The 56,819-nt window shown below is 65.2% G+C and carries 55 protein-coding genes (1 of these 55 running past the window's edge); 33 read left to right on the top strand and 22 right to left on the bottom strand.

What is annotated here, in order from left to right; translation table 11 throughout:
* Together carB and carA are read right to left on the bottom strand one after the other, a co-directional pair.
* On the bottom strand, positions 1-315 hold the 5' portion of the coding sequence (carB, locus tag B7449_RS11270) for a carbamoyl-phosphate synthase large subunit (protein WP_039734717.1). 2,940 nt of this gene lie to the left of the window's left edge; 315 of the gene's 3,255 nt are visible here — the first part of the coding sequence; it begins with the start codon at positions 313-315; its stop codon lies beyond the left edge, outside the window.
* A gap of 10 nt (positions 316-325) precedes the next feature.
* A complete protein-coding gene (gene carA, locus B7449_RS11265; RefSeq protein ID WP_039734716.1) occupies positions 326-1,723 on the bottom strand; it encodes a glutamine-hydrolyzing carbamoyl-phosphate synthase small subunit in 1,398 nt (465 codons plus the stop codon).
* Positions 1,724-1,876: 153 nt separating this feature from the next.
* Here carA and B7449_RS11260 point away from each other — a divergent pair, with 153 nt between their 5' ends.
* The 9 genes from B7449_RS11260 (at position 1,877) to B7449_RS11215 (ending at position 10,507) form a co-directional block, all read left to right on the top strand.
* Positions 1,877-2,335: a GatB/YqeY domain-containing protein gene (locus B7449_RS11260; protein WP_039734715.1), complete on the top strand. Its 459-nt coding sequence runs from the start codon at positions 1,877-1,879 to the stop codon at positions 2,333-2,335.
* Positions 2,336-2,355: 20 nt separating this feature from the next.
* Positions 2,356-4,155 (top strand): DNA primase, encoded by a 1,800-nt coding sequence (dnaG, locus tag B7449_RS11255; RefSeq protein WP_039734713.1) that lies wholly within the window; start codon positions 2,356-2,358, stop codon positions 4,153-4,155.
* A 217-nt stretch (positions 4,156-4,372) separates the two neighbouring features.
* Positions 4,373-6,352: an RNA polymerase sigma factor RpoD gene (rpoD, locus tag B7449_RS11245; protein ID WP_039734711.1), complete on the top strand. Its 1,980-nt coding sequence runs from the start codon at positions 4,373-4,375 to the stop codon at positions 6,350-6,352.
* A gap of 55 nt (positions 6,353-6,407) precedes the next feature.
* Complete coding sequence (locus B7449_RS11240) at positions 6,408-6,944, top strand: GNAT family N-acetyltransferase (RefSeq protein WP_039734759.1); 537 nt, start codon at positions 6,408-6,410, stop codon at positions 6,942-6,944.
* A 97-nt stretch (positions 6,945-7,041) separates the two neighbouring features.
* Positions 7,042-7,596 (top strand): hypothetical protein, encoded by a 555-nt coding sequence (locus B7449_RS11235; RefSeq protein ID WP_039734710.1) that lies wholly within the window; start codon positions 7,042-7,044, stop codon positions 7,594-7,596.
* A 153-nt stretch (positions 7,597-7,749) separates the two neighbouring features.
* Complete coding sequence (rpsF, locus tag B7449_RS11230) at positions 7,750-8,235, top strand: 30S ribosomal protein S6 (RefSeq protein WP_039734709.1); 486 nt, start codon at positions 7,750-7,752, stop codon at positions 8,233-8,235.
* A gap of 6 nt (positions 8,236-8,241) precedes the next feature.
* A complete protein-coding gene (gene rpsR, locus B7449_RS11225; RefSeq protein ID WP_007399693.1) occupies positions 8,242-8,517 on the top strand; it encodes a 30S ribosomal protein S18 in 276 nt (91 codons plus the stop codon).
* A 13-nt stretch (positions 8,518-8,530) separates the two neighbouring features.
* The gene (gene rplI / locus B7449_RS11220; protein ID WP_010512810.1) at positions 8,531-9,121 is read left to right on the top strand and encodes a 50S ribosomal protein L9; all 591 of its coding nucleotides are present in this window, start codon (positions 8,531-8,533) and stop codon (positions 9,119-9,121) included.
* Positions 9,122-9,259: 138 nt separating this feature from the next.
* On the top strand, positions 9,260-10,507 hold the full coding sequence (locus B7449_RS11215; protein WP_039734706.1) for an SAM-dependent methyltransferase: 1,248 nt from the start codon (positions 9,260-9,262) through the stop codon (positions 10,505-10,507).
* Here the strand turns inward: B7449_RS11215 and rsmA are convergent.
* The 9 genes from rsmA to cysQ form a co-directional block, all read right to left on the bottom strand.
* Positions 10,477-11,328 carry a 16S rRNA (adenine(1518)-N(6)/adenine(1519)-N(6))-dimethyltransferase RsmA gene (gene rsmA / locus B7449_RS11210; protein WP_039734705.1) on the bottom strand — a complete coding sequence of 284 codons (852 nt, stop codon included), beginning with the start codon at positions 11,326-11,328 and terminating at the stop codon, positions 10,477-10,479. The genes B7449_RS11215 and rsmA overlap by 31 nt on opposite strands.
* A gap of 6 nt (positions 11,329-11,334) precedes the next feature.
* Entirely contained in the window at positions 11,335-12,744 is a 1,410-nt protein-coding gene (locus B7449_RS11205) for a peptidylprolyl isomerase (protein ID WP_039734704.1), read from the bottom strand.
* On the bottom strand, positions 12,737-15,136 hold the full coding sequence (locus B7449_RS11200; RefSeq protein WP_039734703.1) for an LPS-assembly protein LptD: 2,400 nt from the start codon (positions 15,134-15,136) through the stop codon (positions 12,737-12,739). Before B7449_RS11200 ends, B7449_RS11205 begins: the two co-directional genes overlap by 8 nt.
* On the bottom strand, positions 15,136-16,251 hold the full coding sequence (gene lptG, locus B7449_RS11195; RefSeq protein ID WP_039734702.1) for an LPS export ABC transporter permease LptG: 1,116 nt from the start codon (positions 16,249-16,251) through the stop codon (positions 15,136-15,138). The genes B7449_RS11200 and lptG overlap by 1 nt, the downstream gene beginning before the upstream one ends.
* Positions 16,248-17,414, bottom strand: a complete 1,167-nt coding sequence (lptF, locus tag B7449_RS11190; RefSeq protein ID WP_039734701.1) for an LPS export ABC transporter permease LptF — start codon at positions 17,412-17,414, stop codon at positions 16,248-16,250. Before lptF ends, lptG begins: the two co-directional genes overlap by 4 nt.
* Positions 17,415-17,514: 100 nt before the next feature.
* Complete coding sequence (locus B7449_RS11185) at positions 17,515-18,972, bottom strand: FAD-binding oxidoreductase (protein WP_039734700.1); 1,458 nt, start codon at positions 18,970-18,972, stop codon at positions 17,515-17,517.
* Entirely contained in the window at positions 18,969-19,589 is a 621-nt protein-coding gene (locus B7449_RS11180; protein ID WP_039734699.1) for a hypothetical protein, read from the bottom strand. The genes B7449_RS11185 and B7449_RS11180 overlap by 4 nt, the downstream gene beginning before the upstream one ends.
* Positions 19,590-19,629: 40 nt before the next feature.
* Positions 19,630-20,604, bottom strand: coding sequence for an L-threonylcarbamoyladenylate synthase (locus B7449_RS11175; protein WP_039734758.1), 975 nt, complete (start codon positions 20,602-20,604; stop codon positions 19,630-19,632).
* Positions 20,605-20,614: 10 nt separating this feature from the next.
* Positions 20,615-21,400, bottom strand: a complete 786-nt coding sequence (cysQ, locus tag B7449_RS11170) for a 3'(2'),5'-bisphosphate nucleotidase CysQ (RefSeq protein ID WP_039734697.1) — start codon at positions 21,398-21,400, stop codon at positions 20,615-20,617.
* Positions 21,401-21,552: 152 nt separating this feature from the next.
* Here cysQ and B7449_RS11165 point away from each other — a divergent pair, with 152 nt between their 5' ends.
* From B7449_RS11165 to B7449_RS11125, 9 genes are read left to right on the top strand one after another with little or no spacing between them, the layout of a single operon-like run.
* Positions 21,553-23,022 (top strand): leucyl aminopeptidase, encoded by a 1,470-nt coding sequence (locus B7449_RS11165; protein WP_199858286.1) that lies wholly within the window; start codon positions 21,553-21,555, stop codon positions 23,020-23,022.
* A gap of 42 nt (positions 23,023-23,064) precedes the next feature.
* Positions 23,065-23,511 carry a DNA polymerase III subunit chi gene (locus B7449_RS11160; RefSeq protein WP_039734694.1) on the top strand — a complete coding sequence of 149 codons (447 nt, stop codon included), beginning with the start codon at positions 23,065-23,067 and terminating at the stop codon, positions 23,509-23,511.
* A 53-nt stretch (positions 23,512-23,564) separates the two neighbouring features.
* On the top strand, positions 23,565-24,416 hold the full coding sequence (locus B7449_RS11155) for an aldo/keto reductase (RefSeq protein WP_039734693.1): 852 nt from the start codon (positions 23,565-23,567) through the stop codon (positions 24,414-24,416).
* Between the two features lie 58 nt (positions 24,417-24,474).
* Positions 24,475-26,211, top strand: a complete 1,737-nt coding sequence (locus tag B7449_RS11150) for a hypothetical protein (protein ID WP_235720954.1) — start codon at positions 24,475-24,477, stop codon at positions 26,209-26,211.
* A gap of 4 nt (positions 26,212-26,215) precedes the next feature.
* Positions 26,216-27,184 (top strand): hypothetical protein, encoded by a 969-nt coding sequence (locus B7449_RS11145; RefSeq protein WP_039734692.1) that lies wholly within the window; start codon positions 26,216-26,218, stop codon positions 27,182-27,184.
* A gap of 2 nt (positions 27,185-27,186) precedes the next feature.
* A complete protein-coding gene (locus tag B7449_RS11140) occupies positions 27,187-27,732 on the top strand; it encodes a hypothetical protein (RefSeq protein WP_039734691.1) in 546 nt (181 codons plus the stop codon).
* The gene (locus tag B7449_RS11135) at positions 27,729-28,799 is read left to right on the top strand and encodes a hypothetical protein (RefSeq protein ID WP_039734690.1); all 1,071 of its coding nucleotides are present in this window, start codon (positions 27,729-27,731) and stop codon (positions 28,797-28,799) included. The genes B7449_RS11140 and B7449_RS11135 overlap by 4 nt, the downstream gene beginning before the upstream one ends.
* Positions 28,796-30,262 carry an NADH-quinone oxidoreductase subunit D-related protein gene (locus B7449_RS11130; RefSeq protein ID WP_039734689.1) on the top strand — a complete coding sequence of 489 codons (1,467 nt, stop codon included), beginning with the start codon at positions 28,796-28,798 and terminating at the stop codon, positions 30,260-30,262. The genes B7449_RS11135 and B7449_RS11130 overlap by 4 nt, the downstream gene beginning before the upstream one ends.
* A gap of 9 nt (positions 30,263-30,271) precedes the next feature.
* Entirely contained in the window at positions 30,272-30,721 is a 450-nt protein-coding gene (locus B7449_RS11125) for an NADH-quinone oxidoreductase subunit B family protein (RefSeq protein WP_039734688.1), read from the top strand.
* 22 nt (positions 30,722-30,743) lie between these two features.
* Here the strand turns inward: B7449_RS11125 and B7449_RS11120 are convergent, their stop codons facing one another.
* The 3 genes from B7449_RS11120 to B7449_RS11110 are packed head-to-tail and all read right to left on the bottom strand — an operon-like array spanning position 30,744 to position 33,072.
* The gene (locus B7449_RS11120) at positions 30,744-31,601 is read right to left on the bottom strand and encodes a CDP-alcohol phosphatidyltransferase family protein (protein ID WP_199858285.1); all 858 of its coding nucleotides are present in this window, start codon (positions 31,599-31,601) and stop codon (positions 30,744-30,746) included.
* A 6-nt stretch (positions 31,602-31,607) separates the two neighbouring features.
* A complete protein-coding gene (locus tag B7449_RS11115) occupies positions 31,608-32,285 on the bottom strand; it encodes a phosphatidylserine decarboxylase (protein ID WP_039734687.1) in 678 nt (225 codons plus the stop codon).
* Positions 32,286-32,319: 34 nt separating this feature from the next.
* Positions 32,320-33,072 (bottom strand): methyltransferase domain-containing protein, encoded by a 753-nt coding sequence (locus B7449_RS11110; protein WP_039734755.1) that lies wholly within the window; start codon positions 33,070-33,072, stop codon positions 32,320-32,322.
* Positions 33,073-33,170: 98 nt separating this feature from the next.
* Here B7449_RS11110 and gloB point away from each other — a divergent pair, with 98 nt between their 5' ends.
* Together gloB and phaR are read left to right on the top strand one after the other, a co-directional pair.
* Positions 33,171-33,902, top strand: coding sequence for a hydroxyacylglutathione hydrolase (gloB, locus tag B7449_RS11105; protein ID WP_039734686.1), 732 nt, complete (start codon positions 33,171-33,173; stop codon positions 33,900-33,902).
* Positions 33,903-34,327: 425 nt separating this feature from the next.
* Positions 34,328-34,873 (top strand): polyhydroxyalkanoate synthesis repressor PhaR, encoded by a 546-nt coding sequence (phaR, locus tag B7449_RS11100; protein WP_039734685.1) that lies wholly within the window; start codon positions 34,328-34,330, stop codon positions 34,871-34,873.
* Positions 34,874-35,031: 158 nt separating this feature from the next.
* Here phaR and B7449_RS11095 read toward each other — a convergent pair whose 3' ends face one another.
* The 5 genes from B7449_RS11095 to B7449_RS11075 all read right to left on the bottom strand — a co-directional run bounded on the left by B7449_RS11095 (position 35,032) and on the right by B7449_RS11075 (position 38,554).
* Positions 35,032-35,781: a lysophospholipid acyltransferase family protein gene (locus tag B7449_RS11095; protein ID WP_039734684.1), complete on the bottom strand. Its 750-nt coding sequence runs from the start codon at positions 35,779-35,781 to the stop codon at positions 35,032-35,034.
* A gap of 79 nt (positions 35,782-35,860) precedes the next feature.
* The gene (locus B7449_RS11090) at positions 35,861-36,553 is read right to left on the bottom strand and encodes a YdcF family protein (protein WP_039734683.1); all 693 of its coding nucleotides are present in this window, start codon (positions 36,551-36,553) and stop codon (positions 35,861-35,863) included.
* Positions 36,532-37,458, bottom strand: a complete 927-nt coding sequence (locus tag B7449_RS11085) for a cell division protein FtsX (RefSeq protein WP_039734682.1) — start codon at positions 37,456-37,458, stop codon at positions 36,532-36,534. The genes B7449_RS11090 and B7449_RS11085 overlap by 22 nt, the downstream gene beginning before the upstream one ends.
* Positions 37,458-38,129 carry a cell division ATP-binding protein FtsE gene (locus B7449_RS11080; protein ID WP_010512843.1) on the bottom strand — a complete coding sequence of 224 codons (672 nt, stop codon included), beginning with the start codon at positions 38,127-38,129 and terminating at the stop codon, positions 37,458-37,460. The genes B7449_RS11085 and B7449_RS11080 overlap by 1 nt, the downstream gene beginning before the upstream one ends.
* Before the next feature lie 20 nt (positions 38,130-38,149).
* Entirely contained in the window at positions 38,150-38,554 is a 405-nt protein-coding gene (locus tag B7449_RS11075; protein ID WP_039734681.1) for a hypothetical protein, read from the bottom strand.
* Positions 38,555-38,638: 84 nt separating this feature from the next.
* On the opposite strand from B7449_RS11075, the gene B7449_RS11070 reads away from it, so the two are divergent.
* The 11 genes from B7449_RS11070 to B7449_RS11020 all read left to right on the top strand — a co-directional run bounded on the left by B7449_RS11070 (position 38,639) and on the right by B7449_RS11020 (position 52,525).
* The gene (locus tag B7449_RS11070; RefSeq protein WP_235720952.1) at positions 38,639-39,298 is read left to right on the top strand and encodes a chemotaxis protein CheW; all 660 of its coding nucleotides are present in this window, start codon (positions 38,639-38,641) and stop codon (positions 39,296-39,298) included.
* A complete protein-coding gene (locus B7449_RS11065; protein ID WP_039734679.1) occupies positions 39,295-40,671 on the top strand; it encodes a CheR family methyltransferase in 1,377 nt (458 codons plus the stop codon). Before B7449_RS11070 ends, B7449_RS11065 begins: the two co-directional genes overlap by 4 nt.
* On the top strand, positions 40,671-41,207 hold the full coding sequence (locus tag B7449_RS11060; protein ID WP_039734678.1) for a chemotaxis protein CheW: 537 nt from the start codon (positions 40,671-40,673) through the stop codon (positions 41,205-41,207). Before B7449_RS11065 ends, B7449_RS11060 begins: the two co-directional genes overlap by 1 nt.
* Before the next feature lie 6 nt (positions 41,208-41,213).
* Positions 41,214-42,896: a methyl-accepting chemotaxis protein gene (locus tag B7449_RS11055; RefSeq protein WP_039734677.1), complete on the top strand. Its 1,683-nt coding sequence runs from the start codon at positions 41,214-41,216 to the stop codon at positions 42,894-42,896.
* Between the two features lie 10 nt (positions 42,897-42,906).
* The gene (locus B7449_RS11050) at positions 42,907-45,033 is read left to right on the top strand and encodes an ATP-binding response regulator (protein WP_039734676.1); all 2,127 of its coding nucleotides are present in this window, start codon (positions 42,907-42,909) and stop codon (positions 45,031-45,033) included.
* Positions 45,030-46,121, top strand: a complete 1,092-nt coding sequence (cheB, locus tag B7449_RS11045) for a chemotaxis-specific protein-glutamate methyltransferase CheB (RefSeq protein ID WP_039734674.1) — start codon at positions 45,030-45,032, stop codon at positions 46,119-46,121. Before B7449_RS11050 ends, cheB begins: the two co-directional genes overlap by 4 nt.
* A gap of 10 nt (positions 46,122-46,131) precedes the next feature.
* Positions 46,132-48,003 carry a response regulator gene (locus B7449_RS11040; RefSeq protein ID WP_039734673.1) on the top strand — a complete coding sequence of 624 codons (1,872 nt, stop codon included), beginning with the start codon at positions 46,132-46,134 and terminating at the stop codon, positions 48,001-48,003.
* A 36-nt stretch (positions 48,004-48,039) separates the two neighbouring features.
* Entirely contained in the window at positions 48,040-50,007 is a 1,968-nt protein-coding gene (locus tag B7449_RS11035; RefSeq protein WP_048883626.1) for a response regulator, read from the top strand.
* A 66-nt stretch (positions 50,008-50,073) separates the two neighbouring features.
* Positions 50,074-50,667: an ATP-dependent protease subunit HslV gene (hslV, locus tag B7449_RS11030; RefSeq protein ID WP_010512855.1), complete on the top strand. Its 594-nt coding sequence runs from the start codon at positions 50,074-50,076 to the stop codon at positions 50,665-50,667.
* Entirely contained in the window at positions 50,667-51,980 is a 1,314-nt protein-coding gene (gene hslU, locus B7449_RS11025) for an ATP-dependent protease ATPase subunit HslU (protein WP_048883625.1), read from the top strand. Before hslV ends, hslU begins: the two co-directional genes overlap by 1 nt.
* Positions 51,981-52,081: 101 nt before the next feature.
* Positions 52,082-52,525, top strand: coding sequence for a SufE family protein (locus B7449_RS11020; RefSeq protein WP_199858284.1), 444 nt, complete (start codon positions 52,082-52,084; stop codon positions 52,523-52,525).
* A gap of 126 nt (positions 52,526-52,651) precedes the next feature.
* Here B7449_RS11020 and B7449_RS11015 read toward each other — a convergent pair whose 3' ends face one another.
* Positions 52,652-52,861 carry a heavy-metal-associated domain-containing protein gene (locus B7449_RS11015; protein ID WP_039734669.1) on the bottom strand — a complete coding sequence of 70 codons (210 nt, stop codon included), beginning with the start codon at positions 52,859-52,861 and terminating at the stop codon, positions 52,652-52,654.
* A 488-nt stretch (positions 52,862-53,349) separates the two neighbouring features.
* On the bottom strand, positions 53,350-54,894 hold the full coding sequence (gene hpnR, locus B7449_RS11010) for a hopanoid C-3 methylase HpnR (RefSeq protein ID WP_039734668.1): 1,545 nt from the start codon (positions 54,892-54,894) through the stop codon (positions 53,350-53,352).
* 386 nt (positions 54,895-55,280) lie between these two features.
* Between hpnR and B7449_RS11005 the strand changes: the two genes are divergently transcribed.
* The gene (locus B7449_RS11005; RefSeq protein ID WP_039734667.1) at positions 55,281-55,595 is read left to right on the top strand and encodes a hypothetical protein; all 315 of its coding nucleotides are present in this window, start codon (positions 55,281-55,283) and stop codon (positions 55,593-55,595) included.
* Positions 55,596-55,622: 27 nt separating this feature from the next.
* On the opposite strand, the gene B7449_RS11000 is transcribed toward B7449_RS11005, so the two are convergent.
* Positions 55,623-56,183, bottom strand: coding sequence for an HNH endonuclease (locus B7449_RS11000; protein WP_039734753.1), 561 nt, complete (start codon positions 56,181-56,183; stop codon positions 55,623-55,625).
* A 221-nt stretch (positions 56,184-56,404) separates the two neighbouring features.
* On the opposite strand from B7449_RS11000, the gene B7449_RS10995 reads away from it, so the two are divergent.
* Positions 56,405-56,819: glutamate--tRNA ligase family protein (locus tag B7449_RS10995; RefSeq protein ID WP_048883624.1), on the top strand; the 415-nt coding region annotated here is incomplete at its 3' end.

Genomic DNA, 56,819 nt, shown 5'->3' with positions numbered 1-56,819 from the left:
CGATTTGTCCAGCGCCATGGCCGTGTTCAGCGCGGTCTGGCCGCCCATGGTGGGCAGGACCGCGTCGGGCTTTTCACGCAGTATGATGCGTTCGACGAATTCCGGGGTGATCGGCTCGATATAGGTCGCGTCCGCCAGCCCCGGATCGGTCATGATCGTGGCGGGGTTGGAGTTGACCAGGATGACGCGGTAGCCCTCTTCCTTCAGCGCCTTGCACGCCTGCGCGCCGGAATAATCGAATTCGCACGCCTGGCCGATAACGATCGGGCCGGCGCCGATGATCAGGATGGAGCGTATGTCTGTCCGTTTTGGCATGGGTCGGCTTTCACGCGGTCTTGGTTGTGGTGTCGATCAGATCGACAAAACGGCGGAACAGGTAATGGCTGTCGGACGGGCCAGGGCTGGCTTCGGGATGGTACTGCACCGAAAATGCCGGGTAACGGCTGGTGCTGATGCCTTCGTTCGATCCGTCAAACAGGCTGGTATGGGTGGCGCGCACGTCAGCGGGCAGGGATTTGTCATCCACCGCGAAGCCGTGGTTCTGGCTGGTGATTTCCACCCTGCCCGTCGCCAGGTCCTTGACCGGCTGGTTCGCGCCACGGTGGCCGCGGGCCAGCTTGTAGGTCGTGGCCCCCAGCGCCAGCGCCAGAAGCTGGTGGCCGAGGCAGATGCCGAATACCGGCTTGCCCGCTTCCAGCACGCCGCGGATGGCGGGGACAGCGTATTTCGCCGTCGCCGCCGGGTCGCCCGGCCCGTTGGACAGGAACACGCCAGCGGGATCAAGGGCGAGGATCTCCTCCGCCGTCGCCGTGGCGGGCACCACCGTCACGTCGCAGCCGGCGGTGGCAAGGCAGCGCAGGATGTTACGCTTGGCCCCGTAATCGACCGCAACCACTTTCCGGCGCTTTTCAGGCAGCGGGGCCGTGCCATGCGGCCACTGCCATACGCCTTCGGCCCATGCATAGGGCTTGCTGCAGGTGACATCCCCCGCAAGATCCATGCCCTCCAGCCCCGGCCATGCGCGCACCTGCGCCAGCAGGGCGGGGATGTCGAATTTGCCGTCAGCAGGGTAGGCCACGATGGCCGTCTGCGGCCCGCCTTCGCGGATGCGGCGTGTAATCGCACGGGTGTCGATGCCGCATATGCCCGGAACGCCCTGTGTCTTCAGCCATGCATCCAGCGATTCGGTCGCACGCCAGTTGGCTGGCGCGGTCAGGTCTTCCTTGACCACCAGCGCGCGGGCATGCACCCGGGCCGCCTCATCATCTTCCGGCGTGGTGCCGGTATTGCCGATATGGGGAAAGGTGAAGGTGATGATCTGTCCCGCGAATGACGGGTCGGTCAGTGTTTCCTGGTATCCGGTCATGCCGGTGGAAAAGCAGATTTCGCCCAGTGCGCGGTCCGTCCCGTACGCGCCGAATCCGCGCCCCCACAGGATGGTGCCATCCGCCAGGATCAGGGCGGCTGTCGCGGTTTCGGGCCTGGCGGCCGGTGCGATCGGGTTTGACGTGCTCATCATGGGCTCCGGTCGGTCGGATTCTGTGTCGGGTTGCAGGTCGGACAGTGACAGTCCGGTCGCGCGCAGCACGGTGGTCCAGTGCTTGGGCGGAATGGCGCGGGCCTGCCGCCATTTGCGAATGGCCTCGGTGCTGACTCCTGTCAGCCGGGCTGCCTGTTCGGCGCCGCCAAGGCGTTCGATAATACTTTCTATCGTCATCGGCATTGGATGATGTCCCTTCCGGGAGTATTGCCTAACAGCGTCTCTGGCAATTGGGAAGAAAATTCCCACATGCCGATCAAATGAGATGATGGGAAAATTATTCCCGGCACGGTCGGGGCATTCTGCCCCGCCCGCCGGGCAGAGGAGTTGACAGCCATGTCCCTGCGCGCACGTTTCACCGATGACCTGAAGACAGCCATGAAGGCAGGCCAGAGCGAAAAGGTTGGCACCATCCGCATGATCACCGCGAAGCTGAAGGATGTCGATATCGCCAGCCGCGCCAGGGGTGAGGACCAGGTCAGTGATGAAGCCGTGATTTCCATGCTGCGTGGCATGATCAAGTCCCGCACGGAATCGGCGGCGATGTATGCCAGGGGTGGCCGTCCCGAACTGGCGGACAAGGAAAACGCCGAAATCGCGATCATCCGCGCCTACCTGCCGCCCGACCTTGATGACGCCACCATCGAGGCCGCCGTGCGCGAAGCCATTGAACGCACCGATGCCACCTCCATGAAGGACATGGGCAAGGTAATGGCCGCGCTGAAGCAGCAGTTTGGCGCCGCCCTTGACCCCGCACGCGCGTCCGCCGTGGTGCGCGCGCAGCTTGCCGCCTGAGGCAGGAGGCATACGCCCAGATGGCGCTTGATCCCGCATTCCTTGACGAACTGCGTGCCCGCACGCCCATCGCCCCCATTATCGGGCGGCGGACGAAGCTGGTGCGTTCGGGAAAGAACTGGAAGGCATGCTGCCCCTTCCACGGGGAAAAGACGCCATCGTTCTATGTCTATGACGACCATTACCACTGCTTTGGCTGTCAGGCGCATGGCGATGTCATCACCTTCGTGATGCAGAGCGAGGGCCGTTCTTTCCCCGAAGCGGTGGAGGAACTGGCCACCGCCGCCGGGATGGAGATGCCAAAGCCCGACCGCAACCAGCGCGAGCAGGCCGAACGCGCCCGCACGCTGGGCGACGTGCTGGAAGCGGTGCAGGCGTCATGGCAGCGCAGGCTTTACCAGCCGGAGGGACGCGAAGGGCTGGCCTACCTGCGGGGCCGTGGCCTGACGGATGAAACCATTGCCGCCTTCGGCCTTGGCTGGTCGGGGGAAGGGCGCGGCGGGCTGGTTGCGGAAATGGCGGCGCTGGACATCACCCCCGCCATGCTGCGCGACGCAGGGGTGATGCGCGCGGATGAGGATGGCACGCCATCGCGCGAACTGTTCTTCAACCGCGTGACCTTTCCCATCCGCGACCGGCGCGGGCGGCTGGTGTCCTTTGGCGGGCGCATACTGGGCGATGGCCAGCCCAAATACCTCAATGGCCCGGAAACCGCCATTTTTTCCAAGCGGCGGGTGCTGTTCGGCCTTGACCGTGCGCGGGAGGCGGTGCGCGGCACGGGGCCGGAAGCGGACCTGCTGGTGGTGGAAGGCTACATGGACGTGATCGCCCTGCATCAGGCGGGCTTCCGTGGCGCGGTCGCCCCCCTTGGCACGGCGCTGACATCCGAACAGCTTGAAGCCCTGTGGCAGGTCGCCCCGGCACCGGTGCTGTGTTTCGATGGTGACGCGGCCGGGCAGCGCGCGGCGGTGAAGGCGGCGGAAACCGCGCTGCCGCTGCTGAACGTGGACCATACCCTGCGGTTCTGTGTCCTGCCGGAAGGCGAGGACCCCGACAGCCTGGTGCGGCGTGATGGCCCCGCCGGCATGACGGCCCTGATCACCGGCGCGCGCCCGATGGGGCAGGTCCTGTTCGACCTGCTGAGCGAGGGCGTGCGCAACCCCGGCCCCGAACAGCGCGCGGCCCTGCGGCGCAGGCTGGTGGACGTGGCTGCCCTGATTCCCGACAAGGCGCTGGCGTCCGAATACCGTTCCACCCTGCTGGACAGTTTTTTTCAGGCGTTCCGCCGTTCCGGCGCGCGGGGGGGCGTGAAAAAGGCTGGCGTGGCCACGTCCCCCGTCGCCACAGTGAATGCGGACCTGCAGCGCCAGTGCATCCTCAGCGCCATCATACTGGAACAGCCCGGCGTGCTGGATGAGGTGCAGGACGCCTATTGCCGCCTTGAACTGCCCGCCGACCTTGCCGCGCTGCGCGAGGAACTGCTGGACCTGTATGACGCGCGTGGCGAACTGCCGCCGCCTGGTGAACTGGCGGCCTTCCTGTCTGCCGCCGGGCTGGACGATGTGTGCCAGCGCGTGCGCGCGACGCGCGGGCGACGCGCGGGCGGCCATGGCGATGACGACCTGTTCGGCACCGACCCCCGGCATGAGTGGTGGCATTTTTACGCTTTGTTGAACGTTGAACGCTTTGCCGCCGAAATTCGCGCGGATACGGAACGGATGTGCGCAGGCGATCTGGATGAGGCCGCATGGGCCAGCCTGCGCACCAGGTTGCTGGCGCTTGATACCCTGCGCCGGGGTGGGGCTGACCTTGATGAATGAGGCGGAAAATTGACCGATTGCATGAAATGGTCCGGCCCAACCCTTGACTTCGGCCATGTTATCGACCACCTGCACCAGACAAAAGCAGATGAAAACGGTATGATTGGCCGTATCCTGTCCCGCTCTATACCGGCGGGCGGAAATGGGGCGGCCGCTGGGCGCGGGCAGGGTGTGCGCGCGTGCGTAAACGGATTTGCTGGGTAGGGATTGATCGGGCATGGCGACAAAGACAGCCACGGGTACGGACACGGCTTCGGGGGATCAGGATAACGATACGACCCTGCTGGACACCCGGTCCGGCGCCGTCAAGAAACTGATCGCCCGCGGCAAGGAACGCGGTTACATCACGTTCGACGAACTCAACGCCGTCCTGCCGCAGGACCAGATGTCCTCCGAGCAGATCGAGGATGTGATGGCGGCCCTGTCGGAAATGGGCATGCAGGTTGTCGAGAACGAAGACAACGACGAAACCGAAACGCCGGCCGCCACCGAAACCAAGAGCGACGACACCGCCGAGGAAGAAACCGAGAGCGAGGAACCGGCTGCCGGTAACGTCGATACCGAAAGCCTGGGCCGCACCGATGACCCGGTGCGCATGTACCTGCGCGAAATGGGATCGGTCGAACTGCTGTCGCGCGAGGGCGAAATCGCGATCGCCAAGCGTATCGAGGCCGGGCGTGACGAGATGATTGGCGGGCTGTGCGAAAGCCCGCTGACCTTCCGCGCCATCATTTCGTGGCATGAACGGCTCAAGGCCGGTGAGATGCTGCTGCGTGACATCGTGGACCTTGAGGCCATGCAGTCCGGCGGCAACGACCCCGCCGAGGCGGCGGAGGGCGACGAGGCCTTTGGCGAAAACGAAGGCGCTGAAAACGAAGAGGCCGAGGAAACCGAAGGCGAAGGTGAGGGCGAAGGCGAAGGGGCCGGCCTGTCGCTGTCCGCGCTTGAGGAAAAGCTGAAGCCGGAAATCCTTGAGCAGTTCGAGGAAGTCGAGGCGCTGTACGCAGCCCTGCACAAGGTGCAGGCCGAACGGCTGGAAAAGTTCACGGCGGGCGCGGAAATCTCCGCCGATGACGAAAGCCGCTATGAACGCCTGCGCATGGAACTGGTGGGCAAGGTGCAGCAGGTCCACCTGCACAATGCGCGGATCGAGGTGCTGGTCGAACACCTGAAGGAAATCTTCCAGCGCCTGAACGGTCTGGAAGGGCGCATGCTGCGACTGGCGGAAAGCACCCGCGTATCGCGCGATGACTTCCTGCTGAAATACCGTGGCCGCGAACTGGACCCCGGCTGGATGGACATGGTCGCCACCCTGCCGGCCAAGTCGTGGAAGAACTTCCTGGCCAAGCACGGCGAGACCGTGATCCGCCTGCGTAACCAGGTGGCCGACCTGACGCAGGAAACCGGCCTGCCGGTGGGGGAATTCCGTCGCGTTTACGCCACCGTGTCGCGGGGCGAGCGGGATTCGGCGCGCGCGAAGAAGGAAATGATCGAGGCCAACCTGCGGCTGGTGATCTCGATCGCCAAGAAATACACCAATCGCGGCCTGCAGTTCCTTGACCTGATTCAGGAAGGCAATATCGGCCTGATGAAGGCGGTGGACAAATTCGAATACCGCCGTGGCTACAAATTCTCCACCTACGCCACGTGGTGGATCCGGCAGGCCATCACGCGTTCCATCGCCGATCAGGCGCGGACCATCCGTATCCCGGTCCACATGATCGAGACGATCAACAAGCTGGTCCGCACATCGCGCCAGATGCTGCATGAGATCGGGCGTGAACCCGCGCCTGAGGAACTGGCTGAAAAGCTGGGCATGCCGCTGGAAAAGGTACGCAAGGTGCTGAAGATCGCCAAGGAGCCGATCTCGCTCGAAACCCCGATCGGGGATGAGGAAGACAGCCATCTTGGCGACTTCATCGAGGACAAGGCCGCTGTTATCCCGCTGGATGCCGCGATCCAGACCAACCTGCGTGAAGCCACGACGCGGGTCCTGTCCTCGCTGACCCCGCGTGAGGAACGTGTGCTGCGCATGCGCTTTGGCATCGGCATGAACACTGACCACACGCTGGAAGAGGTGGGCCAGCAGTTCAACGTGACGCGTGAACGTATCCGCCAGATCGAGGCCAAGGCCCTGCGCAAGCTCAAGCACCCCAGCCGGAGCCGCAAGCTGCGTTCCTTCCTTGATGATAACTGAGGTTCCATGCCCCGCCCCCCAGGACGGGCCGGGCGGTGATGGAACACGGGTCGGGGTGGATGTGACGTTCCTGTGCATGGACCGTCCGCCCCCCGGCATCCCGCCCGCCCTGCCGCATGGTTTCAGCATCCGGCAGACTTTCCGCCCCGGCGTCATGTGGTATCGCGGGCTGTATGATGCGGTGGGAAGGGAGTATTGCTGGTGGCTGCGCCGGGTCATGCCCGATGCGGATCTGGCCGCCCTTCTGTCCAGTCCGGGCATTGGCGTGCATGTGCTGTATGATGGCGATGCGCCAGCCGGGTTTTGTGAACTCGACAGCCGCTACGGCCCCGATATCAACATTGCCTATTTCGGTCTGCTGCCCGCATGGATTGGCCGTGGCGTCGGACGGATATTCCTGCACCAGATGGTGGCGCGCGCGTGGGCCATGAATCCGGCGGTGCTGCGGGTCAATACATGTTCTGCCGATCACCCGCGTGCATTACCCAATTACCAGCGGGCCGGTTTTCGCAAGGTGCGCACCCTGCATGAAATCTGGACCATTCCGGACGCGCTGGGGCTGAACGTGCCGGATTGCCTGCGTCTGGACTGAAGAAAGATCGGCATTAGTAAACAGAATCTTGATTTCAAGAATTGTGATAACACGAAATTGTAACCATTTCCCCTTCCATACCCAGAGGAGGGGGAGCATGGATTTCGATCTGTCCTTTTACAAATTTCATGGTGTCGACCGTGCCGCGCTGCTGGATGCCCTTGGCATGCGTGATACAGGAGAGCCGGACCCGAATGATGAGGCGCCATACGCCATCGCGGACCTGCCCAATGGCTGGTTTGTCATCCGCACCAATAACGACAGTGGCCTGATTTCCAATTACGACCGCAAGACGCTGTGCCGTGAGGGTAAACTGATCACGTGCGATGTCGCGACGGTCGATCCGGTCAGCCAGGCGGCGGGCTATGAAAATGGCGAAGAAATCTGGATCGTCCAGCATGACGGGCGCAACAATGACTGCCTGGATCTGGATATAGAAGGTAACGCGCCGGATGCGGTGCCCGAACTGCACAAGCGGGCCTTTGCCGCGGTGCAGCGCGGAATGGTGGACCCGCGCGGCCCGGGCAGCATGCTGGATGTTCCGCTGGAAGTGGTGAAGGCCGTGACCGGATTCCGTCATGACCGCCCGCAGGATGTCCGCCCCACACCGGTCTTTACGTGGCTGGAGCCGATAAAAACGGTGGTTGACTGACTTTTTCCTTGTCTGTCTGGCAGGTTTGTGTTTCAAACCGCCTCTTCCCTGCCGGGTGCGTGGCATCGTCCCCGGCTATACCCGTGCCTTCATGGCAACATGGCGGACCGTGTCCGTCCATGCCGGGGTTGAACTGATCCGAAGGGAGTTCCAATGCCGTTGTATGAAACCGTGCTGATTGTACGTAATGACGTGTCGCAGCAGCAGGTCGAAGCCATTGCCGATGGCATCGCAGCCCAGCTTGAAGCGGAATCCGGTTCCGTCAAGAAGCGTGAATACTGGGGCCTGCGCACGCTGGCGTACCGTATCAAGAAGAACCGCAAGGGGCATTACATGCTTCTGGGTCTTGATGGGGCGTCCAGTGCCATCAAGGAAATCGAGCGTCAGCTCAGCCTGAACGAAGACGTTCTGCGCGTGCTGACCCTGCGTGTGGATGAGATTGACGAAGCACCGTCCGTCATCCTGTCGCGCAAGGGTGACGAGCGTGAGCGTGGCTTCCGTGGGCCCAAGCCCTCTGGCCGTTTCGAAAGCGGTCGTGGCACGCGTCGCAATTTCGATGACCGCGAAGAGTTCCGCGCCCGTAACGAGCGTGAAGAACAGCAGCGCGCCAACGCCACCGCCACTGCCGAAGCGGAGTAAGAGCTGATGTCCGAATCAACCGAGATCAATCCCGCCGCCCGCCGCGTTGCGGTTGGTGCGCGTCGCCCGTTCTACCGTCGTCGCAAGTCCTGCCCGTTCTCCGGCCCCAACGCGCCGAAGATCGACTACAAGGACGTGCGCCTGCTGAGCCGCTTCCTGTCCGAGCGTGGCAAGATCGTTCCCAGCCGCATCACGGCAGTGTCCGCCAAGAAGCAGCGTGAACTGGCCCAGGCCATCAAGCGCGCCCGTTTCCTGGCCCTGCTGCCCTACATTGTAAGCTGAGGGAGGCAGAAACATGTCCGCAGTAGAACTCATCCTGCTCCAGCGCGTCGAGAAGCTGGGCCAGATGGGCGAGATCGTCACGGTGAAGCCGGGCTATGCCCGTAACTTCCTGCTGCCCCAGGGCAAGGCGATCCGCGCCAACGCACACAACCGCGAGCGTTTCGAACGTGAACGTGCACAGCTTGAGGCCCAGAACCTCAAGAACCGCGAGGAGGCCGAGCGCCTGTCCGAGCGTATGCACGGCCTGTCCGTCATCCTGATCCGTCAGGCTGGTGACAGCGGCAGCCTGTATGGCTCCGTCACGACCCGTGACATCGCGGAAGCCGCGACCAAGGCCGGCCTGACCATCAGCCGCAACCAGGTCATCCTGCCCGAGCCGATCAAGCAGCTTGGCCTGTATGAAGTCAGCGTCGCCCTGCATCCGGAAGTGAACATGCAGGTCACCGTAAACGTTGCCCGTTCCGAAGAAGAAGCGGAACGTCAGGCACGCGGTGAGGAAATCGGCGTCGATCAGGACGACGAGCAGGTTCTGGCCGAAGAAGGCGTGGTAACCGAAGGCGAGGTTTCGGAAGAAACCGCCGTTGAGGAAACCCCGGCTGTCTGATTGACCTGATCCGTTACCCTCCGGGGTGGCAGGCAGGTTACAAAAGCCCGGAAGAGGAAACTCTTCCGGGCTTTTGCCGTTTCCGGGGCGGATGCATCGGGCTTTTTGCCGGGCGCACATGCGTTAAGGGAGCGGGCGATGGCATCTGTATTGCTGGATCGGGCCTTTGCGCACTTCGTGACCCTGGGGCGGCTGGATGTCCATTACCCTGGCGGCGACAGGCGTGCGTATGTAGGCGGCCCCGGACCACGTGCGGGCATGTGGATCGCGGATGGGGAAACGGTGCGCGCCCTGCTGCTTGATCCCGCGCTGAAGCTGGGGGAAGCGTATATGGCGGGCAGGCTGCGCCCCGTTGACTGCACGCTGTATGACCTGATGCATGTGCTTATGCTCAATATCATGCGGCGCAGCCCGGCGGGGGAGCGGATTTTCGGTTCCCTGCGCTATATCGCGCGGACATGGCTGCAGAATAACACCCTGCGGCGCGCCCGGCGGAACGTGGCGCATCATTATGATCTGGACAGCAGGCTGTACCGTCTCTTCCTTGATGCGGACATGCAGTATTCCTGCGGCTATTTCCCCACGGGAACCGAAACGCTGGCGCAGGCGCAGGCAGCCAAGAAACATCATCTGGCCGCCAAGCTGCACCTGTCACGTCCCGGCATGACCGTGCTGGATGTCGGGTGCGGTTGGGGTGGCATGGCCCTGACGCTGGCGCGTGATTACGGCGCGCAGGTCACGGGCATCACGCTGTCGGTGGAACAGCTGCATATCGCGCGCCAGCGCGCGCGCGCGGCGGGGCTGGACGGGCGCGTGCGGTTTGAACTGCTGGATTACCGTGCCGTCATCAGGCGGTACGACCGGATCATTTCCATCGGCATGTTCGAACATGTGGGCGTGGCCCATTATCCGGCGTTTTTTGACACCATGCGCGCGGCCCTGCACCCCCATGGGGTCATGGTGCTGCATTCCATCGGGCGCAGGGAAGGGCCGGGCGTCACCAACCCGTGGATTGACCGCTATATCTTCCCCGGCGGCTATTCGCCGGCGGTTAGCGAGGCCGTCAGCGCAGTGGAACGTGCCGGGCTATGGCTGACGGACTGCGAGATCTGGCGCCTGCATTACGCGCGCACCATTGCCCACTGGCGCCGCCGGTTCGCGGCCAGACGCCAGCAGGTCGCATTGCTGTATGATGAACGGTTCTGCCGCATGTTCGAATTCTACCTTGTGGTGTCCGAACTGGCCTTCCGCGTGCAGGGGCACCTGAACTTCCAGCTGCAGCTGGTGCGTGACATCAACGCCGTGCCCCTGTCGCGTGATTACATGTATGCCCCGCAGCCCGTGGGCCTGCCTGATCAGGACAGTGTCGCGGCCCTGCGGGCATGAAGGCGGGCAAGACGGTCGAATTCGGCAATATCCAGCGTCTCGGCCCGGCGGCTGCCTTCAATTCCGGCCTCGTCCAGCAACGCTTCTCCCCCGATGGATTTCAGCGCCCCGCGCAGCATCTTGCGCCGCTGCCCGAATGCCGCCGCCGTCACCTGTTCCATGGCGCGGAACAGTGCGGCATCGGGCTGGTCTGCGTGCGGGATCAGGCCGACCACGGCGGAATGCACCTTGGGCGGCGGGGAAAACGCGCCGGGGGGAATATGCATGAGCACCCCGCAACGGCACGTCCATTGCGCCAGCACGCCCAGCCTGCCGTAATGGGCCGAACCGGGGGCAGCGCAGATGCGTTCGGCCACTTCCTGCTGGAACATGAGCGTCAGCCGCGACCACTCTGCCGCCTGCCGCAGCCACCCCACCAGCAGGGGCGTGCCGACATTGTAGGGCAGGTTGGCGATGACCTGCCGCGGGGCGGGGCACAGCGTGGTCAGGTCGCACCGCATGGCATCGGCTTCGATCACCCGCAGGCGGTCGGGCGCATGGGCGGCCAGTTCCGTAATGACGGCAACCGCCCGTGTATCCACTTCTACCGCCACGATGCTGGCGGCATCGGTATCCAGCAGCGCGCGGGTCAGGCCACCGGGACCGGGGCCGACCTCCACAACATGCTGGCCCGCAAGGTTACCTGCCAGCGACGCGATGCGCGCCGTAATACCCGGGTCCAGCAGGAAGTGCTGGCCCAGCGCCTTGCGTGCGTCCAGCCCGTGGCGCGCAATGGTCTCGCGCAGGGGTTCCAGCCCCGACGGGCGTCCGGTCATGGTCATGACCGATCAGGTCTTGGAACGCATGTCGATGATCGCACGACGCTGCAGGTCGCGGTTCAGCTGGCGTGATGTCTGTTCCACGCGTTCGTTCATCAGGTGATCGGCGATCTGGCTGGGGGTCTGGATCGCGATGTTCCGTTCCTCCCTGGTGCAGACCATCAGCACCAGAATGCCATCCATCGACACCAGGGGCTTGCTGGTCTTGCCCGGCATCAGGGGCTCGAGTATCTCGCGCATCTGGGGGTTGAGGTGGTTCATCATGAGTTCGCCGGGATCACTGGGGTGCTTTTCCCCCAGTTTCTTGTTCTCGGCTTCCATCTGGTCACAGTTCTTGACTTCGTTGGCGAACGCCGTGGCGGTGTCCAGCGTCGATTTCTGCTGGTCGGTGGGGTTTTCGGGGTTCAGTGGCTCATCGAAGGGGAAGAAGACCTGTCGGATGCTCAGGATCGTCGCCATCTGGTGGCCGACCGTCCGCCGTTCGGCAATGGTGGCAATCACGTACCCACCCGCAACGCGGATGGGGTTTGAAATGGCGCCATCAGGCATCTTGCGCGCCACGTCCACCACCTGCGGGTCAAGGCCGTCTTCCTGTGTCCAGCCCATCATGCCGCCGTCCAGCGCGCTCTGCCCCTGCGAGAACTGGGCGGCGACAATGGGGAAGGGCGCGCCCTCACGCAGTTCCTGAATGATGGTTTCGGTAAATTTCAGTTCGTTTTCCGTATGGCGCGGGTCGTCCACCGGCACGAAAATCTCACTGATCATGTATTCCGGCTTGCCGTCCTCGCGCTTCAGCGCGGCCATGCGCTGCTCGATTTCGGATGCGGTGATGCGGCCATGCTCGGCCGTTTCCTGACGCAGCACCTGCGACCAGCCGATCTGTACGCGGATCTGGTCAATCAGCGTGGTCAGCGAGACACCGTCCTCCGCCAGCTTGTTGCGCAGGGCGTTCTGCGGCATGCCGTTGCGCTGTTCGATGCCGGCAATGGCGTCCCCGATCTGCTGGATGGGTACGTTGATGTGGCGGTCGAGCATTTCCTGCATGCGCAGTTTTTCATCAATCAGCTGCCGCACGATCTGCGGTCGCAGCCGCTGCATCACGTCATCGCTGACATCCAGCCCCGATGACAGCGCGAACAGCCGCCCGCGCGTATCGACATCGCGCTTGGTCAGCACGGCGCCGTTGACGGTGGCGATGATCGCATCCTGGTCTTCCGCCGCCTGCGCCTGCTGGGCAATGGCGCGTGCGGATCTGGCGGCGGCACCATGTTCGTGGCCGACCAGCGCGGCACAGGCCAGCAGGGCCACGGCCAGCGTGCGTCCCACGCGGCCGTGGTTCGGTGCGGGGGAGGAAACAGCGCCACGGGGCATGGGGAAGAAGGACATCCGGCTCAGTCTTTCGCGCATCAGGTCAGCCATTAATACCAAATGTACCGATGGTTTTGAACGTAAGGGAGAACATTACGGTTGAATTGCTCTGTTGGCCACCAATCGTGGTGTACTGCTTGAGATACATGACATCCAGCCCGAAACAGTCATTCTGGTAACCGGCGTCGCCACCCACCGCCACACTTTCCTTGCGCGACAGGCTGCGGCGCAGGTAGGCGGCAATATGCCAGTTGTCCCAGTTGGAGGCAGCCCCGACCGTAAGCTCGCTGATCGGCTTGTAGTAAATATCGGGCGCCGCCGTGTCATACGGGCGCTGGGCATAATAATAATAGGGCGTGACCGGTTCAAACAGATAGCCACCCGTAACGCGGAAATGGCGGAAGCCCGCGCTGCCCAGCGCATCGGCGAAGTCCACCTTGCCGCCATAGGGATCAAGACGCATCTTGCCATCAAAATCAAAGAACTGGTTGGGTACCATATGCGTGCCCATGACCACATCCGACAGGTGATGGCCCAGCCCGGAATAGGGGATGCGGTTGTGGTCGACATGTTCCTGGAAGCTTTCGCCGATCAGCACGTCAATCTGATGGCCGTTCCATGTCCAGTTGTTGTGCAGCCCGACATTGGCGCGCAGGCCACCGTCGAGCCGGTCCGTGCCGGCATAGCGGTTGAGCGCAAACAGCGTGGAATCGGTGAATTCGTAGGACAGGCTGTCTTCGTTGGGAATGTTGCGCGAGGTGCTGTTGCCCGTGTTTGGCGCGGCCAGGAACTGCACGATGGGTTCAAGTATCTGGGTGCCGGTATTGTGGTTGAAGCTGCGCAGGAACGGCCAGTTCATCTTCAGCCCTACGGTGGGCAGGACCTGCCCCTCCACCTGTGCGCGGGTGGTGCGGGCATAATTGGGCTGCTGGTTCAGTTCGGTCGCGCGATGGATGGCGGATTCAACATGCAGCGTCAGGTTCCAGATCTGTCCCAGCGAGTTGTGGAACGGCCGGTCCCAGTTGAGCGAAAGCTGCCCGCGCTGGTCCGATGTCCCGTTTTCGCGATAGACGTAGAAATCGGTCGTATCGAGGCTGAACCGTCCGCCCAGCGCATCGGGCTGCCCGAAATAGCTGTAGGTATAGCGCGGCAGCACCCATGGCAGGTCCTGGTTATGGATGATGCCCTGGTTCATGCCCTGGTAGCCTTCGGCATCAATGCGCGAATACGATCCCGTTCCGAACCCTTCAAGGTAGATGTTGGAATTGAGCGTGTCCTGCCCGTATCCGCTGACACGGTAGTCACGCATGAAGTTGGGCGAACTGGCCCAGCGGATGTTGGCGCCCGCCCGCCATGTCCGGTTTATCGAAACCTGGCCGTTGGCGAAGATATAGCCCTGCATGCCGTGGTTGTCGGCGCTTTCCACGTTCTGGCCAAAGGTATTGGTGTAATCGATGTCGCGATGCGTATCATATGCGATGCCACCGGTCAGGTTCAGGCGCGCGTTGCTGAAATAACGTCGGTAGTTTGCCGTAAGCTCCGGCCCCGTGCGGGTGGAAAACAGCCCCTGCAGCGTGACATCCGACTGCCGGTCAATGACCCAGTAATAGGGAATGGTGACATACGTGCCCAGATAACGGTCATGCGGCGTGAAGCCGGGGGTCAGGAAGCCGCTCTGGCGCCGAACCGACGGATCGGTCATGGAGAAGGCCGGCAGGTAGAAAATCGGCACCCCGAAAAAATCTACGAAGGCGTCACGGAATTCCAGCCGCTTGTGCTGCAGGTCATGCGTGGCGTCATACGCGCGCAACTGCCAGAATGGCGCGCGTTCAGGGTGGCGGGCGCAGATTTCGCACGCCGTATAGACCACGCGCGTCAGGTCGTTGACCTTGGCGCCAGTGCGCCGCATGCCATTGGCCGCCATGCGCGCGTTATCTTCCATGCGGGCATACATGCGGGTCATGATGCCGTCGCGCATGCCGTTGCTCAGTTCGGCATATTCCGTAAACAGCACCGTGCCGTCCGGTTCCACCATGGCCACGTTGCCCCGGGCGGACGCAACCCCGGTATTGCGGTCATAGACCACCTTGTCGGCGCGCATGATCTGGTCATTCTGCCAGAGCTGGACATTGCCGGTCCATGTCGCAATGCCGTTGCGGCTGTCATAGGCCACATGGTCGGCCTGGAATGTCATCGGGTCGGTATTGGACACCGTGCCGGAAAAGTTGGCGGGTGACTGTGGCTGGCTCTTGGGGGCGTGGATGGGCATGCTGCGTCGTGGCCCGTCGGGCGGGGCGTCGGCATGGGCGTCGCGCGGGCCCAGCGCGCACAGCATGCCCCCCAGCATGGTGGCTGAAAGCAGCAACCCGCGCGGAAACTGCCGCAGAACGGCAGCAAGCCGTGTCAATGACGGCGCGCGCGTGGAAGGGGCGGGACGGTCCATTAACCGTCCTCTAGATGAAGAAGTAGCGTGACTGCAAGACAAAGCCCGGCCCCGGTGGGGGCCCAGGCGGCCAGAAGGGGGGGCAATGTGCCCGTCTCACCAAACTGGGCGGCAATTTTAGATAGCGCAAACAACGCGAAACCCGCCGCCACGCCAAAACTGATCATGCGGATGACCCCGCCCCGCCGCGCGGGCCGCATGGAAAACCCGGCCGCCACCAGCGCCATGGTGCCAGACAGGACCGGCAGCGTGAGCAGCGTCTGGAAATGCAGCCGGTGGCGGATGGTGGAAAATCCCGACCTGTTCAGCTGGCGGATGAACCCGGGCAGCGCCCAGACGGACAGCGTATCGGGGGAGGCGAAGCTTTCCTCCACCCCCGCCAGCGTCAGGTCGGCATGCAGCGTCAGGTGCCCCATATCAACCGGCAGTTCATCAGGGCGCAGCTGATGGGCGGATTCCAGAACCCAGCGATCCTTGCCCAGATAACCGCTATCGGCTTCGATACGGGTCAGCAGGCTGTCATCCGGGCCAAGCCGGAAAATGGTGATCCCGGCGATATGCAGCACGTTCCCCGTCAGCCTGACATGCCGCGCATGGATGATGTCCACCCCGTGGTCCATCAGTCCGTTATCCCCCTGCCGCAGCCACAGGGTGCCACCGCTGAGGTTGAGGGACTTGCCATTGTTGTCGCGCAGGTACTGGCGGTCTAGCATTTCCGCCCGGCGGTACATGACGGAAGACAGGGGAGAGACGCAGGTGGTGGCGACCGTCCCGATCAGCACCGCGCAGGTGACCGGTCCCGCCAGAAACTGCCACGCCGAAATGCCCGCCGCCCGCGCCACCACCAGTTCCGATGACCGCGCCAGGCGCCAGAAACAGATGATCCCCCCCAGCAGCACGCCAAAGGGCAGGATTTCAAGGCAGGCAAAGGGAATATGCAGGAAGGCGATTTCACTGACCAGCGATGTCGGCACGTTGGGCCGGGTTGAAACCCGGCGCAGCAGGTCGATGAAGTCGAACATGGTGATCAGCCCGGTCAGGAAGGCGATCACCGACAGCGTGGCGTAGGTGAACTGACGGGCGATGTACAGCGACAGCGTAAAGGCAAGCTTCATGACCGTGTGGCGCCCGTTATCGCCCGGGCTTCACGATCGGCGCGGAATTCCGGCCAGAACAGGATACCCGCGCAGATCACGCCCGGCCCGATCGAACAGATCCACATGAGCGGCATGAGCTGCAGGTTGCGCGACGCAAGGTTCTGCACCAGCAGCGTCAGCGCCTGCACCGCGACAACGGCAAGGATGGCCAGGACGGGCCGGATGATGCTGGCCTGCCGGGAATAGCTGCCGCCCATCGCCCCGACCAGCCCGATCATGGCAAAGGAAAACGCGCAGAAGGGGCTGCTCAGCCGACGCCAGGCTTCGATGAACATCTTGCTTTCGTCCCGGCGCGAATACTGGCGCATGTCCGGGTGCAGCAGTTGGGAAATCGACAGTTCATTGGCGTCGGGCAGGCGCGTATGCGCGGTGTGCGGACTGGACAGGTCGATCGTGTTGCGGGTGAAGGTCAGCACGTTCAGCCGCCCGGTATGGCTGTCGATTTCCTGCCGCGACCCGTTGAACAGGACCACGCGTGGCTGGTCGTTGAGGATGACCAGATTGCCTTCTTCCGCCAGTATGGTGGCTTCGGCGCCGGGGGTGCGGTCATCTTCCACCATGATGCCATGCAGCGTGCCGTCCTTGTCGCGCGCGCGGATGTACACGGTCATGTTGTCCGACACCTGCGTGAACACGCCGTCCTGCACCAGGAAGGCGGCCATGCGGTTGCGGATCTGGAATTCGTACTGCCGGAAGGCGTGGTAGGAAACCGGCACGATCCAGACATTCAGCACCAGGCAGGTCGCTGTCGCAATGGCAGCGCAGGCCAGCCCCGGTCGCGCCATCATGGCGGGCGACAGGCCGGCGGCCTGCATGACCGTCAGTTCCCGGTCGGTGCCCAGGCGCTGGTAGACGAACTGCACCACCACGAACGTGGTGATCGGCAGGATGACCGCGATGAAGGAGGGGATCAGCAGGCTGGTCAGCTCCAGGAACACGCGTAGCGACAGCCCGCGCCCCACCACCAGTGACACGAAGTGCAGGGACTGCGTCAGCCAGATCAGCGTTACAAGCGCACCCGTGGTCGCCACCAGCGCCAGCAGAAGCTGGCGCAGCATGTAGCTGTCCAGAATCGACAGGCGCGGCGCAAGGCGGTCAGGGACAGGGCGGGCGGCAGGCATGCCCCTGTCTAACCCCGTTCCCGCCCGTGCAAAAGGGGTGATCCCCTCATGCGGCGGGGACAGGTATGCTCAGGCGCCGGGCGTGTGGATGCGCCCGGCGTCATGTTCCGGGTGTGACAGGCGGCAGCACCTTGCCGGGGTTCATGACGTTCCGGGGGTCAAGGGCGGCCTTGATATGGCGCATAGCCTCCAGTTCCGCCCCGCCCCGCCATGACGGCATCATGTAGGGCTTGAGCTGCCCCACGCCATGTTCGGCCGAAAACGAACCGTCCAGATCCTTCACGATCGCCGCCACCGTGTCCATTATGTCGTGGCTGCGGGCCAGGAAGGCATCCGCCGCCATGCCTTCGGGCTGGACCACATTGAAGTGGATGTTGCCGTCGCCCATGTGACCGAACGGGGCGGGACGGCAGCCCGGAATCAGTCTTTCACACGCGGCGCTGGCGCGCGCGATCAGTTCGGGCACGTAGGTCACTGGCACCGATACGTCGTTCTTGACGCTTGCCCCCGCGCGGCGCTGGGCTTCGGCATGTTCCTCGCGCAGTTTCCACAGGCCGGCGCGCTGGCCTTCGCTTTCGGCAATGACGGCATCGGTGATGATACCTTCCTCCAGCGCTTCGCCCAGCACTTCCTCGGCATATTCACGCAGGTCGGCATCGGGGCGCGGGGTCGCCAGTTCCAGCAGCACATAGGCGGGTGCACGCTCGCCCAGCGGCAGGGCGGCGCCAGGGATCAGATCGATGACAAGGTCCATGCCGGTGCCGGACATGAACTCGAACGCCTGCAGCAGGGCGGGATCGCGCGCGCGCAGCAGTCCCAGCAGCTTCAGCGCGGCCTCGGCGTTGTCCACGGCGCACAGCGCGGCCTCGATCGCGCGGGGCTGCGGGTGAAGCTGCAGGATGGCTGTGGTGATGAACCCCAGCGTGCCTTCGGACCCGATCAGAAGCTGGCGCAGGGCATATCCCGTATTGTCCTTGCGCAGGCGGCGCAGGCCATGGAACACCCCGCCATCGGGCATGACCGCTTCCAGCCCCAGCACCAGTTCACGCGCGTTGCCATAGCGCAGGGTGTTGTTGCCGCCAGCATTTGTCGCCAGCACGCCGCCAATCTGCGCCGACCCTTCGGATGAAATGGAGAGCGGCAGCATGAACCCCGCATCCCACGCCGCGTCCTGCGCTGCCTTCAGCGTGACGCCGGCTTCGACTTCCATGGTCAGGTCATGGGGATCGATGCCGTGGATATGGTTCATGCGCGACAGGCAGACCACGACCTCGTGCCCGCTGTCATCCGGCGTGGCGCCGCCCACCATGCTGGTATTGCCGCCCTGTGGCACCATGGGGATGCCGTGTTCGCTGCAGAACCGGACAAGCTGCGACAGTTCTTCCGTACTGGCGGGACGCAGCACCGCCAGCGCACGGCCATGGTACAGGTTGCGCCAGTCGGTGCAGTAGGACGCGGTGTCGGTTTCACCCGTAATCACGCCCACAGGCCCCAGCATGTCGGTAAAACGGGCGATCAGGTCCTGCCGTGCCGGTGCGGTTGGGGTGGGAACGGTCATGACGGCATGCTTCCTGAATGGAGGGGTAAGGAGGGCGGCGGCAGGTAGGCCTGCCCCTGATGGTGCACGGGCGGGTAGGTGGCGCTGGCCTGCGCCGGGCTGGGGGACATGAACAGGTGCCATGTCTCGGTCAGCGCGAAACCGGTCAGCGCGCCCACCGCCGCCGCCACCAGCAGGCCCGAACGGCGCACGGGGGGACGGGACTGCACCACTGACGACAGGACGGCCTGCGTTTCGGCGCGGGCCTGCCGCGTCTGGTTCAGTTCCGCGCGCAGCGCCGAATTGTCAACTTTCAGGTCGCGTATTTCCGTATCCAGCCTGCGGATGCTTTCTGTCAGCTGGGAAATACGCAGGTGTGATTCCTGAATTTCTTTCGCGGCGGCGGCGCTGGCTTTTGTCGTGCGGGGCGCGCGCGGCTTCGCGGCGGCCTTTTTGGGCGGGTTGGGGGCGATGGCGGCAAACAGGTTTTTCAGCGCCCCGCCGGTCACCTGGTTTTTCTGCGCGCGCGCGCGGATGGCGGCCAGCGCGTTTTCCGACTGGCCTGCATGCTCCTCCAGCACGAGTGCGAGGATGTCCGAAAGGATTTTCAGTTCCTTGGGGTCGATTGTGTCGCTCATCTCAGGGGCACCGGGGTCGGATCATGCGGTTGAAACTATTTTACGGTCGCGGGCAGGCCGCGCGGATCAGGCGGTCACGGATCGCACGGCCCAGCCCGTGTCCGGGCACAGGCTGCACCGCAATCCCGACCAGTCCCCGGCGGTGACCTTCCATATCAAGAAACCGCAGCCCCGCGAAGAGGCGCGCGGCCGCTTCATGCAAATCACCCGTGGCACTCAGGTTCCATACCAGCGCGCTGCCGGGCAGGGGCGGGCCGAACGCCAGCAGCGCCTCGTCAGGGGCCACGCTGTGGGCATCCAGACGGACCGGCAGGCCGGGCGCGTAATGCGATGACAGCTGGCCGGGGGCGGTGGGACGGGCGTCGTTGCTGCCTGCGGGCAGGGCCAGCATCACGCCGCATGCCGCCTCCAGCGCCTCCAGCGTGATGCCGCCGGGACGCAGCAGGACAGGGACATCGCGGGACAGGTCGATGATCGTGCTTTCCACGCCCACGCGGCACGGACCGCAGTCAAGGACAGCGTCAATGCGGCCATCCAGCCCCGCCAGCACGTGCTGCGCATCGGACGGGCTGACCCGGCCCGACGGGTTGGCCGAAGGGGCCACGACCGGAAATCCGCACGCCGCCAGCAGGGCCTGCGTGGTCTGACCCGCCGGCACCCGCACGGCGGCGGTCGGCAGGCCGGCGGTGGCGACGGCGGATATGCCGCACCGCGCAGTACGTGGCAGCACCATTGTCAGCGGACCGGGCCAGAACCGTTCGGCCAGCCTGCGGGCAAGTGGCGTGGCCTCAACCTGTTCAAACGCAGCGTCCGCGCTGGCGAAATGGCTGATCAGCGGGTTGTGGCCCGGCCGCCCCTTGGCGGTATAGATGGCGGCGACGGCCGTATCATTGCCCGCATCCGCCCCAAGGCCGTAAACCGTTTCCGTCCCGAAGGCGACCAGTCCGCCCGCGCGCAGCATGGCGGCGGCAGTGGCGAGTCCCTGTGGGTCGTTATGCAACAGGCGTGTATGCATGGAATGCCGGTTATGCCGCGCCACGACACAGGAAATGCGGGTTGCGGAAGCCGGGCTTGCCATAGCCCAGCACCTTGCCATCGGGCGTGGTGATGGACCCGCCGGCAGCTTCGACAACGGCCTGCGGGGCGGCGGTGTCCCATTCCATGGTGGTGCCAAGGCGGGGGTAGAGATCGGCCACGCCTTCGGCCACACGGATGAATTTGGCCGCCGAGCCGATATTGCCCAGATGTGCGATGGTGTGTCCGCCCAGGAATTCCTTCAGGCGCGGATCATCGGCGTAATGGCGCGACGCCAGCACCGTCAGTCCCTCCGCCGGGGGTGTGCGGACATGGATGGCCTGCGTGCCGCTGGCGTCGATGCGGAAGGCCCCGCGTCCCGCGCCCGCGCCATAAAGCTGGTGATAGGCCGGAAGCGCCACGGCCCCCAGCACTGGCCGCCCATCACGCACAAGGCCGATATTGACGGTGAAATCATCCCGCCCGGCCGCGAATTCCCGCGTGCCATCCAGCGGGTCCACCAGCCAGAACTCCCGCCCGGTATCGGTCATGATGCCGGCTGCGACCTCCTCCTCCGCCACGACGGGAATGGCGGGGGCATGGGCGCGCAGGCCCGCAAGGATGTGTTTTTCCGCCGCGTGGTCGGCTTCGGTCACGGGGGAACTGTCGGTCTTGACCCTGGTCGCGAACCCGCGCGCGCGGATGGTGCGGATCAGGTCGGCGGCTTCACTGGCAAGGCGCAGGGCCAGATCCAGAAGGAATCCGTCCTCATATGCTGGCATGGATGGCGTATTCATGCTGTTCGCATTAGCTTACTCACGGCGCGCCGTCATGTCCTTATCGGTGCCGATGGCCGCGGACAGGGTGGCGTCGGTCCGGGGCGCGGCGTGCTGGTGCAGGAATTTATCCTGTCTGCCCAACACCTTCGAAGCGGAGCACCGTGATTCATATGCTCGATATCGCCTTTTCCGACGCAAGCCTGCCCGCCAGTGGCACCATTGCCATCCTTGCCGCATCCGGCGGGGCGCCCGCGGGCGCCCTTGCTGCGCTGGACGCCGCGGTGGGCGGCGCGCTGACCCGGGCCGCGAAGGCCACGGGCTTCGGCTTCGACGCCGCGAAAACCTGTGTCGTGCTGGCGCCCGGGGCGGGATATGACCGCGTGGTCCTGGTGGGTCTGGGCGCTCTGGACGCGCTGGATGGCGCCGTAGCCGAACAGGCCGGTGTCGCGGCCGCCCGCGCCCTGTCCGATGCGGGCACGTCGGGCGTGGTCGTGGCCGATGGCATTGCCCCCGACCTGGCCGCCCATGTGGCGCTGGGTGTCGTGCTGGGCAGCTACCGTTTCGATTCGTACCGTACCCGGCCGCGCAAGGGCGATGCGGGCCCGCTGGCGGCCGTGACCGTTGCCTGCGCCGATCCCGCCGCGGCACAGGCGGCATGGCAGCCGCTTTCGGCGGTGGCGCGCGGGGTGTTCCTGTGCCGTGACCTGGTGTCCGAACCCGCGAACATGCTGCGCCCGCCCGAGTTCGAGCAGCGTATCCTTGCCCTGCGTGACCTTGGGGTGGAGGTCGAGGTGCTGGACCGCGACGCCATGCACAAGCTGGGTTTTGGCGCCCTGCTGGGGGTGGCGCAGGGCAGTGACGCGCCGCCGCGCACGGTCATCATGCGCTGGAATGGCGGCACGGACGGCGCGGCGCCGGTGGCCTTCGTCGGCAAGGGCGTGACGTTTGATTCGGGCGGTATCTCGATCAAGCCTGCGGCTGGCATGGACGAAATGAAGACCGACATGGCAGGCGCCGCCGCCGTGGTCGGCACCATGGCGGCCCTTGCGGGCCGCAAGGCGAAGGTGAACGCCGTCGGTGTCGTGGGGCTGGTGGAAAACATGCTGTCGGGCAATGCGCAGCGTCCGGGCGACGTGGTCCGCACGGCGGCGGGCCAGACGGTTGAAGTGCTGAACACCGATGCCGAAGGGCGTCTCGTGCTGGCGGACGTGCTGTGGTACACGCAGGACCGCTTCAAACCGCGCTTCATGGTCAACCTTGCCACCCTGACCGGGGCGATCGTGGTCAGCCTGGGGGTTGAGCGCGCGGGCCTGTTCTCCAACAATGACGGCCTTGCGGGCCACCTGTCGGCCACGGGGGAACAGACGGGCGAGAAGCTGTGGCGCATGCCCATGGACGCCAGCTACCTTGAACTGCTGCGCTCGGACATTGCGGACCTCAAGAATATTGGCGGGCGTCCCGGCGGGTCGATCACGGCGGCCAAGTTCCTTGAATGCTTCGTGAACGATGTGCCGTGGGCGCATCTGGACATTGCGGGCACGGCGTTTACGTCCAAGGCGACATCGCATGCGCCCCGTGGGGCGACCGGCTTTGGCGTGCGCCTGCTCGATCGCATGGTCGGCACGTATTACGAAGGGTAATGCCTGCCCCGCGCGGCAGGCCGGATCGGGATAGGGAACTCCATGGCGCAGATCGGCTTCTATCACCTGACGCGTTCACCGGCGCTGGCGGTCCTGCCTGCGCTGCTGGGCCGGACGCTTGCGGCGGGAAAGCGGGCGGTGGTCCGCTGCGCCACGGTGGAACGGGTGCAGGAGCTTGATGACGGGCTGTGGCGGGCGACCGACCCGCTGTGGCTTCCCCATGGCACGCAGGCCATGGGGCATGGGCCGTGGCAGCCGATCTGGCTGACGGATGGCCAGGACGTGCCCAACGGCGCGACCTTCGCCTTCCTGCTTGACGGGGTGGAAGCCGCCGACCTGTCCCCTTTCGAACGGGTGTTCGACCTGTTCGATGGCCATGATGAGGCCGCCGTCGCCAGCGCACGCAAACGCTGGGTGGCATGGCGCGATGGTGGCCATGACCTGAGCTACTGGCAACAGCAGCCCAGAGGCTGGGCGCGTCGCAAATAGCCGCACGCCCCGCTGCGGGGCGGTGGCGGCATGGACGAAAGGCAGGTTGCGTAATGAAGACGGTTACTTTCCCCAATGGAACCACGGTGCCCGCGCTGGGCATGGGCACATGGAACATGGGGGACAGCGACAGCCGCCGCGCGGATGAGATAAAGAGCATCCACGCAGGTCTCGACGCGGGGATCCGCGTGGTGGACACGGCGGAAATGTATGGCTCCGGCCGTTCCGAAAAGCTGGTGGGCGAGGCGATACGGGGACGCCGCGGTGACGTGTTCCTAGTCAGTAAGGTCGTGCCCTCCAACGCATCGCGCACGGGCGTGCGGCGTGCGTGCGAGGCGTCACTCAAACGGCTGGGCACCGATTTTCTTGACCTTTACCTGCTGCACTGGCCCGGCAGCGTACCACTGGAGGAAACGCTGGCGGGATTCGATGATCTGGTTGATGCGGGCCTGATCCGGAGCTGGGGCGTATCCAACTTCGACGCCGATGGCATGATGGAGGTCGAAAGCACACCGGCCAGCACGCCATGCGCCGCAAACCAGGTGCTGTACAGCCTTGATTACCGTGGCGTGGAATTCGACCTGCTGCAACGTGATCGTGATGCTGGCGTCGTAACCATGGCCTATTCCCCACTGGGGCAGGGGGGTGACCTGCTGCGCGCGCCGGTGCTCAGGCGCATGGCAGCGCGTCACAGCACATCCCTCGGGCCGGCCACGACGGCGCAGATCGCGCTGGCATGGGTGCTTCGGCAGGAAAACGTGCTGGCCATTCCCAAGGCAGGCAGCCCGCGGCATCAGCAAGAAAACTTCGCAGCAGTCGAGATCACCTTGACGCGCGATGATCTGGCGGAGATTGATGAAGCCATAGCGCCGCCGCGCCGCAAGGAGCCGCTGGCCATGATCTGACCCGCCCGGCCTTCCGGGCGCATGCGGGAGGGCTGCCATCATTCCTGTCACCCTTGTCGTGACCGTGCTGCTGCTGGCGGTGGCCAGCGTGCCGCCCGCCTGCGGCGTAAGGCAGATGGCCGGAATGGTACCTGTCCTGCGCTGCGGGTGGATGGCGCTGTGCATCATGGCCATCCTGTCCTGCCTTGGGGCGGGATTGCCGGGGGGCATCGCGCCATGGGCCGGTTTTTCGGGTGACATGCATGATACCGCCCTGCTGGTGCCGCTTGGCGTTGTCGGGGCGGCGGCGTCCGGCGCGCGCGGTCTGGCGGCCTGCGCGGGCGCGGCGCTTGCGGTGACCGGCGGGCCGGTCCTGTCCTGCGTGGGGGCGGGGTGGACCCTGATCGCACGCAGGGATGGCCCGCACGATGATATGGCGCGGCAGGCGCCTGACCTGGTCGCCCTGCTGCTTATGGCGGCGGTACTGCTGTTTGCACGTCCGGCGGGCTGGCTGCTGCCCGGGCTGTGCTGGCTTGCCACGCGCGGGCTGCTGGGCCTGTCCTTTTCGCCACGCGTGTCGCCGCGTGGCCTGCACCCTTTCCATATGGCTGACATCGCCGCGATGGTTGCGGCCATGGCGCTGTGGCGGCACCTGCCCGCTGGCGGCATGGTGGGGGACATGCGGTGGGGCGGCGTGCTGATCGTTGCCGGCTGCCTGCTGTACATGACGGCTTCGTGGCGGGCGCTGTGCGCGGGGGACGGGCGTAGGGTCATGACGGGACTGATGGGGGGCACGGGGGCGCTGGTGATCGTGCTGGCGGGGCTGGGGCTGCTGGCCCGTGCCGATGACCTGCCCGCCATGGCCGCCTGCGCCAGCCGCACGTTCATGCTGGTGGCTGGCGCGCTGCTGACATGGATGTTCATGGCGCGTGCGATGGATGTGATGGAGCGCGAGGCAGGTCCCCTGATATTGAACCGGCTGGGTGGGCTGGGCGTGCTGATGCCGCGCCTGTCGGCCCTGTTTTCCATCGGGCTTCTGGCGGAAAGCGGACTGCCGCCGCTGCTGGGTTTTTCCATAATCTGGATGTTGCTGCGCCTGCTGGCGGCCATGCCGCGCGGCGGGGGGCTGGGGGGCGACCTGCCGTTGCTGCTGGCGCTGCTGGCGCTGGGGATCGGGTGGGCAGTGCGTATGCTGGCGCTTGTGCGCATCGTGGCGGTCATGCTGTGCGGCAGGCCACGCACGCCGCGCGGCGCGGGGGCCGCTGATCCGTCGGGGCGGGACATGGCGGCCATCGTGCTGGCGGTCCTGCCGGTGGTGTGCGTGTCCGTATGGCCGGGATACTGGCTTGGGCTTCTGGCGGGCGCGGGGGCGGGTGTGGCCGTGGACAATGTCGCGCTGACGTCGCCCGATGGGGCGGCGGTGCTGCATCCTGCGCGGCTGTGCCTGCTGGTGGCCGTGGTCGGGGGCATGGTCGTGGTGGTGCGGCGCATGGCCTGTCCCACGTCCGCCCGGCAGGTCGCGGGGTGGCGGCAGGGTGCGCCCCCCGTGCCGCCGTGGATGGTGTTTGGCGACCCGCTGACGCAGGTGGGGCCGGGCAATCCCGTGAATATGCTGCTGGACATGGTGGGAACGGTCGCGGTGCGCAGGCGGTTCATGCGCGATTGCGTGCGCCTGCGGCGGCGGGGCGCGCGGGTATGGCCCCTGCTGGCGCAATATGTGGCCGACAGGCGACAGGATGGCATGACGGTGTCCGCGCCGGTGATGATGGTCATGGCGTGCATGGCGGCACTCATATTCATTGCATGGCATGGATAGGGGCATGATGACGTCATTCATGCTGGCCGCGCGGATGCAGGCCCTCCTGCTTGCGGGCTGCCATATGGCGCTGGTCATGCTGGGCGCGCCGGTATGGATCGGCCTGCTGCGCTGGATGGCCGCCGTGATGGAGGGGGAACGCCGCCTGCCGGACCCGACCGCGCACTGGCGTGTGCTGCTGCATGCATGGCGGCAGGTGGGCGTGCGGTCGGCCGCAGGCGCGCAGGTGACGGCGGTTGCCCCCTGGCTGGCGCTGGCGGCGGGCATGGGGGCGGCGCTGCTGGTGCCGTCCTTTTCCATCGGCATGCCTGGGGGCGACCTGTCGGATGTGCTGATTATCGGCGGGCTGCTGGAAATGGTCTTCCTTGCGCTGGTGGTGGCGGCCCTTGCGCCGGGGCTGGCGCGACCGGGGCATGCGGGACTGCGGGTCGTGGCGGGGGGGATCATGATACAGCCGGTCATGCTGCTGGCCTGCGCGGTGCTGGGCATGTGCCTGCCTGATGGCACGCTGGCGGGACTGGTGCGGCAGGCGCATGTGGCGGACATGAACCTTGTGCGCGTGCCGCTGGCGCTGGTTGCCGGCGCGCTGGTGCTGGGGGCGGTGGGTGAAGGGGACGGAACGACATCAACGCTGTTTTCGGCCATGCTGGAGGACCTTGCCGGCCCTGATCGCGCCGTGGCCCAGTACGCGCGTGACCTGCTGGCGGTGGTGTGGATGATGCTGGCGCGTGACCTGATCTGGCCTGAAGGAATTGCGGAGCCCGACATCCTGCCGCGATCAGGGGTGCTGGCGCCCATGCTGGTGGCGGTCGCGCTGTGGGTGGCGCATATGCTGCTGGCCTGCGGGTGTGTCGCGGCGATACGGGTTTTCGTGGTGTCGGGACAGCGGCATGCGGGCTGGCGGGGCGGTCTTGCGCTGTTATGCGCCATCATGGCCGGGGTGCTGCTGTTTGCCGGGCGGGGGATGGGCTGAGCATGCTGGTGCTGCTTCTGGGCGTGCTGGTCATTCTCTCGCTCTCGACGTCGGGGGGGCGGGGCGGCGGTCCGGTCTGGCATGCGGCGTGTACGGCGGCGTGCGTGTGCCTGTCGCGCTGGATGCAGGGGCAGGTCGGGCTGGCCTGCATCATGGCGGTGGGGCTTGCGGCCCTGTTCGGACTGCTGGGCGTGCAGATGCTGCATATTCCCGCGGCCCGGCGGGAGCGTAGCGGGCTGCGGCTTGCCGGTGGCCTGGCCTGTGTCGCGGTGCTGACACAGGTCATCATGCAGGGACCGCAGGATGGCATGACGGCGCGCCTTATGGGCATGACGGGTCTGGCCGCCATCCTGTGTGGCGTATGGAGCGCGTGTATCGCGCGCGGGCCTGTCGCGTTGTGCGCGGGGCTGGCCTGTGGGCTGGATGGTGTCATGCTGCTGGCGGTACGCACGGATGACCTGCTGGTCATGGGGGAGGTGATTGTTGCGGCAATCGGGCTGAATGTCCTGCTGGCCGCGGCGCCGCGCGTGCATGGACGGGGGGAATGATGTCGCTTTCCCTTTATGCCAGCCTGCTGGGCGGCTGGCTGGCGCTGGCGCTGACCGCCCTGCTGGCGACCGGGGCGACACAGGCGCTGCGCGTGCTTCTGACGGTGCTGTTTCTGGTGCTGTGCGGCGTGGCGGGTGGCCTGTCGGGCGATGTGGCGGGATGCATGATGGAAACGGCGCCCGCGCTGGCATTATGCGTGTGGGTTTTCAGGGCGCGGCACGGGGCAGGGAACGTATCGCGCGGGGCGGCCGTGCTGCCCTTTTTCCTGTCGGGCATTGCCGCCCTTGCCATCGCTTTCGGGCGGTGTGACCTGCTCGGACTGTTTCTGGGCTGCGGGCTTGTGGCCCGTCTTGCGCTGGCGATTGGGCCGCGCGGACTGGAGCGGGACGGCTGGCAGGTCCTGCGCATGGAACTGTGCGGGTTGCTGATGGCGCAGGGGGGCCTGTTCGTGTTGCAGGCGGGATGGGGGCATATGCACGATCAGGCCGGGGCGATCCTGCTGGTGGGCGGGCTGCTGCTGGCCTGTGCCGTCATGGGTCGGCCGGGGCAGGCCGGGCCGGGATGGAACATGGAAATTCTGGCCGTCCTGCCGGTTGTGGCGCGGGCGGGAGGGGTGTGGCCGGTCCTGCTGCCTGTCCTGACCTTCATGGGATGTGTGTGCCTGTCATGGGCGGTCCTGTTCCGGCGGGGGCGCGTCTCTGGCGGGGGATACTGGGCCGGTTGGGCCGTGCTGGCTGCGGGCCTGCCGGATGACGGCATGGGGGCGCTGCCACTGGCTGCCTGCCTGCTGGTTATGGCCTGCGTGCCGTTATCGGATGGTCCACCGGCTGGATATATGGTGTGGCCGCCCTTCCTGCCCGGCATGGCGGCGGGTCTCGTGCTTGTCGGGGAAATGGGCGGCATGGCCCCCGTGGCGTTTGCCGCCGGTGCCAGCCTGTGGCCGGTGCTGGCGCTGCGTGGCCGGGACGCCCATGGCAGGCCGCCATGGGCACAGGCGACGTTATTGCTGGTGGCCGGGTGCGCGGTGCTTGCCACTGTTGCGTACCGGGTGGGGAGAGGGTCATGACAGCGCAGGTACCGGACCTGATTCGCAGCGGAATGCCTGCGGCGTGTGCCGGGCGGTTCGTGCTGGATGGCGGAGCGTGGCGCGACATGGTGGAAAACCTGCGTCATTCCACCCTGCCGCTGCTGGGGCTGTGGTCGGATGGGGTGCAGATACATGCCCTGTTCATGGAGGGGACATGTCCCCTGCTGGCCAGTGTCGCGGTCATGGATGGGCGCTATCTTGCCCTGTCCCCCGTACGCGCCGGGGCGGCGGCTTATGAACGCATCACGCAGGATCTGTGGGGGATCGAGGGCATGGGGGCGACAGACAGCGCCCCATGGCTGGATCAGGGACGGTGGCCGGTGACATGGCCCCTGCATGACCGGCCACCGCCCGCGCCAGCGCCACCGGAAGGCGTGGAATTCACCGATGATGCCGCCATGGTGCAGGCCGGTGGCACCGTTGTGGGGTACGGCCCGGCGGAGGGGGATTTCCACTCTCCCTTCCACCTGCGTCTGGGCCTGCCGGGTGAGCGGATCATGCAGGTCCGCACCCGCATGGGGTACGCCCATCGTGGCCTGTGCGCGCGCATGCGTGGCGCCACGGTGGCGCAGGCAGCCCGGCTGGTCGCCCGGATCGATGCAACGGCTACGGTGGCCCACCAGGTGGCTTTTGCCCGCGCGCTGGGGGCGGCGGGGGAACAGGCAGGCGCGGATATGGATGATGCGGCCATGTTCGTGGGCGAACTGGAACGCATTGCGATCCATCTGGACACGCTGGCCACCGCGGCGGACCTGCTGGCCGATGGGCGTTTTGCCATTCTTGCCGCAACCCTGCTGGAGCGTGTGCGGCAGGCCTGTCGGGATGGCTGTGGCAGTCGCCTGCTGTTTGACGTGCTGCCACCTGCAGGCGACACGGGACGGGCCGTGTCCATTCCCATGGAGATCCTGACGGAGCTGCGCACGGGCTGCGCCACGTTGCGCCGTCTGTTCTGGCGGCCGCGTGGCATGGCCATGCAGGCGCGCGGGCGGGGTATCCTGTCGGCGGATGCAGCCCGCAGGTGGGGGATTGCGGGCTGCGTGGGCCGGGCGTCTGGCGCTGAAGGTGATCTGCGGGCCTATGTGTCACGGTCCGCAGGGCATGAGGGCATGGGAGGCGATGTGGCTGACCGTCTGGCCATGCGCCTGCAGGAGGTGGAAACGGCCGTTGGCATCCTGTCCACGTTCGATGGCGCGGCCGTCAGCGTGCCCGCCGGGCATGGCGCGCATGGATCGGGGGAAGGCGTAGGCTGCGTGGAAGGCCCCACCGGGCCTGTCTGGCACTGGGTCAGGGTGGAGCATGGCCGTGTCGCGGCATGGTGGTGTGGTGATGCGTCCCTGTTACTGTTTCAGGCGCTGCCCGGCATATTGTCCGGCGCGGTGTATGAGGACGTGCCGCTGATCCTGACATCGCTTGGCCTGTCGGCTGCGGGCGCGGATCTGTAGGATGGGGCCATGGCGTATCTGAACCTGTTCTGGCCAGATGGTGCTGTGCTGCCGCGCATGGTGCCGCTGGACATCTTCCACATGGAAACCGGGGGCTGCGCGGGCTGTGCGATTGAACTGCGCAGCCTGTCGCGCGTCCTGGTGGAAGGGCATTCCGATATTCGTTTTGTCTCCACGCCACGACAGGCGGGGCTGCTGCTGGTGACCGGCAGCCTGACGGTGGACATGGCCCCGGTTGTCGAACTGGCATGGCAGGCCATGCCGGGCGCGCGCCTGCTGGCCGCAGTGGGGGACTGCGCGGTGGATGGGGGGGTGTTCACGCCCGGTTACGCGGTTCTGGGCGGGGTGGGCGGACGTGCGCGCGCCAGCCTGCTGCTGCCCGGATGCCCGCCATCGCCTGCGGAAATCCTCGATGCCCTGATCCGCTGGCGCACGCAGGGCGAAGGGAAGGCGACCTGACGGAAGGAACCGGGGAGGGTGTTCAGGCCGAAGGGGTGGGTACGGGCTGGTCGTCGCTTTCCTGCAATGCCTCGGCTTCGCGGCGCAGGCGGTGGAAGCTCCGCCTGCTCATGGGAAGCAGCAGGATGTAGATGATCCCCGCCGCCGCCAGCGCGCCCCATGGTTCGGCCACCAGAACGGCGGCATAGGCCCCCGTGCCCAGCATGGTGGGCAGGATCATGGGGGAGGGTACCTTGAAGTTCTTGAACGACCAGACCGGCAGGGTCGATACCAGCAGGAAGGCCGTGCCGCTGAGCGTCAGCGCGGGCAGGAGCGGGTCGCGCGTCAGTTCATACAGCCAGTCACAGTGCAGGTGCTGTGCTTCCAGCCCGAGGAAAAGCGGAAACAGCGCCAGCCCCGCGCCCGCCGGGGCGGGAACGCCGGTGAAGAAGTTGCTGGCGTATTTGGGCTGGTTGGCGTCGTCATCCAGGCTGGCGTTGAAGCGCGCCAGGCGCAGCGCCATGCATACCGTGAACATGATGCAGGGGATGTAGCCAAACCGCCCCCCTTCATGCAGCGCCCACAGGTAAAGGACAAAGGCAGGGGCCACGCCAAAGCACAGGAAATCCGACAGGCTGTCGAATTCCGCGCCAAAGCGGCTGGTGCCGCGCAGCAGGCGCGCGATTCGTCCATCCAGCCCGTCAATGCAGGCGGCGATCAGCAGGGCGGTCGCCGCACTGCCAAATCGCCCTTCCAGCCCGAATCGCATGCCCGTCAGGCCCGCGCACAGGCCCAGCATCGTCATGAGGTTTGGGATCATCCGGTTGAACGACAGGCCCCGCACGCGGGGGCGCTGGCGTTTTTTCAACCGTCGGATACGGCGTGTCGGCGGGGTGGCCATGCCCGGTTAAAGCCGCGCCATCACGGTTTCGCCGCCAATCATGGTCTGGCCGACTTCCACCAGCGGCGTGACATCGGGCGGCAGGTACAGGTCGGTGCGTGAGCCGAAGCGGATCAGCCCGAAGCGTTCGCCGGTTTCGTACTGCATGCCTTCTTCCGCATCGCACAGGATGCGCCGCGCGATCAGTCCCGCGATCTGGACCACGGCAACCTGACGGCCATCCTTCAGCGTCACGCGCAGCGCATTGCGTTCGTTCAGCTCGGACGCCTTGTCCAGGCTGGCGTTCAGGAACTGCCCGGCATGGTAGGCGATTTTCGTCACGGTGCCCGCGACGGGCATACGGTTCACATGCACGTCCAGAACCGACAGGAAGGTGGCGATGCGCCAGACCGGGGCATCCCCCATATCCAGTTCCGGTGGCGGAGCCACTTTCTCGATCGAGACGACATGCCCGTCTGCCGGGGCAACCGCCACGTTCGGCTCGGCCGGGGTGACGCGTTCGGGGTCACGGAAAAAATACAGGCAGAAGCCGAAGAACAGGCCACTGGCTGTACCAAGCCATCTGGTCACCCGGAACGGCAGCAGCCGACCGATGACGGCCCCGGCCCCCGATGCAAGGAGAAAGGGGCGCGCGGCCGGGTGCGGCGGTGCAATGACAAGCTTGAGCGATTGAATCAGCGACATGGGATAATGTTCATGAAGATTTCGGTAAAAATGGTCAAGTATTCTGCATGTCCCGTGGTTGCCGACGGGATGTCGCATTGCGTGAAAAGACCCGTGCCGGCCGCAGGCGCAGCCCCGTGGGCACCAGTGTCGCGGGACGGGTGGGCACGGCGGCGTAAATGTCCTTGACCGCCTCGATCATGCAGACACCGCCCAGACGGGGGAACAGGTTGCGCCCCGTCCATTCCATCATGCCCAGCGGGGCGGCCGGGCATGGGCCGGCAGGTGGGGCGTACAGCGCATCTTCATGGCGTTCCGCCCGGAAACAGGCATTGGCCAGCCAGCGGCTGATCTGCCGGCGCGAAAACGGCGTGCCCTGCCCGAAGGGGGAATTGTCGGCATGCGCCCACAGCCCCGCCCGGTTGGGCACGACCAGCAGCAGCCGCCCGTCATCCTTCAGGACTTTCCAGACCTGCCGCAGCAGGCTGTTCTTGTCCTCGCTGACCTCCAGCGCATGGATCATCACGATACGGTCGAACTGCAGGTCATCGAATGGCAGATGCGTGCCATTCACGATACAGTCGCGTCCCTGCCATGGCTGTGCATCACGGGTAACGTGGGTGTCCAGCCGCGCGGACACGCACGGCCTGTCGGGCCGGTCCCATAATGGCAGGAAGGGGTGCGCGTACCCAAGGCCCAGCGTGTGCCCCGCCGTCCCTTCGGGCCAGATGGCGGCCATGCGCTGGCACAGCAGGCGCGCGGCCACCTGGCCCCGGCGGGTGGCATAGAAGCTGGCGGCGGTGTGCATGTTCTCTGGCATTGGTACACACTAGCATACCCCATCGCCCCGGCCATCACGTCATGCCGGATGGTCGGGCCCATGCAACGGAAATGTCGAGGACAGTCATGACACAGAAGCTTGCCATAAAGCCGATTCCCATCCTGTCGGACAATTACGCCTGGTTCGTGCATGACGTGGCGACGGGGGCCGCCGCCATGGTCGACCCGGCGCAGGAAGCCCCCCTGACCCACGCAATCGATGCGGCGGGGGGCAGGCTGGACCTGATTTTCCTGACCCACCACCATGCCGACCATATCGCGGCGGCCGATGCCCTGCGCCAGCGGTACGGTGCGAAAATCGTGGGACCGGACGCCGAGGCCGCCCGCCTGCCACGCCTTGATGTCGCGGTGCGCGATGGCGATGTCGTGGCGCTGGGGCACACCCGTGCGGAGGTGATTGCAACACCGGGCCATACAGCGGGCGAGGTCTCGTATTATTTTCCTGACGGGCCGGCCCTGTTCTGTGGCGATACGCTGTTCAGCATGGGGTGTGGACGCCTGTTCGAGGGCACGCCCGCCGAGATGTTTGCCAGCCTGTCGCGTATCAGGGCCCTGCCGGATGACACGCTGATATGCTGCGGGCATGAATATACCCAGTCGAATGCGCGTTTCGCCCTGCATGTCGATCCGGACAATGCCGCGCTGAAGGCGCGCGCGGCACAGGTGGCGGACCTGCGGCGCAGGGGCCTGCCCACGCTGCCGGTTCCGCTGTCGGTGGAACGCCAGACCAATCCCTTCCTGCGCGCGTCGGATGCCGCGACCCTTGGGCTGCTGCGAAAGGAAAAGGACAGTTTCTGACAGGATGTGTGAATCCAGCCGATTGATAAAAAATAACAGAAGGTTCCGGATGTTGCCTTTTTGAAAAAGCGTCACCGGAAAACTTTCTTATGAGTGTCCGGATGTCCTGTGGACACTTTTGGTGGAGTTATGTCGCCGCTGGCATGGCAGTATTGTTTTTCCCGCCTGGAAACATGATTAATGATCCGATGCATGGCGGGAAACCGTATTATGACATAATGCAGGGATCTGGCCGTCAGGGCGGGGAAGACGGATCATCGCGCCACACCGTGGGGTGGGGGTGTCCTGCCGGGGCCGGGTATATGCGGAACACTTCATTGACTGGCCTGCATGCGCGGTGCATGGCCGGTGCAGGCGTCATCTGGCGGGTGGCGACATGGCCCACCGGGGTAACGCGCCCCTGATCCATGCGAAAGGTAAGGCATTTGTCGGTCTCTTCTGTCCCGGTGATCATCAAGAAATATGCCAATCGGCGGCTGTACGATACCGATCTGTCGGCCTACATCACGCTTGAAAACCTTATGGACATGGTCAAGCAGGACCGGGCGTTCGTCATTCTGGATGCCCGCACGGGCGATGACATAACCCGTGGCGTGCTGGCGCAGGTCATGCTGGAAGAGGAAACCCGCGGCCGCGCCATGCTGCCGGTGGCCTTCCTGCGGCAGCTTATCCGCTGTTATGGCGACAGCATGCAGGGCGAGGTATCCGATTATCTGGAACGCATGATGACCGAATTCATGGACCGTCCGCCGGGCGGCGTGACGCCCGACGGGCTGGATGGGCTGGGACAGGAAAATGCCGCCGTGGTGCGGCAGGCCATGTCCCTGTTCACATCCCTGTATGCCGTGGAGCGGACAGGCAACCGGACGGTGGAAAACCTGCTGCAGGAAATCATGGACCTGCGCCAGCAGGTGGCGGCGTTACAGGCGCGTCTGGATGACGGGAGGCAGGGCGGCACGCCGGGCCAATAGCCAATAGGCTGCAACGGCGCGCTTTGTTCCCATCCGGTTGTTCTTTCGATCGTGGACCGTTGCCGGAACCTGCCCCTGAAATCGAAAGATGGTTCTGGAGCAGCGTTTTCCAGAAAGCTTTAGCGAATGTCGCCCTTTATGGAAAAAATGGTGCCAGCCTATTCTGAAACACCCTTCTGGCGCGCCTGTGCCGGGGCGGGAACCGGCAGGCCATGGGTTGCGCACAGGTCCTGCCATGCCTGACCGATGGCGGGCAGCAGTTGCGCGCGGCGCAGGCCTGCGGGCAGGGGCGTGCCCACGACAATGTGGATCGTGCCCGGACATTTCAGCAGGCTGCCGGGTTTCCAGTACAGGCCCGCATCGGTCGCCACGGGAATGACCGGCAGGCCGGTATGGGTCGACAGCGCGGCAATGCCCGGCTGCAGGCTGATGGGCGCGCCCGGCGCCGTGCGCGTGCCTTCGGGAAAGATGATGATCTGGCGCCGGTCAGCCACGGCGTCGTCCGTTGCGGCCAGCAGGGCGCGCAGGGCCTTTGCCTTGCCATCCCGGTCTACCGGGATCATGCCGCTCAGCCGTAGCATGGGGCCAACCAGCGGTATGCGTTCCAGTTCACGCTTCATGACATAGGTCGGGCGCGGCACCAGGTTCATCCAGACCAGCGTATCGAATTCCGACTGGTGCTGGCACGCCAGCAGGCACGGTCCCGGCGGCAGGTGCTCCATGCCGCTGATCTGTATGCTGATCCCGCAGATACGCTGTAGCCCGCGCAGGGTCAGCCCCGTCCATACCTTTGCATAGGCCAGCGCGCGGCCCGGTGCGAACAGGCGGATGGGAAAGGCCAGAATTCCCATCACGATGGTCAGCAGCAGGAAATACAGGTTGAAGGCAAGCGCGCGCAGCAATGTCATCACGAACGGGTCCGGCAGTGTGGGGTCGGCTTTTCCTAACACCAGAAAACCGTGGTCAGGACAAGCGACATGTCGGTGTTCAGCCCATGACCGGGGGCGCGCCGGGCCGGGTATCGCCGTGGTTGATCAGGCCGTGCAGCGGGCGTGTCAGGCGCGCGACATTCAGGCAGGCCAGCAGCCACTTGTCATATTCCGTCACCATAAGCCGCATGGTGGCGGGATGCAGCAGGTGGCGCAGCGCGGGGGAACGGATCGGGTACCCATACAGCCGCACATCGGGCACCGTGCGCGAGATTTCCAGCATGGCGCGGCGGATGTGATAGCCCGCCGTCACCACGACCAGACTGCGGATATGGTAGGCGCGCACCCACTCCGCCGTTTCGTCCGCGTTGCCCAGCGTGGATGTGGCGCTGTGGCCCAGCGTCGTATGCGTCCATAAGGTCAGGGGCACGGGCCGGGCCTGATGGCGCAGGAAATCGCCCAGCGTGGCATGCAGGTCCACGCCCGAAATCAGCAGTCGGTCGGCATTCCCCTGTGCCAGCAGGTGCAGGGATTCGTCGATCCGGCCCTGTCCCCCTGTCAGTGCCACGATCCCGTCCACATGCGGCGGCCGCGTGGGCGCGCGCATGGCGTCATGGATAAACCACGCCAGTCCGCCCAGCCACGCCAGCAGCGCCGCCAGCACGCCCGCCCCTGCCAGCCAGCGGCACAGCAGCGACGGGCGCGCCCGGTTCGTGGGGGGCGTGGGGGTCATGGCAGGCGGCGCAGCCATGCCCGCACGGTCAGTTGCGTGGTGATCCAGCCCGTGATCCCGGCGGCAGGCGGCAGCGCCAGCAGCATCCATAACAGCGCGTGCGGTACGATGTCCGCCCATGCACGGGGACTGTGCCAGTCCATGGGGGCCACGGCCTGCGCATCGGTCATGGCGGAAAAGGGGGCCGCAAGATGTGACATGGCCAGCAGCATGGGCAGGGCCGCGATACTGCCCCCCAGTCCCCCCACCAGCGCCAGCAGTCCGACGCGCGATGCGAAGCGTCCGGCAATATAGCTGTCCATGGCACCCAGCGAGTGGATCAGCGCAATGGCCTGCCGCCGGGTCTGCAGGCCCGCCCGTGTTGCGGCCATGGCCACGCATACCGCCACCGTCATGACGATCAGCACGGCCAGCAGCGCACAGGCCTGCAGGCTGGCGGCCAGCGCGGCCAGCCGGTCGCTCCAGACACTGTCATGTTCCACCAGCACCCCCGGCGCGACGGCTTCAAGCCGGGGCAGGAGGGGGGGCATCGGATCCTGTCCCGGCACCGTATGCACCTCGATCACGGCGGGAAGCGGCAGGGATGCATCCCCGGTCTGTTCGATCCATGGGGCCAGCAGGGCGCGCAGTTCCGCATCGCTCAGCCTGTGCGCCGTGGCGACGCCGGGGGCATGGGCCACAATGTCCTGCACCGCCGCGATGCGCGTGCCCGAACCGGCTGCGGGGTCATCGGGGCCGGGCACCTGCACGGTGGTGACGGCGCCCGCGCCATGGGTCCAGCGCTGCGACAGGCCATGCGCCGCGATCCCCCCCGCCAGCGCCAGCGCCGCAAGAAAGGACATCGCCGCGACAAGGAAGGGCAGGAACTGCCCCGGCAGCGCCTGATGCAGGGCCAGCCCGTCATGGTAACGCCTGCGGACCATCAGCGGTAATCCCGCACCAGATGGCCATGCGCCAGTTCAATGGCGGGGGCAGGGTATTTTTCCACGATGGCGTCGTTATGGGTGGCCACCACGATGGTCGTGCCCAGTTCCGCCAGCCGGTGGAACATGGCCATGAGACGCCCCGCCTGCCGTTCATCCAGCGCGTTGGTCGGTTCATCCGCCAGCAGCAGGGCCGGGCGGTAGATGACCGCGCGCGCGATCGCGACCCGCTGCTGTTCGCCCCCCGACAGTTGCAGCGGGCGCGCGTCCAGACGGTTTTCCAGCCCGACCCATTTCATGATGGCGTGGACCTCATGGGCGATCTCGTCCTCCGCGCGGTGCTGCAGGCGCAGCGGCAGGGCGACATTGTCAAACACGCTCAGGTCCGGCAGCAGCCGGAAATCCTGCCACACCGTCCCGATGCGCCGACGCAGGCGGGCAAGGTTGCTGCGCCGCGCCTGCATGACCGGCACACCCAGTATTTCCACCATGCCGGCGCTGGCCTGCACCTCCAGCGACAGGATGGACAGCAGCGATGACTTGCCAGCACCCGACGGGCCAAGCAGCCAGCGGAATTCGCCCTGCGCCACATCAAGGCTGATATGCGACAGGGCAGCCACCCCGGCGCGATTGCCGCCATAGGCGTAGCTGACATCATGCAGGCGGAACATGCGGGCGGACCTTCCGGTCTTTACATGGTGCGCGCGGCGATGGTGGACAGCGTCGCGCACAGCGCCGCCGCAGCCATGAGCAGCAGCCCGTCAAACACCAGCGAGGACGGGGTCAGCAGGTGCGATCCCACCTCCAGATGGTCGGGAATGGAATGGGCGACATGCGCGATCATGTCCCGCGTCTGCGGATCGTTGCCCGCAGCGCCGTTGACGATCCCGATGACGTGGGGCAGCGCGCTCCACCCGATGCCAAGGATCAGCACCAGCGGGGCGACCAGTTCGGATACCTGCTGCACCAGATAGAACAGGAAGTAGAACACCGACCAGACCGCCACCCGCACGATGCGTGGCACGTTCACCCCACCCATGGTGGTGCCGGACACCGGCATGCGGTCCTGCTGCTGGTTGGAAAAGTGACTGTCCATTAAAACAAGACTCCGCTCATGGGGGCCGTTTCCCCGGATTGTTGGAAACGCATTCCAGACCGAGGTAGCGATGGCTTGTATTAAATGCAAACTTCTGCCTTGTGCATATGGGAAACAGCAGGTCGCGCCGTCGCAATGGATCACGCCACGTCACAGCACGATAATGGATATGGATCGGGTCGGGTCACGCGCTCCTCCGTCATGATCTTCCGTGTGGGCGCGCGGCAGTACGGTCTGCCTGCCGGGCTTGTGGTCAGGGAATGCATGCCCGTGCCCGAACTCATGCCGGTGGCGGTGGCGCTGCCGCATGTATCGGGCTGGTTCCGGCTGGGGGCGGCCATGGTGGGGGTGATTGACCTTGGGGTTCTGCTGGGTGTCCGCGCGCAGGCGGTGCGCCAGCCGGTGGACCTGCTGTACTGCCCGCTGCTGCTGTGCAACCTGCCCGGCGGGGGGAGCGTGGCCCTGCTGGTGGATGCGGTGTGCGAGGTTGTACAGCCCGTCCCCCGTGCATCCGCCATGCCTGACGGTGACGCGGCGCAGGCCGGGGATGCAGGCCGGGAACTGGAACTTGCGGATGGTGGCATTGCATTCATGCTGCGCATGACCGACATCATCAATGATGATGAACGCATGCGGCTGGACAATCTGATGGAACGCACCCGTGCGCGCGCCGCCCTGTGGGCCGGACTGGACGCCCCCGCCCCCAACATGCCGGCGGGTGATGAGGGGGAATGTCATTCATGATGGGACCGGCCGCCTTTCCACCTGCCGGTTTCCGGCGCCTGCTCAATGCCGTGACCCGGCGCACGGGACTGCATTATTACGTGGACAAGGCTGACCTGCTGGAACAGGTGGTGGGCGCGCGCATGGCGCTGCATGGCTGCCGGACATGCCATGATTACCTTGCCCTGCTGTCCGACGGTGCGCGGGGCGACAGGGAATGGCGGGAACTGGAATCCGCCATTACCATAGGCGAGACCTTTTTCTTCCGGTACGCTGAACAGTTCGCCGCCCTTGAACGGACCATCATGCCCCGGCTTATCCGCCGGGCGGCGGCCACGCGGCACCTGCGGGTCTGGAGCATTGGCTGTTCCAACGGGGCGGAACCGTATTCCATCGCCATCCTGCTGACCCGCCTGCTTGATGAAGCGGGCCTGAACGCCGCTGACTGGCATATCGAAATCCTGGGCACCGACATCAGCACCCGTGCGCTGGAACAGGCCCGGCTGGCGGAATTCAGCGCATGGACCCTGCGCGATATCGTCCCGGCGCAGCGGGCGGCCTGGTTCACCCCGGTCAGTGCCCGTATCTGGCGGCTGCATGAATGTTATCGCCGCATGGTCCGCTTCCGGTATGGCAACGTGCTGGACCTGCTGCGGCCCGATGGCGGCCCTGCGGGGCCATTCGACCTGATCCTGTGCCGCAACGTGCTGATCTATTTCGCGCAGGCGCAGGCACAGGCGCTGGTGCGCGCCATGGCGTCGCGGCTTGCGCCCGAAGGCTGGATCCTGCTGGGGCATTCGGAACCGGTATCCAACTTCGGCCCCTGTCTTGAAACCGTGCGCCTGCCGGGCACGCTGGCGTTCCGCGCGCCAGATTCGGACGGAGGGCGGCAGGATGCCTGTGCCGCGTTGCCCGTGCTGCCGCGGCGCAGGCCTGCCGCGCGTGCCCTTGTGCCCGTGCCTGCCGGGGACAGCGCGCCCATTGCCGCGGAAATCCGCCGTGTTGCAGACGGGGGGCAGGTCGCCCGGGCCATGCGGATGTGTCGCGACCATCTGGTGCGTCACCCCATGGACACCCGCATCCATTTCCTGTCCGCTGTTCTGGCATGGGGCGAGGGCTGCCTGCTGCAGGCCGAGGAATCGTTCCGTCGGGTCATCTATCTGGCCCGCGATCATGTCATGGCGCGCTGCTACCTTGCCCGCCTGCTGGAAGATGCGGGCGGATGGGTGGAGGCAAACCGCATGCGCCAGCAGATGATCGATCTTGTCCGCCGCTGCCCGCCCGACATGGTCCTGCCGGACGGGGATGGCATGACGGCAGGCGGCCTGCTGCGCCTTGCCCGGCAGGCTGGCGAAGGACCAGCGCTGCGGCATGATGCGCGGGTGACATCCTGATGACGCATCCGGAGATGAGCCCACCCGCGGGCAGGGAGGCCTTTGCCCGGCGGGTCCTGCATGAACGCGCGCGCATCATGGCCGCGCGCGGACAGGGGCAGGCGGATGGCGCCGCGGGACGACCGCTGGTCATGCTCGACTTGGCCGGGCAGGCCTGCGGCGTGGACCTGCATGCCGTGCTGCGTGTGACCGACCCGGTCTGGAGCGACATGCCCCGCAGGCCCGACTGCCCGCCCGGCGTGCGGGGGGTGCATGGATACCAGGGCGACCTGTACACCGTGTTTGACCTGTCCATCCTGCTGGGCGGCGCGCCGCTGGAACAGCCGGGGGTGATGCTGCTGCTGCGTTCGGTGTCCAGCATCCCGCTGGGGCGCATTGCGCTTCTGGCCACTGCGGCGCTAGGCACGGCGGAAATAGCGGGCACCCCCACGCCGCTCACCCCTTCGGGCTTTCCCCGGGCCAGCCTGCCCGATGGGCGCAGCCTGACGGTTATCGACCCCGCGCGTCTGTTTTCTTCCCGTTATGTCGGAGTGTGAAGTACCGTGACAATCGCCAATCGCCTGCTGTTCGGCTTCATGGTCGGTGTCCTGCTGATGGTTTCGCTGGGCATCTATGCGCTGGGACAGATCCGGGAGGTGCGTGATGAAATGACGATCATCGTCACCCGCGACCTGTCAGTCTACCGTGAACTGACGCATATCCGCGCCAACGAAAACGACCTTGTCGCCCGCAGGCTCGCCATCCTTGCGCATTATTACGCGCATGATTTCGAAACCGCCCCCGCCGTGCTGGAAGACGCCATCGCCGGATGGGATGAAAAGGCGCGCGGGGCGGACAGCCTGCTGGCGGGCGTTCTGTCGCGCGCGGAAGAAGCCGGCAGGCTGGCCCGTAGCGATGACCAGCGCGAGATGTTCAATACCGTCGCCAGTCAGCTGCGTGATATTTCCGCGCAGTTCCAGATGGATACGCACGGGGCCGCCATGCTGTTTCAGGCCATCCGCGCGGGGAATGACGCGGGCGTGCGCGAACAGGCGTCGCGTATCGACAGCCGCGAGCAGTCGATCGACCTGCTGGTGGGGCGGGCTGCGTCCCTGCTGGACCATGGGGTGCAGGTGGCCGAAACGCAGGGGGCGGCGTCGTATGATTACAGCCGCCGGTCTCTGGCCATCGGCATGGGGGGCGCGGTTGTCGTGGCGCTGATCGTGACGTTCTGGACGCGGCGGTCGATCATGGAACCGATTTCGTCCATCATGCATGTCATGGAACGCGTGGGACAGGGCGACCTTGCCACCCGTGCGAAGGTCGGCGGCATGGGCGAGGACCGTGATGAGGTCGCCCGCCTTGCGGCCGGGCTGAACCGCATGATCGACGGCCTGCGTGAAATCGCGCGGCAGAGCGGGGAAGTCACGCAGAACCTTGACGCCGCCGTGGCCGAAATCCGCGCGTCCACCCAGCAGCAGGCCGCAAGCGTGGAAGAACAGTTTGCCGCAGTCCAGGAAACGGCCGCGACGGTGGATGAAATCACCCATTCCGGCGCCCAGATCAGCAAGCGCGCGCGTGAGGTCATTTCCTCGGCGGAGGTGATCGTCCACAGTTCCGCAAGCGGGCTGGAAGCGGTTGAGGAAACCGCCCGCGCCATGGCCCACACCCATGACGGGGCCGAGGCCGTGGCGTCGAACATCGTCGCCCTGTCCGAACGGACCGAGGCGATCAGCGAAATCATCGCCTCGGTCAATGACCTGTCCGAACGTTCCCACCTGCTGGCGCTGAATGCCGCGATCGAGGCGGCAGCAGCGGGCGAGCACGGGCGGTCGTTTGCCGTGGTCGCGGCGGAAATGAAGATACTGGCCGACCAGTCGCGCGATGCGACGCAGAACGTGCGCGCCATACTGGGTGACATCCAGCGCGGCATCAACACCTCGGTCATGCTGACGGAGGAAGCGGTCAAGCGCGTTTCGGCGGGCAAGGAACGGACCGACATCGCCTATCGCACCATCGAACGCATGACCGGCGGGATCGAGGAAGGCGTGCATGCCTTCCAGCAGATCGTGGCGTCCACCAACCAGCAGCAGATCGGCATCGAGCAGGTCATGACCGCGTTGCAGAGCATCCGGCAGGCCAGCCAGCAGACATCGGCAGGCACGCGCAATCTTGAGGTCTCGGCCAGCAACCTTGGCAAGCTGTCGAAACAGCTTCTGACCATTTCCGCGCGTTACCGGACCTGACGGCCGGGCCGTGGACAACCTTCGGGACGAACTTCTGGCGGTATTTGACGCGGAATACCGCGACCACCTGCGTGCGATCCGGGGCATCGTGGCCGCCGGATGCCCCGATGCGCAGGGACTGGCGGAAATCTTCCGGCGCGTCCACTCGCTCAAGGGGGCGGCGCGCGCGGTCGAACTGCCGACGGTCGAAGGGGTGGCCCACGCGCTGGAAAACCGCCTGTCGGCGCTGCTGGCCGCCCGTGCCCTGCCGGATGCGGCGGACCTGAAGGCCATTACCGACACGCTGGATGAGGTGGACCTGCTCATGACATCCGCCCCGGCGGATGGCGAGGCCCATCCATCGGAGGACGAAACGCCGGCATCCGCTACCGCTACGGAAAACCCCGCCTATGTGCAGGTGCCTGTCGCGCGGCTCGATGCGCTGGCCCTGGCGGTGCATGATCTCATGTCCGTGGCCGAACGGCATGAACGGCTGTGGGCGCAGGTCATGGACCTGCTTGATGAATCCCGCGCGGTCATGCACGCCCCCGAACGCATGCGCGCCGACCCCGTGGCCGAATTCGCGCGCATGACGCGCAAGCTCATGACGGTGGGGCGTGAGCGTGAACTCATGTCCGGGCAGATCGACCGCGCGCTGCTGCGGCTGGGGGAGGAAGTCCACGCCGTCACCCTTGTGCCCGCCGAAAGCGTGTTTGGTTCCCTGGCCGCCATGGCCCGGCGCATCGCGCGCGAACACGGGGGGCCGGATGCCGGGGTGGACGTGCACATGTATGGCATGGAGGTCCAGACCGAACGCCGGGTGATGCAGGCCCTGCGCGACCCGGTGGTCCATCTGGTGCGCAACGCCATCGTGCACGGGCATGAAACCCGTGCCCAGCGGCTGAAGGAAGGCAAGTCGGAACGGCTGAACATCACCATTGCCGTCACCCTGACCGGCGTGCGGCTGCAGGTTGCGGTCAGTGATGACGGGCGCGGCCCCGACCTGCAGGCCATCGCCGCGCGGGCGGCAGGGCAGGGGCTGGTCCATGCCGATGCGCCGCTGGATGCGCGGCAGTTGCTGGCGCGCGTGTTCGAACCGGGTTTTTCCACGCGCGGGCAGGCGGATACGCTGGCCGGGCGCGGGGTCGGACTGTCGGTGGTGGCAGAGGCAGCGCGCGCCCTGCATGGCACCGTGCGCATGGAACAGCGCCAGCCCGCAGGCACGACCGTGACCCTGACCGTGCCGGTGTCCCAGCGCCAGCGCACCGTGCTGCTGGTGGAAAACGCGGGGCAGGCGCTGGGTCTGCCCGGACGGGTGATCCGCCACCTGCTGCGGGTGCGGCGTGACGGGATCAGGCTGCTCAATGGCGCGCCCTTTGCCGTGGTGCCCCACCGTTCCGGCGGCATGCAGCCGGATCGTGCGCAGGGCGACGGACAGGCCGAGGACCTTGTGCCGCTTGTGCCGCTGCGCGCCTTCGTGGGGGATGAAAACGCGCCGCTGCCCGTGCGCGATGGCGCGGTCAGCGTGGTGGTGATGGAGGTCGATGGCGTGCGCTGCGGCTTTGCGGTGGAACGCATGGTGGACGTGCGCACGCTGCTGGTGTCGGATGCGACCGCCGTGGGGCTGGATAGTGAACTGGTGCCTGGCATCGCATGGCAGCGCGAGGACCAGCCGGTTTTCATCCTCAGCCCCGACCGTCTGTTCGCGCGCTGGCGGCTGCGCGGCAATGGCGCGGGGGTATGCTTCAGTGACGTGGATGAAGCCGCCCCCGTGGTGGCCGTGCGCCATGCGCCGCTGGTCATGGTGGTGGACGATTCAATCACGACACGGACACTGCAGAAAACCATATTGCAGTCCCATGGTTACGATGTCTGTCTTGCGGTGGATGGGGAGGAGGCGCTGGCTCTGCTCCAGCAGTCCTCGCGGCATGTGGATGTGGTGGTGACGGATGTCGAAATGCCACGCATGGACGGGTTCGCGCTGCTGGCGGCCATGCAGGCCGATCCGCACCTGTCCGGCATCCCTGTTGTCCTCATGACATCGCGCGATGAGGGGGATGACGTGCGCCGGGGCATGGAAGGTGGAGCGCGTGCCTACCTGACCAAGCAGAAATTCGATCAGGGTGAACTGATCGATACCATAAAGGGGCTGTTGTGAGCGATGTGACGCCCCTTGCGCCGCGCCGGGTGCTGATTGTGGAGGATTCGGCGGTCCTGCGGCACCTGCTGATGCGCGTGGTGGCGGGCGACCCGCGGCTGGAACTGCTGGAAGCTGTGGAAACGGCGGAGGAGGCGCTGCGTCTTGTCCCCCGCCTGCGCCCGGATGTGATTTCCATGGATATCTGCCTGCCGGGCATGGACGGGCTGGAAGCCACGCGGCAGATCATGGCGCATTTCCCCACTCCCATCGTGATTGTCAGTGACACGGTCGGCGCACAGGCGACGCAGGTATCCATGAACGCGCTGCGTTCGGGCGCACTGTCGGTGATCGAGAAACCGCAGGGCCTGTCGGGTGCAGCCGGGGCCGCCGTGGCGCAGGGGATCGCGACACAGCTGTATATCATGAGCCAGGTGCCCGTGATCCGTCGCCGCCTGCTGCAGGCCGAGCCCTTCCGGCACAAGGGCATGTGGGCGCGCCCGCTTGATATCCGTCCGCGCATCCTTGCCCTTGCGGCCTCCACCGGGGGGCCGACGGCCTTTGCCCGCGTGCTGGGGGATCTGCCCGCGGATTTCGCTCTGCCGGTGGTGCTGGTGCAGCATATGGGGCAGCCTTTCATGGAAGGGTTCGCAGCCTGGCTGGACCAGCATGTCGCCCTGCCGGTCATGCTGGCGCAGCACGGCATGAAGCTGGAACGGGGCCGGGTGCTGGTGGCGCCGGGCAACCGGCACATGACCGTCGGCCCGCGCGGGGACGTGCTTATGCATGATGACGCGCCGGTGCAGGGGCAGCGGCCATCGGCTGACGTGCTGTTTTCCTCCGTGGCGGGGGTGTTCGGCGCGGACAGCCTCGGCGTGCTGCTGACCGGCATGGGCGAGGACGGCGTGGACGGGCTGGGCCGCATCCGTGCCGCCGGCGGCTACACCATTGTGGAAGATCGCAGCACGGCGGTCATCCACGGCATGCCCGGCGCTGCCGAACGCGCGGGGGCGGCGTGCATAAGCCTGCCGATGCACGAGATCGCCCCGCATATCTTCCGGATCATGGCGGGTGGCCAGATCCCTTCCACAGGCCCCCTAGCAGGATAATGACGCCCCCATGCCGCTGACTGACCGAGAGGACCATACCGACACCCTGCTGCTGGTGGAGGATTCGGACACGCAGGCCCTGCGTATCCGCCGCATGCTGGAAGGCCACGGCTTTCACGTGCATCGCGTGGCCAGCGGGGAGGAGGCGCTCGATACCCTTGATGAACGGCTGCCGGGGCTGGTGATCGCCGATTATCACCTGCCGGGCATGAATGGCGGGCAGCTGGCGCGCCAGCTGCGCATGAACGCGGTGACGCGCACGATCCCCGTCCTGATCCTGACGGAGGGGATCGAGCCGGGGCTGGAGCGCGAAGGGCTGGAAAGCGGGGCGGATGCCTATATCCCCAAATCGTCCGACCCTGCGCTGATCGTCTTCCGTATTCGCGCGCTGCTGCGTGAACATGCGGCACATGCCCCCTCGCTCCTGCCGCAGCGCGTGTTCCGCCGCGCGCGGATCATGGTCATCGCCCCCGAACCCGCCCACAGGCGCGCGGTGCCCGAACTGATCGACCAGTTGCGGCGTGACGGGCATATCGTGACCCTGTGCCCCGATCCCGCCCGGCTGGAGCCGTCCCTGCTGCATGATCCCGATCATGTGCCCGACTGCGTGGTGATCGACCTGGCGTGCCGGGAGTTCGACGGGCTGGAAGTCTGCCGCAGGCTGGATGAATGGCGGCAGGAAGACCTGCTGTCGGGCAACGTGCCGCCGCGCATCCTGGGGGTGGACGGCGCCCCGCGCCCCGACGCAAAGGAGTTTTCGGCGCGGGTGTTCGAGGCGGGGATAGATGACCTTGTCTCGCGCGATGTGGGGCCTGCGGCGCTGGCGCTGCGTATTCGCGTGCTGGTGCGCCGCAAGCTTTTGCAGGATGACGTGCGCCGGATCGAGGTCGAGCGGCAGGCGCGTGAAATCGCGGTCAAGAGCGCGCGGGCGGAAGCTGCGGCCATTGCCTCGAAAGCGTCCCTGGCCGAAGCGCTGGAACAGGCCAATCGTGAACTGGCCGACGCCAACCGCAAGCTGATCGAGACACAGGGCAAGCTGGTGCAGACGGCCAAGATGGCGTCACTGGGTGAACTGGTGGCGGGCATCGCGCATGAAATCAACAATCCGCTGGCCTTCATTCTGGCGCACAAGGACACGGTGGCGCGCGGACTGGACCGCGTGATCGGCATGGAAGCCGACTGCGCGGACCCCGATCATGACAGCAGGGCCGCGATCCTGAACAAATGCCGCGACCGGGTAGGGTCCATGAACATGGGGCTGCGGCGCATCCAGAACCTTGTGCTGAATTTGCGCAAATTCTCGCGGCTGGATGAAGGGCTGTTCCAGCTGATTGATGTGCCCGAGGCGCTGGAAACCGTCATGGCGCTGCTGACGCAGAAGCTGGGCAGCGGCATCGTGGTCAGACGTCGCTACGAAGCCCCGGACCGGCTGTACTGCCAGGCGGCGCTGCTCAATCAGGTCATCATGAATATTATCAGCAATGCGGCGGATGCAATTCTTGCCGCCCAGCCTGATGATATGTCTGTCCGTGGCGGGATCGCGGAAGGGGAAATCGAGATCCATACCTTCCTCTCCCATAATGGGGAGGGACAGGACAGTTATGTCTTTGTCATTACCGATAGCGGCCCCGGTATCGCGCCCGACGTGCAGGAGCGCATTTTCGAGCCGTTTTTCACCACCAAGCCGGTGGGTGCCGGAACCGGGCTGGGGCTTGCGATCGCCTACAGCGTGGTGCAGGCCCACCATGGCAGCCTGTCGGTCGGCCGTGCGCCGCAGGGGGGCGCGCGTTTCACCATTTCCGTGCCCTGGAACGCCGGGCCGGCGGGCGAGGGCGGGCCGTCCCCGTCTGTCCATCCTTCATCCATCACGCGCGCCGAGTGAGCGTGCCATAACCCCAGCGCAGGGAGTTGCAGCCCAATGAATACCGTCCCCGCGACGCCACCGCGCCCTGTTGTCCTGCTGGTGGATGACGAAGCCGAGATCCTTGTGGCCCTTACGGACCTGCTGGAGGATACCTTTACCGTCCTGTCCACCACATCGCCGGGTGAAGCGCTGAACATCCTGTCAGCCCGCAACGATGTGGATGTGATCGTATCCGACCAGCGCATGCCCGAAATGGGGGGCGATGTCATGCTGGCGCGCGCGCGCGAACATAGCGACGCGCAGGCCATCCTGCTGACGGGATATGCCGATATCGGCGCGGTCGCGGTCGCGCTGAACCAGGGGCGTATTTCGTTCTATTCCCACAAGCCGTGGGACCCCGACGCCCTGCGCGCCATGATCGTGCAGGCGGCCGATTACCACAGGCTGGAACGTGAACTGCGCACGGAACGCATGCTGCTGCATGGCCTGCTGGACAACCTGCGATCGGGGCTGGGGTTCATGGATGCGCAGGGCCGCTTTATCCGCATCAACCAGCAGGCCGCGGATTTCTATGGCCGCAACATTGCGGACTGCCTTGGCCGCACGGAACAGGAACTGTGCGATGCGGACCTGCTGCCCCTGATCCGTGCCGCGCATGAACGGCTGCATGATGAAGGGCGCGACGAGGAAGTTGTCGAACTGCCCGCCCATATCCGTGGCGGCGTGCAGGGACGGTGGCGCGAGATCACGCGCGTCGTGCTGGGTGCGCTGGGTGACGGGTCGGCCTGTTCCGTCGTGATCAACCGTGACATTACCCGCCAGCAGGAAATGGCCGCCCGCCTGCGCCAGGCGGAAAAGATGCAGGCGCTGGGCACGCTGGCCGGTGGCATCGCGCATGACTTCAACAACCTGCTGACTGCGGTGCTGGGGTCGCTGGAGCTGGTGCGTGACATGGGGCCGGAAACGGGGCCGATGGCGCGGCTGCTGGACAATGCATCCGCGGCAGCACAGCGTGGGGCGTCGCTGACACGCAGGCTGCTCAATTTCAGCCGTCCGCGCGATCTCAGCCTTGAACCGGTGGACGTGAACGCCCTGCTGCATGGCATGAACGACCTGCTGGCGCAGACGGTGGTGTCCCGGCAGGGAAAAAGCGGCGGCGCGCCATGCACCATCGTGGTGGACACGGCGGCGTCAGACGGCATGCTGCCGCCGGTCTGCACCGATGCGGGGCAACTGGAACTCGCGGTGCTCAACCTGTGCATCAACGCCGTTGACGCCATGCCCGAGGGGGGACTGATCAAGGTGTCCACCGCGCTGAAGCGGGTCAGGGAAATCGTGCCCGGGACGAATCTCGTGCCGGGGGAATATGTCATGGTTTCGGTAACCGACCAGGGTGTCGGCATGTCGCCCGAGACGCTGGCCCGTGTGTTCGAGCCCTTTTTCACCACCAAGGATGTCGGTCGCGGCACCGGGCTGGGCCTGTCCATGATCTATGGCTTCATCCGCCATGTTGGCGGCGAGGTGCAGGTACGCAGCAGGCCGGGCGAGGGCACGCGCGTTGACCTGTGCCTGCCGGTGCAGGGGGACGGGAGTGTCATCGACGGCCCGGTCGCGGCCACGGCGGCAACCCCGGGGCAGGGGACGGGCCAGCATGCGCTGCATGTCATGGTGGTGGATGATGAACCGGGCGTGCGCGCGGTGACGGCGGGCTTCCTGCGCGCGCGTGGACATGACGTGCATGAATATGCCAGTGGCGCCGCCGCCGTGCAGGCCATGGAACAGGGGCTGGGACCGATCGACCTTGTCATCATGGATGTGATGATGCCCGGCATGGGGGGGATGGAGACCGTCCATCACCTGCAGGCGCTGCGGCCGGGACTGCGGGTGCTGTACCTGACCGGCTACGCCAATGCCGGCGCACTGCCGGCGGGCAGCGCCAACGTCATGCACAAACCCTTTACCCGCGCGGATCTGGCCGCCCATATCGACCGGATCATGAACCGCGCCCCGCAGGCGACATGACCGCGCGGGGCAGGGCGTGTGGCCTTGCCCCTTGTGCTGGCGTGAGAACGTTTTATTTCTATTGATATGCAAGAATATCATTCATCTCCCCATGACCCTGTCGGGTGGCATGGAACGACCATTTTATGTGTCCGCCGCGACGGCCAGGTGGCCATGGCGGGCGATGGGCAGGTGACGCTGGGCGCCACCGTGATCAAGGGAAATGCCCGCAAGGTGCGCCGCATCGGCCCGACCGGACAGATACTGGCCGGTTTCGCCGGGGCCACGGCGGATGCCTTCACCCTGCTGGAGCGGCTGGAAAACAAGCTGGAACGTTATCCCAACCAGCTGGAACGCGCCTGCGTGGAACTGGCGAAGGACTGGCGCACGGACCGCTACCTGCGCAGGCTTGAGGCGATGATGGCCGTGGCGGACGCGGAACGGTCCTTCACCCTGACGGGCAATGGCGACGTGCTGGAGCCCGAGGACGGCATCATCGCCATCGGATCGGGCGGGAATTACGCGCTGTCGGCCGCCCGCGCGCTGCTGGGGATCGAGGGGCTGTCAGCGGTGGATATCGCGCGGCGGTCGATGAAGATCGCCGGTGACATCTGTGTTTACACCAATCATTCCGTCATTGTGGAAACACTGGGCGCGGATACGCAGGACGGAGCGGCGTAATGGAAATCCCCAATCATTCCCCGCGGGAGATCGTGGCCGAACTCGATCGCTACATCATCGGTCAGGCCGATGCGAAGCGTGCCGTGGCCATTGCGCTGCGCAACCGCTGGCGGCGCGCGCAGCTGACCGATGCGATGCGCGACGAGGTCGTGCCCAAGAACATCCTGATGATCGGGCCGACCGGCTGCGGCAAGACCGAGATCGCGCGCCGTCTGGCCAAGCTGGCGCAGGCGCCGTTCCTGAAGGTCGAGGCGACCAAGTTCACCGAGGTCGGTTATGTCGGCCGCGACGTGGAAAGTATCGTGCGTGACCTGGTCGAGGCATCGATCAACATGCTGCGCGACCTGCGGCGCAAGGACGTGGAAAAGAACGCCGAACAGGCCGCTGAGGACATCCTGCTCAATGCACTGGTGGGCGAGGGCGCATCGTCGGAAACCCGCAACAAGTTCCGCCGGATGCTGCGCGCGGGTGAACTGGAAAACAAGGAAGTCGAGATCTCGATTGCCGAAGGGGGCAATCCATCACCATCCGACATGCCGAACATGACACCCGGCGCCGTCATCAACTTTTCCGACATGATGAAGGGCTTCATGAACCGCATGCCGCAGCAGAAGCGCATGACGGTGGCTGCGGCCCGTGCCGCCCTGATCCGGCAGGAAGCAGACAAGATGCTGGATACCGAAACCCTGACGCGTGAAGCCGTGGCCCACGCGCAGGACCACGGCATCGTCTTCCTTGATGAAATCGACAAGGTCTGCGCACGTGCGTCCGAAGGGGGATCGCGTGGGGGCGATGTCTCGCGCGAAGGGGTGCAGCGCGACCTGTTGCCCCTGATCGAAGGGACGACCGTTTCCACCAAATACGGCCCCGTGCGCACGGACCATATCCTGTTCATCGCATCGGGCGCGTTCCATATCGCCAAGCCGTCCGACCTGCTGCCTGAACTGCAGGGACGCCTGCCCATCCGCGTGGAACTGGCGTCGCTGACGCGTGATGACCTGCGCCGGATACTGACCGAGCCGGAACATTCGCTGCTGCAGCAGTACGTCGCCCTGCTGGGCACGGAAAAGGTGACGCTGTCCTTTACCGATGGCGCGATTGATGCGCTGGCGGAACTGGCGGCCGACATTAATGAGCGGGTGGAGAATATTGGCGCGCGGCGTCTGGCCACCGTTCTGGAACGCCTGCTGGAGGATGTATCCTTCACCGCCGCCGACCGGAGCGGGGAAGACGTGGTGATCACGGCTGAGGATGTCCAGAACCGTGTGGCTCCCCTGGCCCGCAAGGGTGATCTGAGCCGCTTTATCCTGTAGGGCAGTACCTGCCCGCTGCAGGGGCCGCGCCGCAGGGTGCGGCCTTTTGCGTTCAGCTCCGTTTTCCGGGCCGCCATGGCCCCCGCGTAACAGGAAAGATGATGACCGATCCTTTCGTAAAGCCCGAGGACGATACTGCCGCTGATGCCATTGCGGAGATTGGTGAGGAACTGGCCCTGTTCGATGACTGGATGCAGCGCTACCAGTACATCATCGAGCTGGGGCGCAAGCTGCCGCCATTCCCCCCCGAATGGCAGGACGATGCCCACCGTGTGCCGGGATGCCAGAGCCAGGTCTGGATGGAAGTACAGCCGCGTGACGGGCTGCTGTATCTGGCTGGTGCGTCGGATGCGGCCATTGTATCGGGGCTGGTTGCGCTGCTGCTGCGGGTCTATTCGGGGCGCAGCCGGGACGAGATCCTGAATACGGACCCCAAATTCCTGCGTGATCTTGGACTGGTGCAGGCACTGTCCACCAACCGGGGCAACGGGGTGGAAGCCATGGCGCAGGCCATACGCAAGGCCGCCGCCGGCATGGGCGGCTGACAGGCAGACAGGTTTCCGGGACCGCCTTTTTTCAAAAAGGCGGTGTTTCGGAACATTTTACCAAAAACGGCCTTCCCCAGGTAACGGGGAAGGACCGGGGCAGGCGGTCATGCCTGCCCATGCAGGTCAGTAACCTGCGTCAAAGCCTGCATCGTCAACCGCGGCGAACAGGTCATCGGGGTTGGTGGTGCGGCTGTCATACGTGACGAAGGCCTTGCCCTGTTCCAGCGAGACTTCAACCATCGCGACGCCATCTACGCCTTCGAGTGCATGCACGACCTTGGATGCACATCCGTCACAGGTCATGCCGCTTATGTTCAGTGTTATTTTTTCCATGATCCGATCGCCTTTATCACCTGCTGGCAGCCTGTGTATGGGTGCCTGTGGTTGAGAACCGACCCGATTACACCAGATTAGATCCCCATGCGCCATTGTCTCCTTTTTCATGAGGGCGGTGCGGCTGGCACGATCTCCCCCCTGGTCGGGCATGGTTCGATATTATCGAATGTAATAAAATTGACGCATGGACGGTCGCCTGAAAAATATCGACCTGCAGGATAATCGCGGCCTTGTGCCCCATCTTCCCCACTGGATACGTGCGTATGGAAGGAAGGCAGGAATGCCCGTCCTGCACGGTGTGAAACCGGATTGCCACGGGACGGCAGGGAGAAGCGTCTTCACCAGCTACGGAGGAATCCGTGCCTTTCAGGCCGGTGCGCATGCGGTATCGTGATGACAGGCCGGATGACGCACGACAGAAAAGGCCGGTGCATGCGCAACCGGCCTTTTGTGATGTCAGTCAGTAACCGCTGGTAGGGCGGGGATCAGTCCACCGTGCTCATGCGGGTTTCATCCACGAACTTTTCTGTCGCATCATCCAGCTTGCGCGACTTGCGGCCGGCGGGACCGTGGACATACAGCGTCTTGCGATCGACCTTCTGGTCGGAGCCTTCCGGCTTCAGCGGCATTTCATATTCCGGCTTCTGCGCATGGTCGGCCATCTGCAGTTCGGGATTGAAGACGGAGTTGAACTTCCAGATCATGGTCAGGAAGTTGGTCTGCCCACGCAGCGCAAGGCGCAGGGCAATGCCCAGCGTGTCCTTGATTGCGCTCCAGCCCAGATGCTTGTTGTTCAGGATCTGCTGGGTCTTGACCAGTTCTTCATAGAACTCACGCAGCGGCAGCGTGGTGGGCATGACCGCGTGCTGGATGTCAAACAGGCGGTAGTCGCGCGTGGTCAGCTTGCGGGACTCGCTTTCCCAGATTTCCGTACCGGGATAGGGGGTGGTGACCGAAATGTTCACGATATCCGGGATTTCCAGGCACCACTGGCGGATCACCTCGAAACGTTCGCGGTCCCATGACGGATCGGCAATCAGGTTGATCGCAACAATCAGGTCCAGCGAACGGGCGTATTCCAGCGCCTCGAAATTGCGGTCCATCGACACGCGCTTGCGGAACCGCTTCAGCCCTTCCGCATCGACCGCTTCCAGCCCGATGAAGATGTAGCTCAGGCCGATTTCCTTCCAGACCGCGAACACTTCCTTGTTGCGCATGAGCACATCGGCGCGGGTCTCGAGGTAATATTCCTTGTGGATGTTGCGGCGCTTGATCTCATCGGCGATGGCCATGCCGTGCTCGGCATGGACGAAGGCCACGTCATCGACGATGAAGATGCCGGGTTCCTTGATTTCCTGCAGTTCCTCGCCAATCACCTTGGCGCTGGCGGTGCGGTAGGACCGGCCGTAGAAGGTCCATGCGCTGCAGAACGTGCAGTCCCACGGACAGCCACGGGCGAATTCGATCGACGCGGCGGGATCCAGCGTGCCGATGAAGTACTTGCGGCGGTGGCGCAGCAGGTCACGCGCGGGGCGGACCTCATCAAGGGATTCGATGAAGATCGGCGGCGGGCCGTCCCCTTCCATGGTGACGACGCCGGGCACGGTCAGCAGGTCCTTGCCCTGTTCCCATGCTTCAAGCAGCAGGCCGACGGTGGCGTCGCCTTCACCCTTCAGCACGCAGTTGATGGCCCCGTCGGACAGCGCAAGCACGTCACGCGCGATGAACGAGATCGAATGTCCCCCGATGAACAGGAACACGTTGGGCAGGCGCCGGCGCGTTTCCTTGCACAGGTCAATGATTTCGGGGACATTGGCCAGGTAGTTGCCGGAAAAGCAGATGGCGTGCGGACGGAATCGCTCGATGCGTTCCCAGTAATCGGGATGCTTCTCGACCTGGAGGTCGATGATTTCCACCTCATGTCCCTTGTTGCGCGCGGCACCGGCAACCAGTTCCAGTCCCAGCGGTTCAAGACGCAGGAAGACCTTCGTGTACATGAGTGAGCTTGGATGGACGGCCAGTAATCTCATTCTTTTACCTCAGGGCATCGATGGGGACGGTGTCACAGCACGCCAGTGCATACGCAATCCGGTCACAAATTTACAGCCGGACCAATGCTGTATTTGTATTTTTTATATATCAGACATGATTTAGAAAAAATAAGAATAATGACAGAGGGTGGCAATATAAGTGTGATCTGTCATCCAATTCACGGTAATATCACCTATGCATGCAGCTAATGCCTGCGTGTCCTTTGTCATATTCCATGGTCAGGTATGTTTTTTCTTCATGTCCGGCTCTGTCGGAAGGGGACCTATGCATTACGGACGGGACAGGGGCGGGGCGGTCTTCATGTCCCCTATCGCAGCCTGCGCTTTCGTGGCAGTGTCGGCACCGCTTAAGCGACGGGGTCGAAATGAATCTGAAAATCGTGGAAAAAATGTCCGCCCGCCTCGGGCTGCTGGCATGCGGCGTGGTCATGATGTGCGGGTGTACCGCTGAAATCGGCCGCAAGCCTTTCGAAAGTGACGTGAAGTGCCTGCGTGAGCAGATGGGCACCGCCATGCAGCTCAGCTTTCCCATCGCGGCGAATACCTGCCAGCGCATGAGCGACCACAACTTCGTTTTCAGCAAGAATCACAAGCATCCCCAGCCGCTGCCACTCAAGCTGCGTGGCGCGCCCGACCTGCAGAAGATGGCGGATGAATATGGATACAGCTATACAAAATAACGTGTCGGGGTCCGTGCCCCGATCCGTTCAGTTTTCCAGTTCGGTATCCCAGTACAGATAGTCGCGCCAGCTTTCATGCAGGTAGTTGGGGGGAAAGGCGCGCCCGTTTTCCTGTAGCCTGCGGCTGGTGGGCTGTGCGGGGGTGCCGGCGGGGTACATGCGGATCTGGTGTGGCATGTACGACCCCTTGATCAGGTTGCATGGACTACATGCCGTCACCACGTTTTCCCAGCTGGTGCGGCCACCCCGGCTGCGGGGAATGACGTGGTCGAAAGTCAGTTCCTGTGTCGGGAAGCGGGTATTGCAGTACTGGCAGGAAAAATTGTCCCGCAGGAAGACATTGAAGCGGGTGAAGGCTGGTTTGCGGGCGGACGGGATGTAGTCCTTCAGCGCGATGACGCTGGGCAGGCGCAGGCTGTGGGTGGGGGAGCGCACGACGGTGTCGTATTCGCTCAGCACCGATACGCGGTCCAGCCAGACGGCGCGGATGGCGTCCTGCCATGACCACAGGGAAAGCGGGAAGTAGGAAAGGGGCCTGAAATCAGCATTCAGGACCAGGGCAGGCAGGTATTGACTGTCACAGGGCACGGACGCATTCCTTTCCGAATGCCGGCGCACGGTGTTCAGGCGTAACTCTGTAGCGAAGCGAACGCCTGGGGTGTGCGTCGTCGTCAGGTAACTGTAGAATCTATTGCAGACCCCGCATGGCGTGGCAACCCATGCCCGTGGGGCTACCGCCCGCGCACGATGCACACAGGGAAACAGGAAAGCCGTGATTTTTTCCGGTATCTTCCTGATATGGTTCGATAATGGCAGTCACCACCCGTTTCGCCCCCAGCCCCACCGGGCACCTGCATCTTGGACATGTCGCATCGGCCCTGCATGGCTGGCGGCGGGCTGCGGAGTCGGGGGGAACCTTCCTTCTGCGGGTGGAAGACATCGATACGGTCCGTTGCCGTCCTGAATTCGTTACGGATCTTTACACCGACCTTGCCTGGCTTGGCCTGTCATGGCCGCAGCCGGTGCGCCGACAGTCACGGCATATGCCGGACTATCGCCACGTTCTGGACAGCCTGCGCGCGCGTGGGCTGCTGTATCCGTGTTTCTGCACCCGGCGCGACATTGCCGAAGCCGCCAGCGCGCCCCATCATGCCCCGGATGGCACGCTGGTCTATCCCGGTACCTGCCGCCATATGGACCCCATGCGGCGGGCGGACCTGCTGG

It is taken from the genome of Komagataeibacter intermedius TF2 (assembly GCF_000964425.1).
In the GTDB taxonomy this organism is placed as follows: Bacteria; Pseudomonadota; Alphaproteobacteria; order Acetobacterales; family Acetobacteraceae; genus Komagataeibacter; species Komagataeibacter intermedius.
This window is presented reverse-complemented; position numbering and strand designations above follow the sequence as displayed.

Excerpts from the sequence above, each read along its gene's own strand:
- B7449_RS11260 (WP_039734715.1), top strand. The coding sequence starts at position 1,877 with ATGTCCCTGCGCGCACGTTTCACCGATGACCTGAAGACAGCCATGAAG.
- B7449_RS11070 (WP_235720952.1), top strand. The coding sequence starts at position 38,639 with ATGCAAACTTCTGCCTTGTGCATATGGGAAACAGCAGGTCGCGCCGTC.
- B7449_RS11200 (WP_039734703.1), bottom strand. The coding sequence starts at position 15,136 with ATGGACCGTCCCGCCCCTTCCACGCGCGCGCCGTCATTGACACGGCTT.
- B7449_RS11165 (WP_199858286.1), top strand. The coding sequence starts at position 21,553 with ATGCTCGATATCGCCTTTTCCGACGCAAGCCTGCCCGCCAGTGGCACC.
- B7449_RS11080 (WP_010512843.1), bottom strand. The coding sequence starts at position 38,129 with ATGTTCCGCCTGCATGATGTCAGCTACGCCTATGGCGGCAATCGCGCC.
- B7449_RS11120 (WP_199858285.1), bottom strand. The coding sequence starts at position 31,601 with ATGGCCACCCCGCCGACACGCCGTATCCGACGGTTGAAAAAACGCCAG.
- hpnR (WP_039734668.1), bottom strand. The coding sequence starts at position 54,894 with ATGAGATTACTGGCCGTCCATCCAAGCTCACTCATGTACACGAAGGTC.
- B7449_RS11205 (WP_039734704.1), bottom strand. The coding sequence starts at position 12,744 with ATGGCTGACCTGATGCGCGAAAGACTGAGCCGGATGTCCTTCTTCCCC.
- B7449_RS11090 (WP_039734683.1), bottom strand. The coding sequence starts at position 36,553 with ATGGCTGCGCCGCCTGCCATGACCCCCACGCCCCCCACGAACCGGGCG.
- rpoD (WP_039734711.1), top strand. The coding sequence starts at position 4,373 with ATGGCGACAAAGACAGCCACGGGTACGGACACGGCTTCGGGGGATCAG.
- B7449_RS11235 (WP_039734710.1), top strand. The coding sequence starts at position 7,042 with ATGGATTTCGATCTGTCCTTTTACAAATTTCATGGTGTCGACCGTGCC.
- B7449_RS11175 (WP_039734758.1), bottom strand. The coding sequence starts at position 20,604 with ATGCATACACGCCTGTTGCATAACGACCCACAGGGACTCGCCACTGCC.
- B7449_RS11135 (WP_039734690.1), top strand. The coding sequence starts at position 27,729 with ATGATGTCGCTTTCCCTTTATGCCAGCCTGCTGGGCGGCTGGCTGGCG.
- B7449_RS11125 (WP_039734688.1), top strand. The coding sequence starts at position 30,272 with ATGGCGTATCTGAACCTGTTCTGGCCAGATGGTGCTGTGCTGCCGCGC.
- B7449_RS11160 (WP_039734694.1), top strand. The coding sequence starts at position 23,065 with ATGGCGCAGATCGGCTTCTATCACCTGACGCGTTCACCGGCGCTGGCG.
- rpsF (WP_039734709.1), top strand. The coding sequence starts at position 7,750 with ATGCCGTTGTATGAAACCGTGCTGATTGTACGTAATGACGTGTCGCAG.
- B7449_RS11085 (WP_039734682.1), bottom strand. The coding sequence starts at position 37,458 with ATGGTCCGCAGGCGTTACCATGACGGGCTGGCCCTGCATCAGGCGCTG.
- hslV (WP_010512855.1), top strand. The coding sequence starts at position 50,074 with ATGCAAGAATATCATTCATCTCCCCATGACCCTGTCGGGTGGCATGGA.
- B7449_RS11005 (WP_039734667.1), top strand. The coding sequence starts at position 55,281 with ATGAATCTGAAAATCGTGGAAAAAATGTCCGCCCGCCTCGGGCTGCTG.
- B7449_RS11020 (WP_199858284.1), top strand. The coding sequence starts at position 52,082 with ATGACCGATCCTTTCGTAAAGCCCGAGGACGATACTGCCGCTGATGCC.
- B7449_RS11095 (WP_039734684.1), bottom strand. The coding sequence starts at position 35,781 with ATGACATTGCTGCGCGCGCTTGCCTTCAACCTGTATTTCCTGCTGCTG.
- B7449_RS11065 (WP_039734679.1), top strand. The coding sequence starts at position 39,295 with ATGATGGGACCGGCCGCCTTTCCACCTGCCGGTTTCCGGCGCCTGCTC.
- hslU (WP_048883625.1), top strand. The coding sequence starts at position 50,667 with ATGGAAATCCCCAATCATTCCCCGCGGGAGATCGTGGCCGAACTCGAT.
- lptF (WP_039734701.1), bottom strand. The coding sequence starts at position 17,414 with ATGCCTGCCGCCCGCCCTGTCCCTGACCGCCTTGCGCCGCGCCTGTCG.
- B7449_RS11040 (WP_039734673.1), top strand. The coding sequence starts at position 46,132 with ATGCCGCTGACTGACCGAGAGGACCATACCGACACCCTGCTGCTGGTG.
- rsmA (WP_039734705.1), bottom strand. The coding sequence starts at position 11,328 with ATGACCATGACCGGACGCCCGTCGGGGCTGGAACCCCTGCGCGAGACC.
- rplI (WP_010512810.1), top strand. The coding sequence starts at position 8,531 with ATGTCCGCAGTAGAACTCATCCTGCTCCAGCGCGTCGAGAAGCTGGGC.
- B7449_RS11075 (WP_039734681.1), bottom strand. The coding sequence starts at position 38,554 with ATGGACAGTCACTTTTCCAACCAGCAGCAGGACCGCATGCCGGTGTCC.
- B7449_RS11215 (WP_039734706.1), top strand. The coding sequence starts at position 9,260 with ATGGCATCTGTATTGCTGGATCGGGCCTTTGCGCACTTCGTGACCCTG.
- B7449_RS11185 (WP_039734700.1), bottom strand. The coding sequence starts at position 18,972 with ATGACCGTTCCCACCCCAACCGCACCGGCACGGCAGGACCTGATCGCC.
- rpsR (WP_007399693.1), top strand. The coding sequence starts at position 8,242 with ATGTCCGAATCAACCGAGATCAATCCCGCCGCCCGCCGCGTTGCGGTT.
- B7449_RS11140 (WP_039734691.1), top strand. The coding sequence starts at position 27,187 with ATGCTGGTGCTGCTTCTGGGCGTGCTGGTCATTCTCTCGCTCTCGACG.
- B7449_RS11180 (WP_039734699.1), bottom strand. The coding sequence starts at position 19,589 with ATGAGCGACACAATCGACCCCAAGGAACTGAAAATCCTTTCGGACATC.
- dnaG (WP_039734713.1), top strand. The coding sequence starts at position 2,356 with ATGGCGCTTGATCCCGCATTCCTTGACGAACTGCGTGCCCGCACGCCC.
- B7449_RS11145 (WP_039734692.1), top strand. The coding sequence starts at position 26,216 with ATGATGACGTCATTCATGCTGGCCGCGCGGATGCAGGCCCTCCTGCTT.
- carA (WP_039734716.1), bottom strand. The coding sequence starts at position 1,723 with ATGCCGATGACGATAGAAAGTATTATCGAACGCCTTGGCGGCGCCGAA.
- B7449_RS11155 (WP_039734693.1), top strand. The coding sequence starts at position 23,565 with ATGAAGACGGTTACTTTCCCCAATGGAACCACGGTGCCCGCGCTGGGC.
- B7449_RS11110 (WP_039734755.1), bottom strand. The coding sequence starts at position 33,072 with ATGCACACCGCCGCCAGCTTCTATGCCACCCGCCGGGGCCAGGTGGCC.
- gloB (WP_039734686.1), top strand. The coding sequence starts at position 33,171 with ATGACACAGAAGCTTGCCATAAAGCCGATTCCCATCCTGTCGGACAAT.
- B7449_RS11060 (WP_039734678.1), top strand. The coding sequence starts at position 40,671 with ATGACGCATCCGGAGATGAGCCCACCCGCGGGCAGGGAGGCCTTTGCC.
- B7449_RS11130 (WP_039734689.1), top strand. The coding sequence starts at position 28,796 with ATGACAGCGCAGGTACCGGACCTGATTCGCAGCGGAATGCCTGCGGCG.
- cysQ (WP_039734697.1), bottom strand. The coding sequence starts at position 21,400 with ATGAATACGCCATCCATGCCAGCATATGAGGACGGATTCCTTCTGGAT.
- B7449_RS11035 (WP_048883626.1), top strand. The coding sequence starts at position 48,040 with ATGAATACCGTCCCCGCGACGCCACCGCGCCCTGTTGTCCTGCTGGTG.
- B7449_RS11015 (WP_039734669.1), bottom strand. The coding sequence starts at position 52,861 with ATGGAAAAAATAACACTGAACATAAGCGGCATGACCTGTGACGGATGT.
- lptG (WP_039734702.1), bottom strand. The coding sequence starts at position 16,251 with ATGAAGCTTGCCTTTACGCTGTCGCTGTACATCGCCCGTCAGTTCACC.
- B7449_RS11115 (WP_039734687.1), bottom strand. The coding sequence starts at position 32,285 with ATGTCGCTGATTCAATCGCTCAAGCTTGTCATTGCACCGCCGCACCCG.